Below are 57,671 nucleotides of genomic sequence, written 5' to 3' on the forward strand. Positions count from 1 at the left end.
GTCCCTCCCACCGTGCCCGCCGCCCCCGCCGAGCAGGTCGTCCGGCTCCTGCCCGGACCGGCCGCGCGGGCGCCGCGCCGCCGGGTGGCCCCCGTACGGTTCGGGCTCGCGGCCGCCGTGGCCAGCATCGCGGTCGGCGGGGTCGCCGCCGCGGCGGGCACCGGCCTGCTGGGCCGGGCCCTGCACACGAACGCGGGCCCCGCCCCGTCGGTCTCCGTCAGCAGCACCGGTACGCCCGACCCCACGGGCCGGGCCACCTCGCCGGTCCCCGCACCCAGTGGCCCGCAGCGGCCGCTGCGGGAGAGCCCGGAGGCCGGGACCACCGCCGGCGCGCACACGCCCGGCGGGCTCGGGGACGAAGGGACGGCCGGGTTCACCGGCGGGGGCGGCAACGAGCCCTCCGGGGACGGCACCGCCCGGGAACGCGACCCGAACCGCGAGCGGGAGAACCGCACCCGCGCCCTGGACCTGTGCAAGGACTACCGATCGGGCCGGATGGACGACGACCGCCGCGAGCGGCTGTCCAAGCTGGCCCGCAGCACCTCGGGGATCGCCCGGTTCTGCCAGACGGTCATGGACGGCGACGACCGGACCACCGGCCGCGAGGGCGCGGACGGCAGCTCCGACGGGAGCGGCGGGGGCAAGAAGGGCACCGGCAGCGGGATCCTCCAGGTGCCGACGCCGTCCCCGTCGTCGGTGCCGCTGCCGCGTGCCAACGGCGACCTCGACGCCCTGCGCACCACCCGCTGACCTGCCCGCACACCCCGCTGTAACACTTTTCGAGCGGCCGGCGCAGTACATAACGAGCCGACTGGTCATCGGCGGCGCATGAAGCCGGGGTTCCCCCCGTACCCCTGGGCTCTGCGCAACTGGCGCGGGCGGGGCACGTTCCCCCGGCCCTGCCCGCGCCACTCACGCACCGCCGCCGGTCACGGCCGGACGATCACCAGCAGGCCGTCACGATCAGGCCGCGCCGTCACGATCAGGCGCGGCGGTCACCCGCGGACGGTCACCAGTAGACGACGACCTTGTCGCCCACGTTCACCTGCTCGAACAGCGCGGCGAGCTTGCCCTTGTCACGGACGTTCACACAGCCGTGCGAGGCACCGTTGTAGCCGCGGGCCGCGAAGTCGGCCGAGTAGTGCACCGCCTGGCCGCCACTGAAGAACATCGCGTACGGCATCGGCGTGTGGTAGATCGTCGACGTCCACTCCTTGGCCTTCCAGCCGACGTTGAAGACGCCTTCGCGGGTCGGGGTGTTCTCCGAGCCGAAGCGCACGTCCATGGTGGAGATGACCTTGCCGTCGATCATCCACGCCAGGGTGCGGCTCTCCTTGCTGATGCACATCACCCGGCCCTGCATGCAGCGCGGGTCCGGAGCGTCGGCCTGGTTGACCGGGGCCGGCGGGTTCAGCTCCTTGTCGGAGGGCTTCTTGGTGACCTCCTGGATCTTCTTCCAGGTGGCCTGGTCCACCGCGCCGTGGGCCGGCAGCTGGTGCTTGTTCTGGAAGGCCTTGACCGCGGCGGTGGTCTTCGAGCCGTAGAAGCCGGTCGGGTCGGTCTTGAGCAGGTCGAGCTGCTTCAGGCGGGCCTGGAGCTCCCGGACCTGCTCGCTCTCGTCCCCGTTCGACATGATCGCCTTGACGCTGGGCGAGGGCGAGGCCGACGGGGAGGCGGAGGACGAGGCGGACGGCGAGGGCGAGGCGTCGCCGGGCTTGCCGTCCTGGGACGCGGAGGCCGACGGGTCGGGGGTGCTGCCCGCCGCGGACGCGGACGGGGACGGAGCGGTGGGACGCTTGGCGTCCGACGCGCCCGTCCCGCAGGCGGTCGCGGCGAGCGCGACGGCGGTGGCGACCCCGAGCGCCCGGACAACTCTCTGGCGGTGCATGTGGCGGTGCATCTCTTCCCCCCGAAATCTGCGTGTGTATCTAGACGATGCCTGGGTGGCGTGGATGGTTGCGCACGGTCCGGGGATGTTGCGCCATTGTGACCGGGGCCGTTTCGCGGGGACGGTTCTATCAGCACCGGGCCCGGTGACACTACGGAGGTCTTGGTCACATGCCACGTACCGAGAGCGGTCTGCCGTTCCAACCCGTCTACGGGCCCGAGGCCCTGACGGACTGGGACCCGGCGGTCAAACTGGGGCAACCCGGTTCCTACCCCTTCACCCGAGGCATCTACCCCACGATGTACACGGGCCGGCCGTGGACGATGCGGCAGTACGCCGGCTTCGGCACCGCCGCCGAGTCCAACGCCCGCTACCGGCAGCTCATCGCGGCCGGCACCACCGGCCTGTCGGTCGCCTTCGACCTGCCCACCCAGATGGGACACGACTCCGACGCGCCGCTGGCGCACGGCGAGGTCGGCAAGGTCGGGGTGGCCGTCGACTCCGTCGAGGACATGCACGTGCTGTTCGACGGCATCCCGCTCGACCAGGTCTCCACCTCGATGACCATCAACGCTCCGGCGGCGGTCCTGCTGCTGCTCTACCAGCTCGTCGCCGAGGAACAGGGCATCCCCGCCGACCGCCTGACGGGCACGGTCCAGAACGACGTGCTCAAGGAGTACATCGCCCGCGGCACCTACATCTTCCCGCCCGGCCCCTCGCTGCGGCTGGTCGCCGACACCTTCCGCTACTGCCGCACCGAGCTCCCGCGGTGGAACACCATCTCCATCTCCGGCTACCACATGGCCGAGGCCGGGGCCTCGCCCGCGCAGGAGGTCGCCTTCACCCTCGCCGACGGCATCGCGTACGTCCGTACGGCGATCGGCGCGGGCATGGCGGTCGACGAGTTCGCGCCCCGGCTGTCCTTCTTCTTCGTCTCCCGCACCACCCTGCTGGAGGAGGTCGCCAAGTTCCGTGCCGCCCGCCGGATCTGGGCCCGCGTCATGCGCGAGGAGTTCGGCGCCCGCGACCCGAAGTCGCTGATGCTGCGCTTCCACACCCAGACCGCCGGGGTCCAGCTGACGGCCCAGCAGCCGGAGGTCAACCTCGTCCGGGTGGCCGTCCAGGCTCTGGCCGCGGTGCTCGGCGGCACCCAGTCGCTGCACACCAACTCCTACGACGAGGCCATCGCCCTGCCCACCGACAAGGCGGCCCGGCTCGCGCTGCGCACCCAGCAGGTGCTGGCCTACGAGACGGACGTGCCGCACACCGTCGACCCGTTCGCCGGCTCCTACGCGGTGGAGTCGATGACGGACGAACTGGAGGAGGCCGCGCTCGCGCTGATGGCCCAGGTCGAGGCGTACGGCGGGGCGGTCGCCGCGATCGAGCGGGGCTTCCAGAAGGGCGAGATCGAGCGCAACGCCTACCGGATCGCCCAGGAGACCGACCGCGGCGAGCGGGTGGTGGTCGGCGTCAACCGGTTCGCGCTGCCGCAGGAGGAACCGTACGAGCCGCTGCGCGTCGATCCGGCCATCGAGGTCCGCCAGACCGCGCGGCTGGCCCGGCTGCGCGCGGAGCGGGACGCGGGCGCGGTCGAGGCCGCGCTCACGGAGCTGCGGATCGCGGCGGACGGGACCGAGAACGTGCTGCCGCCGATGAAGGAGGCGCTGCGGGCGCGGGCCACCGTGGGGGAGGTGTGCACCGCTCTGCGGGAGGTCTGGGGGACGTACGTCCCGGCCGATTCCAGCTGGTGAAACACGTTGGTCGACAGGAGCAAACCTATGTGACACTCCTGCGCATGCTGGGTGTGACCGATCTGCCGACCTACCTCGCCGCGCTGGCGCTGATCATTCTGCTGCCCGGCCCGAACTCGTTGTACGTACTCTCCGTGGCCTCCCGCCGCGGGGTGCGCGACGGGTACCGGGCCGCGTGCGGCGTGTTCACCGGGGACACGGTGCTGATGGCGCTGACCGCCCTGGGTGCGGGGGCGCTGCTCCAGGCCAGTCCCCTGGTGTTCGGCGCGGTCAAGGTGGCCGGGGCCGGCTACCTGGCCTGGATCGCGCTCGGGATGATGCGTACGGCCCGGGGCATGTGGCGCAGCCGTGACGCGGGGGCCCCGGCGGGCGCCGGTGCGGCGGTGGCCGGGGCCGTGGAGCGGGCCGGGGCGGAAGCGGCGGGCGCCGTGGCCGGCGCCGGTGGTGCGGGCGGGGCGAAGGCCGGGGCCGTGGAGCGGCCGTACCGGCGGGCGCTGGTGGTGAGCCTGCTCAACCCGAAGGCGATCCTGTTCCTGCTGTCCTTCTTCGTGCAGTTCGTCGACCCCGCCTACGCCTACCCGGCGCTGTCCTTCCTGCTGCTCGGCTCGCTGGCGCAGCTGTCCAGCTTCCTCTACCTGAGCACCCTGATCTTCAGCGGTGCCCGGCTGTCCGCCGCGTTCCGCCGCCGCAGGCGGCTGACGGCCGGCCTGTCCTCGGCGGCGGGCGTGCTCTTCCTCGGCTTCGCGGCGAAGCTCGCCACGAGCTGACCGGCCGACCGGCTGACCGGCCGACCGGCCGACCGGCGGCGCGGCCCGGCGGCTGCGGGGCCGGCCCGGCTCAGCGGCTGCGGGCCACCGCCCGGCGCAGCCGCCGCACCCGGCGTACGGCGCGGCGCAGTACCGGGCTGCCCGGCAGGAACGCGAGCTGGGCCGGGATGCCGCCGGGCAGCGCCAGCGAGGTCAGCCGCTTGCGGGTGACGTACCGCCAGGTCCGGGCGTCCAGGTGCGCGGCCAGGTACCGCTCGGCCTCCCTCCGGCGGGTGTGCAGCACCTGCGGCTGCATGGTGAAGCCGACCGCGGTGACCAGCCCGGCCACCTCCTGCCCGCCCCGGCCGGGCCCCGGCGGGGTCCAGCCGCGCACGGCGTCGGCGTCGGCGAGGTCCGGCAGCAGCGCGTCGACCAGGGCGAGGGGGATCCGGTTGCTGTTGGGGTACGGCGTGAGCCGGGCCAGCACGTCGGCGGTCCCGGTCCGGGCGACCGGCAGCCCGTACAGCGTGGCGGCGGTCAGCAACCCGGTCGAGAAGCAGCCGACGACCAGGGCCGGCCGCAGCCGCCGGTAGAGCACCTCGGCCAGGCCCGGACCGGCGGCGACGGTGAGGCGGACGCCGAGCGCCTCCGCCTCGGCCGCCGCCCGGTCCCACGAGCAGACCGGCGCGGTGGGGTGCGGCTTGAAGACGATCTCGCGGTGGCCGAGCGCGTGCGCGCCGCGCACCATCGCGGCGTGCAGCTCCTGCTCCTCCGCGACGGAGAGCAGGTCGAGCGCGGAGAGGTACTGGCCGAGCAGCAGCGCGGGCCCGCGGCCGGTGCACGCGGCCCGTTCGGCCGCCGCGGTGACCTCGGCGGGCAGCTCGGCGTCGTCGGCGAGCTCGTCGAGCACCTTGCGGAAGGCGGCGTCGGGCACCCGTTCGGCCGGCACCCCGAACTCGGTGAGCAGCAGCGGTTCCAGTCCGGGCACGAGGTCGAGGTGGAGCACCCGCCGGATGCGCATGCCGATCTGCGGGTCGAGCTTGAACCGGGTGGGGCCGTAGCTCATCAGGCCGTCGGCGTAGACCTCGACGGCGGCGCCGGGGAAGAGCTGGCACAGCGCCTGGGCGGGGGAGACCTGGATGGACTCGACGACCAGGTCGATCCGGTCCTCGCCCAGCCCCCACACCGACCGCAGCTGCCGCTCCCACAGCGGTACGTCGTCGGGGCGGGGGGCCCAGGCGCTGGGGTGGAACGGCGCGACGGTCCCGTTCCAGTCGATCACCTGGTCGAAGCGGGTGCGCAGGGCGGCGAAGCCGGGCATGTCGGTGACCCCGGGGGTCACCTCCGGGACGGCCGCGTTGTTGCTGGTGAGCAGGATCCGGCGGGCGGCCGGCGGGAAGGCGCCGCAGTCCAGGGCCGCGGCGAGGGTGGCCACGCCGTAGAGGGTGGAGGCCAGGAAGATCTGGGTGGTCCGCGGGGGGTGCGTGCTCATCGGGCGGCCGCTCCCGTCACGGCGCGGCGGCGCAGCCGGCGCAGCAGGGCGGAACGTTCCCCGTCCATCGCGTCCAGAACGTCGTCCAGGACCTGCTGCGGCATTCTCCGGAGGGCGTCGGCGCTCGTCGAACGGAGTTTCTTGGCCACGGCCGGTTCGAACCTTTCGATGGATCCGTTATGGTGCGCGATAATCGCACAATATGTGCGAACGGCTTTCGGGAGGAGTCGTTCGGCTTCTCGATCAAGAGCTGTTTCGGCCAAAACTTGATCGAATGCGCGAATGAAATCGAGCTGCCGCTCGTCGCCGATCTGGGTCAATGAGGTGGAAACGCCGCGACGGTAGAAGATTCCGGGCATCCCGACCGCCGCGAACGAGCGCGCCCGGCGGTGCAGCCGCCAGATCCACGGCCGGTCCTCGGCCGTGCGCAGACCGTCCGTGAAGTGCAGCAGCCCCGCGTCGAGCAGCCGCCGGTGGTACATCCCGGCCCAGGCGTACGGATAGTCCACCGAGGACGACCGGTCCGCCGGCAGGATCGCCGTGCGCGGATCGGCCACCACGTGCTGCGGGCCGTACGGGATGCGCTGCACACTGCGCGTGCGGCCCGCCGTACGGACATGGTCGGTGCGGACGAAATCGCAGCTCAGCGCCTCGATCGCGGCCAGGGTGCGGGCCAGGTGGCCCGGCGCCAGCCAGTCGTCGCCGTCCAGGAAGGCCACGTACCTCCCGCCGGCCGCGTCCAGGCCGGTGTTGCGCGCCGTGGCCAGGCCGCCGTTGGTCCCCCGTCTGAGCACCCGGGCCCCCGGCAGGGTCCTCGCCGCGCGCTCCAGGAGCTCCGGGGTCCCGTCCGTCGAGCAGTCGTCGACGAGCAGGAACTCGAAGTCGTCCCGGGCGTTGAGCGCGAGGCTTTTCAGGGCATCGGGTGCGTATGTCTGCACGTTGTAGAACGGCACGACGACGGAGAGCGTGAGCACCCGCCGAGATTATTGCGGCATACGGCATTCACCGTGGACCGCATGCGGAATGTAAATGAACGACAGGCGGCAGGCATGTTAACCGGCCTGGATTCGCAATTCGTCGACGGGCTGTTCACCCGCTGTTGAGCACTCGTTGGGACGATCACCGGAATTCCGGCATAGCTTCTGGCCCGTGCCAGTAGCGAAGCGGGTCGCAGTGCTCGCCGATTCCGATACGCGATGGAAATGGGGCGCGCTCACCGCGCGCCGCCTCGCGCCCGAACAGAATCCCACCGGTTATCTGCTGCGGGGCCGTGCCACCCCCACCGCGCGCCAGCTCGGCGAGGTGGGGGTCGAGGCCGCCCGGCTGACCGAGGTGACCTGCGCGGAGTTCCTCGCCGAGATCGAGCGCGAGGCGTACGACGTGGTCGTCCTCGCCCTCGTCGGCGGCGCCGTGCAGGCCGTCCTGCACGGCGTGCGCGCCCTGTGGCCCGAGCCGGCCGCGCGCCCGGTGTTCGTCACCGGCTACGTGGGCGTCGTCTACGAGAAGCTCGCCGACGGCCTGCTCCTGCGGCACGGCGCCGACGTGGTCCTGGCCAACTCCCGGGCCGACGCCCACCGCTTCCGCGGCGTGTACGAAGGGGTCGGCGCCGACGCCTCGGCCGTCACCGAGACCGCGCTGCCGTTCCTCGACGGTGCCCCGTACGAGCCCGCCGGGCTGCGGGCGCACACCGTGGTGTTCGCCGTCCAGCCGTCCGTGCCGGAGAACAAGGCCGACCGCGGCTACCTGCTCGGCCGCGCCGTCCAGCACGCCCGGCTGCACCCCGAGCGCGAGGTCCTGGTCAAGCTGCGCAGCAGGCCCGGGGAGCACACCACGCACCTGGAGGAGCTGCCCTACCAGAAGCTCGCCGAGAAGCTCCCCGGCGGCCTCCCGCCCAACTGCCGGCTCGCCTACGGGAACATGGGCGAGGTCCTGGACCGCACCGACCTGCTGGTCACCGTCTCCTCCACGGCCGCGCTGGAGTCCTTGCACCGGGGCATCCCCACCGCCGTCCTGACCGACCTCGGCATCCGCGAGGCGCTCGGCAACCACCACTTCCTCGGCTCCGGCTGCCTGGCCTCCTGGGACGAGATCGACGCCGGCGCCCTGCCCGAGGCAGACCCCGCCTGGCTCGCCGCCCAGGGCGTCGGCGCCGGCGAGGAGGCCTTCGAGGCGGCCCGGGCCCGGGTGGACGCCCTGTGCGCCCGCGCCGCGCTGCCGCCCGTCGCCCCGTACTACACGGCCACCACCGCCCCCGGATACCTGCCCGGCATCCTGGCCCGCCACCACCTCGCCCCCGACGGCACCCCGATGCCCGGAGCGCTGCGCCGCCCGGCCGGCGAGGAGTCGTGGCTGCGCCGCTACCTGCGCGCCCACCTGCGCGAGGCCGCGCGCGGCGCCTACCGGCACGGCGTCCAGCGGGTCGCCCCCGTGATCCGACGGCTGGGGGAGCTGTGACCTCCGCGGCCCCCCGCCGGGTCCTCGCCGTCATCCCCGCCCGCGGCGGCTCCAAGGGCGTCCCGGCCAAGAACCTCGCCGAGGTGGGCGGCGTACCACTGGTCACCCGCGCGGTGCGGGCCTGCCTGGCCGCGCCCACCGTGACCGACGTCGTCGTCTCCACCGACTCCCCGGCCATCGCCGGGACCGCCCGCGCCGCCGGCGCCGCCGTGGTGCCCCGGCCGGCCGCCCTCTCCGGCGACACCGCGAGCAGCGAATCGGCCCTGCTGCACGCCCTCGACGCCTTCGAGGAACTGCACGACACCGAGGTCCACGTGCTGCTGCTGGTCCAGTGCACCAGCCCCTTCCTGGAGCCGGCCGACGTCGAGGCGGTCGCCGCCGCCGTCGCCACCGGCGCGGCCGACTCGGCCCTGACCGTGGCCCCGTTCCACGGCTTCCTGTGGCGCCGCGAGGACACCCCCGAGGGCTTCGGCCACGGCGTCAACCACGACCGGGCCACCCGCCCGCGGCGGCAGGACCGCCCGCTGGACCTGCTGGAGACCGGCGCCGCCTACGCCATGGACGTGCCGGGCTTCCGCACCGCACGCCACCGGTTCTTCGGCCGCACCCTGCCCGTGCCCACCGACCCCGCCCGCGTGCTGGAGATCGACGACCCGCACGACCTGGCGCGCGCCCGGGCGCTCGCGCCCCTCCTCGACCCGCCCCACCCCACCCCTCTGCCCGCACCGTCCGCACCCTGCGTACCCACCGAAGGACACCGCTCATGAACGCCCGCCAGAGGAACCTCGGCCCCCGCACCCTCGGCCCCGGCCGGCCCGTCTACGTGGTCGGCGAGATCGGCATCAACCACAACGGCGACCTCGACACCGCCTTCGCCCTCATCGACGCCGCCGCCGACGCCGGCTGCGACGCGGTGAAGTTCCAGAAGCGCACCCCCGAGGTCTGCACCCCGCGCGACCAGTGGGACCTGGAGCGCGACACCCCCTGGGGCCGGATGAAGTACATCGACTACCGCCACCGCGTCGAGTTCGGCGAGGACGAGTACCGCGCCGTCGACGAGCGCTGCAAGGACCGCGGGATCTCCTGGTTCGCCTCCCCGTGGGACGTCGAGTCCGTCGCCTTCCTGGAGAAGTTCGACGTACCGGCCCACAAGGTGGCCTCCGCCTCCCTCACCGACGACGAGCTGCTGCGCGCCCTGCGCGCCACCGGCCGCACGGTCGTGCTGTCCACCGGCATGTCCACGCCGCGCCAGATCCGGCACGCCGTCGAGGTCCTGGGCAGCGAGAACATCGTGCTCTGCCACGCCACCTCCACCTACCCGGCCAAGGCCGAGGAGCTCAACCTGCGCGTGATCAACACGCTCATGGAGGAGTACCCGAACGTCCCGATCGGCTACAGCGGCCACGAGACCGGCCTGCAGACCACCCTCGCCGCCGTCGCCCTCGGCGCCTCCTTCGTCGAGCGCCACATCACCCTCGACCGCGCCATGTGGGGCTCCGACCAGGCCGCCTCCGTCGAGCCCGGCGGCCTGACCCGCCTGGTCCGCGACATCCGCACCATCGAGACCGCCCTCGGCGACGGCGTCAAGCGCGTCTACGCGTCCGAGCTCGGCCCCCTGCGCAAGCTCCGCCGCGTCCAGGGCGAACTCGCCGGAGAGCTCGCCGCGGTCTGACCGGCTCCACCCGCTCGCACCCCGCCGAACAGGAGCCACGCCGTGACCCCTCCTGCCTCCACCCTCGCCTTCGTCGAGAGCCCGGTCCAGTTGCTGAACGTGCTGGAGTGGGCCCACGCGGAGCACCCGGCCGCCGCAGCAGTTCCCGCCGCCCCGTCCGCCCCGTCCGCCGCGTCCGCCGCGTCCGCCGCGTCCGCCGCGTCCGCCGCGGCGGACGCGGCCGCGGCCGGTGACGGGCCGCCCGTGCTGGACGCCATGCCCAGCCAGCCGACCCGGCGGCCCGCCGGGCCGCCGCCCCCACCCCGGGCCGGCGGGGGCGGGCACCCGGTGCAGATCGTCGTCCTGCCGCCCACCGACCCGATGTCCCGCGGGCAGCTTCGCCGCGTGGCCACGCTGGCGCGCGACGAGGGACACCGGGTGCGGTGGCAGGAGGCCCGCGGCGGCGCCCTCGCGCCGTTCAAGGCGCTGGCCGCCCTCTGCGGGGACGTGCGCCGGGCGGACCGGATCGTCGTGGGCGACCCGTTCTCCCGGTTCGTGCAGCTGCTGCTCGCCCCGGCCCGGGCCAAGGAGCTGGTGGTCGTCGACGACGGCACCGCCACCATGGAGTTCGTCGCCCAGCTCGGCCGGGGCGAGCGGCTGCGCCGCTGGCACCGCACCGGCGGCGGGCCCCTGGGCCGGGCGCGCGAGCTGGCGTACGCGCCGGTGTCCGCCACCGCCCGGCGCCGGCTGCGCCACGTCGAGCTGTTCACCTCGATGCCGGTCACCCCGCTGGACGGGATGCGGCTGCGGGTCAACGACTTCGGCTGGACCCGGGCCCGGTTCGGGCCGCCCCGGCTGACCCGGGGCACCGACCTGGTCGGCACCTCGCTGGTGGAGACCGGGGTGGTCGACCCGGCCCGCTACCAGGAAGCCGTACGGGCGCTGGCCGCCGAGCACGGGGCCACCCGCTACTTCGCGCACCGCCGGGAGTCCGCCGACAAGCTGCGCGCGCTGAGCGAGGCGACCGGGCTGGAGATCGTCCGGCCCGACCTGCCGCTGGAGCTGATCGCCCGGCGCGGTCCCGTGGGTCGTACGATCGTCAGCTTTCCGTCCACGGTCGTCCACACGCTGCCGTACGCGCTCTGCGGCACCGGTGTGACCGTCGCCGTGGTGGACGTGGACCCGGCCTGGCTCACCGGTCGGGCCTCGCCGCGGGCCCGCAGCTTCCTGGCCGGGGTCACCGAGACCGCCCGTGATGTGCACGGACTCCCGGCGGCGACCGCTTCGGCGGCCGGATGAGCGGCGGAGTTTACCCCTCGCGACCGGAGGCCATGCACCCGGAGGACGGTTTTTTCTCCCCGAACGGGTAGAAGATTTGCTGATCTCCAGCCAGTTGACCTAGTGGTGCGCCTACTCTTCAACGGGTGAACCAGTTGATGTCCCGCGAGTCCCAGACCGCCCTGCCCGGAAAGCCCGCTCAGCCCGAGCTGCCCGGCAAGCTCCCGGAGAATCTGCGTTCTGAACTGATCGCGTTCCGCCGGGACTTGCACATGCATCCCGAGCTCGGCCACCAGGAGTTCCGCACGACCGCCGCCATCAAGGCGAGGCTGGAAAAAGCCGGCCTGCGACCACGCGTGCTGAAGTCCGGGACCGGCCTGATCTGTGATGTGGGCACCTGGGACGGGGTACGGCCGATGCTGGCCCTGCGCGCGGACATCGACGCCCTGCCCATTCCCGATGCCAAGACCCACGTCCCGTACCGCTCCACCTTCCCGGACCGGGCGCACGCCTGCGGCCACGACGTGCACACCACCACCGTGCTCGGCGCCGGTCTGGTGCTGGCCCAGCTGGAGCGCCAGGGGCTGCTGCCGCGGCCGGTGCGGCTGCTGTTCCAGCCCGCGGAGGAGGTGCTGCCGGGCGGGGCCACCGAGGCCATCGACTCCGGCGTGCTCGACGGGGTCGGGCAGATCATCGCCGTGCACTGCGACCCCCGGGTGGACGCCGGCAAGATCGGCCTGCGGCCGGGCCCGATCACCTCGGCCTGCGACCGGCTGGAGGTCACCCTCTCCGGCGCCGGCGGGCACACCGCCCGCCCGCACCTGACCACCGACCTGGTCACCGCCGCGGCCCGGGTGGCCGTGGACGTGCCCGCGCTGCTGGCCCGCCGGATGGACGCCCGCTCGGGCATGTCGATCACCTGGGGCCGGATCGAGGCCGGGCACGCCTGCAACGTGATCCCCATGCATGCCGAGCTGTCCGGGACCGTGCGCTGCCTGGACCTCAACGCCTGGCACGAGGCCCCTGACCAGGTCTATGCGGCCATCGACGAGATCGCTACGATGCACGGGGCCAAGTTCGAGATCAACCACGTGCGCGGGGTGCCGCCGGTCGTCAACGACCCGGTGGTCACCGAGCTGCTGCGCGAGTCGATGACCGCCCGGCGCGGCCCGGAGTCCGTCGAGGACACCGAGCAGAGCCTGGGCGGCGAGGACTTCTCGTGGTACCTGGAGCACGTGCCGGGCGCGATGGCCCGGCTCGGCGTCCGTACGCCGGGGGACACCGCCAAGCGGGACCTGCACCGCGGGGACTTCGACGTGGACGAGTCCGCGATCGCGGTCGGCGTGGAATTCTTCACCGCCGCGGCCCTGCTCGACGGGCGTCGCGCGAGGCCGCTGGGCTGAGCGGAGCAGATCTCCGTACACCATCGGCGTGTCCGCCGGCGGGAGCGTCCGGCCCTTGATACACAAGGGCTGGGCGCCTGGCGAGTTACCGAGTGGTCACTGTCCGGTTCGCGACGATCCGATAACGACTCATGAACGGGCCTTTAACTGACATCTACGCGCGTTACGATCGCCGCGAAACCAGCGCCGGTCAGTGGCGCTTCGGTCAGGTTTTGAAGGAGCCTCCCCTTGCGCCGGATCACCAGGATCGCAACCGTGGGCGTCGCGTCCGCGGCCCTCGCCCTCACCGCCACCGCGTGTGGCGGCAAGAAGTCCTCCGACTCGTCCTCGTCGTCCTCCTCTTCGGAGAAGTCCGCGGCCATCGCCTACGACATCGGCGGCCGTGGTGACCAGTCCTTCAACGACGCCGCGTTCGCGGGTCTGGAGAAGGCCGAGAAGGACCTGAAGATCAAGGGCGCGGAGGCCGAGCCCACCGAGGGTGAGAGCGAGGCGGACAAGGTCCAGCGCCTCACCGAGCTCGCGCGCAAGGGCAACAACCCGGTCATCGGCGTCGGCTTCGCCTACGCCCCGGCCATCAAGAAGGTCGCCGAGAAGTTCCCGAAGACCACCTTCGGCCTGATCGACGACACCTCGGTGACCGGTCCGAACATCGCGAACCTGGTCTTCAACGAGGAGCAGGGCTCCTACCTGGCCGGCGTCGCCGCCGCCAAGGCCTCCAAGACCGGCACGGTCGGCTTCATCGGCGGTGTCGAGGTTCCGCTGATCAAGAAGTTCCAGGCGGGCTTCGAGCAGGGCGTCAAGGACACCAACCCCAACGCCAAGGTGCTGTCGGCCTACCTGACCCAGCCGCCGGACTTCACCGGTTTCGCCAAGCCCGACCTCGGCAAGGCCGCCGCCAAGGGCCAGCTCGACGCCGGTGCCGACGTCGTCTACGCCGCCGCCGGTCTCGCCGGCTCGGGTGCCATCGAGGCCACCGCCAACGCCGGCAAGTGGGCCATCGGTGTCGACTCCGACCAGTACAACCAGGCGGGCCTGGCCAAGTACAAGGACAAGATCCTGACCTCGGTCACCAAGGACGTCCAGAGCGCGGTCTACAACCTGATCAAGTCGGTCGAGGACGGCAAGCCGCAGACCGGTGAGATCCGTTACGGCCTGGACAAGAACGGTGTCGGCCTGGCCGACTCCAACCCCGAGTACAAGAAGATGGCCGAGCTGATCGCGGCCGTCGAGAAGGCCAAGGCCGACATCATCGCCAAGAAGATCACCGTCAAGACCGCCCCGTAAGGGACGGCCCGACGGGCGGACGACACGGGGGGTCCGGGGGCGGCGGCTCAAGCCGCTCCCGGACCCCGCGCCACGTTCGTCGGCCTGCTGGCCGATCTTGTGGCTGCAAGATGGCCACAACTTTTCACTTTCGACAGTGCTACGCGCGTAGAGGTCTCGTGGACGCGATACCGTCGCCCCCCGCCCTGTCCCCCCTGCCTCCAGCTCCTTCGCGCCAAGGAGAGTGCGTCATCACCGCGTCCAGCCCCCCCGCCGTTGAACTGCACGGCATCACCAAGCGTTTCCCCGGCGTCGTCGCCAACAAGGACATCGCCATCACCGTCCGCAAGGGCACGGTCCATGCCCTCATCGGTGAGAACGGTGCCGGCAAGTCGACCCTGATGAAGATCCTCTACGGCATGCAGAAGCCGGACGAGGGCACCATCGCCATCGACGGGGAGCAGGTCTCCTTCACCAACCCGGGCGACGCCATCGCCCGGGGCATCGGCATGGTCCACCAGCACTTCATGCTGGCCGACAACCTCACCGTCCTGGAGAACGTCGTCCTCGGCGGCGAGAAGCTCTACGGCATCGGTGCCAAGGCCCGCAAGAAGATCCTGGAGATCTCGGACGCGTACGGCCTCGGGGTGCGCCCCGACGCCCTCGTGGAGGACCTCGGCGTCGCCGACCGCCAGCGCGTGGAGATCCTCAAGGTCCTCTACCGCGGCGCCCGCACGCTGATCCTCGACGAGCCGACCGCGGTGCTCGTGCCGCAGGAGGTCGACGCGCTGTTCGACAACCTGCGCGAGCTCAAGGCCGAGGGCCTGACCGTCATCTTCATCTCGCACAAGCTGGGCGAGGTGCTGAAGGTCGCCGACGACATCACCGTCATCCGCCGCGGCACCACGGTCGGCACCGCCGACCCGAAGACCGCCACGACCAAGCAGCTCGCCGAGCTGATGGTCGGCAGCGAGCTGCCCACGCCCGAGACGCGCGAGTCGACCGTGACGGACGTGGCGATGCTCAAGGTCGAGGGCGTCACCCTGGCCGAGGCCGGCGGCATCCCGCAGCAGCTGCCGGCGAACCCGGCCGCCCCGGAGGACGACACCTACCTCCACGAGCCCGCCGCCGTCGCCGGCCGGCTGCTGCTGGACGACATCGACCTCACCATCCACAAGGGCGAGATCCTCGGTATCGCCGGCGTCGAGGGCAACGGGCAGACCGAGCTCATCGAGGTCCTGATGGGCATGCTCTCCCCGGACACCGGCACGGTCACGCTGGACGGCAAGGACATCACCAAGCTGCCGGTGCGCAAGCGCCGCGAGGGCGGCATCGGGTACATCCCCGAGGACCGCCACCGCCACGGCCTGCTGCTGGAGTCCCCGCTGTGGGAGAACCGCATCCTCGGCCACGTCACCGAGGCGCCCAACTCCAAGCGCGGCATCCTCGACCCGAAGGCGGCCCGCAAGGACACCGAGCGGATCGTGCGCGAGTACGACGTGCGCACGCCCGGCATCGACGTCACGGCGGCCTCGCTGTCCGGCGGCAACCAGCAGAAGCTGATCGTCGGCCGCGAGATGAGCCACCACCCGAAGTTCCTGATCGCCGCCCACCCCACCCGTGGTGTGGACGTCGGCGCGCAGGCGCAGATCTGGGACGCGATCCGCGAGGCCCGGCGCGAGGGCCTGGCCGTGCTGCTGATCTCCGCCGACCTGGACGAGCTCATCGGCCTGTCCGACACCCTCCGGGTCATCTACCGCGGCCGCCTGGTCGCGGACGCCGACCCGGCGACGATCACGCCCGAGGAGCTCGGCACCGCCATGACGGGCGCCGCGACCGGGCACCTGGAAGCAACCGACGACCACTCCGCCGCTGCCGACGGTGACACGACGGAGGACGAGGCCCGATGAAGAAATTCGACAAGGACCGGCTGCTGATCGCAGCCGCCGGACCGGTGCTCGCGCTGGTCAGCGCCTTCGTGCTGACCATGATCGTGCTGGCCGCCTCGGGCGTGGACCCGATCGACCCGCTGCGGATCATGATCGAGCAGGCCGGTTACGAGGACATCCAGGTCCTGATCGTCAACCAGGCCGGCATCTACTTCCTGGCAGCCCTGGCCGTCGCCATCGGCTTCCGGATGAACCTCTTCAACATCGGCGTCGACGGCCAGTACCGCCTCGCGGCGATGGTCTCCGCGGTGGTCGGTGCCTCGGTCTCGCTGCCCGGCCCGCTGCACATCCTGCTGATCGTGCTCGTCGCCATGGCCACCGGCGCCTTCTGGTCCGGCATCGCCGGCCTGCTCAAGGCCCGTCGCGGCGTGAGCGAGGTCGTCTCGACGATCATGCTCAACGCGATCGCCACCTCCCTGATCGCCTGGCTGATCCTGCCGAAGAACCTCGGCGTCCAGCCTCCCGGCTCCAACGACCTGACCAGCGGTGACATCCCGGAGTCCGGCTGGTTCCCGGCGCTCACCCTGCCCGGCGGCGACATCTACGGCTTCACGATCGTGGCCTTCGCCCTCGGCGTCGTCTACTGGTTCGTGCTCAACCGCACCCGGTTCGGCTTCGACCTGCGCGCCTCCGGCGCCAGCGAGTCCGCGGCGCAGGCCTCCGGCGTCGAGCCCAAGAAGATGATCATGACGGCCATGCTCATCTCGGGCGCCGTCGCCGGCCTGACGGGCATGCCGCTGCTGCTCGGCGAGTCGCACACGTACAACCTGTCCTTCCCCCTGGGCATCGGCTTCACCGGCATCACCGTGGCCCTGCTCGGCCGCAACAACCCGGTCGGCCTGGTCTTCGCGGCGTTCCTGCTCGCCTTCATCAAGCAGACCTCGGCCGGCCTGGACACCGCCGGCTACGCCCAGGAGATCGGCACGATCATGCAGGGCCTGATCGTGGTCGCCGTCGTCGTCAGCTACGAGCTGGTCCGCCGCTACGGCATCCGCCGCCAGCAGCAGAAGGTCGGCGAGGAGCTGGCCGCCGGTCACGCCATCACGACCGAGAAGGAGGTCGCGGCGTGAGCACCAGCACCGTTTCCGCGACGAAGTCCGCGCCCCAGGGCAGCGGCCGCCGCAAGCTCACCCTGCCCTGGATCCTGCTGATCATCGCGGGCGGCCTCGCGCTGCTCTCGCTGGTCCGGGTCATCTCCGGGGCCAACGACCTGACCTCCATCGGCCAGGTCTCCGGCGCCCTCCAGCTCGCCGTTCCCATCGGTCTCGCCGGCCTCGGCGGCCTGTGGGCCGAGCGCGCGGGCGTGGTCAACATCGGCCTCGAAGGCATGATGATCCTCGGCACCTGGTTCGGTGCCTGGGCCGGCTACCAGTGGGGTCCGTGGACCGGTGTCGTCATGGGCATCGTCGGCGGCGCCCTCGGCGGCCTGCTGCACGCGATCATCACCGTCACGTTCAACGTGAACCACATCGTCTCCGGTGTGGCGGTCAACATCCTGGCCCTCGGCTTCACCCAGTACCTGTCGAACTTCACCTTCGACAAGGCCCCGGGCGGCTCCTCCAAGCAGTCCCCGCGCATCGACCCGCTGACCGAGATCACCGTTCCCGGCCTCTCGGACTGGCTGGCCACGCTCCAGGCCAAGCACTGGTTCCTGGTCTCCGACCTCGCCGGTGTGCTCGGCGGACTGGTCACCAACCTCTCGCTGCTGACCGTCGTCGCCGTCCTGCTGGTCCCGGCGACCTGGTGGGTGCTGTGGCGGACCGCCTTCGGTCTGCGCCTGCGCTCCTGCGGTGAGAACCCCGTCGCCGCCGAGTCCCTCGGCGTCAACGTCTACAAGTACAAGTACATCGCCGTGGTCGTCTCCGGCGCGATGGCCGGTCTCGGCGGCGCGTTCCTGGCGATCGTCTCCACCGGCATCTACCAGGAGGGCCAGACCGGCGGCCGCGGCTACATCGGTCTCGCCGCGATGATCTTCGGTAACTGGATGCCGGGCGGCATGGCCCTCGGCTCGGGCCTGTTCGGCTTCACCTACAGCCTCCGGCTGCGCGGTGGCGCCGAGAACGTCCACGCGATGCTCCTGCTGATCGCGATCCTGCTCGTGCTCGTCCTGGTCTGGCAGCTGTACAAGAAGAAGTACGTCCAGGCCGCGGTCGCGGGCGTCTTCGCGGCGGCCCTGTTCGTCTGGTACGCCCTGACGGACTCGGTCCCGAGCCAGTTCGTGGACGCCGCCCCGTACCTCACCACCCTGCTGGTGCTGGCCCTGTCGGCACAGCGCCTGAGGATGCCCAAGGCGGACGGACTGCCGTACCGCAAGGGACAGGGCAAGTGACGTCCGAGCAGGGCCCGGCCGGCGGTGCGCCGGCCGGCGGTCCGGCCGGCGGCTGGGAGGTCCTGCGGGAGGCCGCCCGGGACGCCATGTCCCGGGCGTACGCCCCCTACTCGGGCTTCCCGGTCGGCGTCGCCGCGGTGGTGGACGACGGCCGGGTGGTCACCGGCTGCAACGTGGAGAACGCCAGCTACGGGCTCGGTCTGTGCGCCGAGTGCGGACTGGTCTCCCAGCTGCAGAACACCGGTGGCGGTCGGCTGACCCACTTCACCTGTGTCGACGGCAAGGGCGGCCTGCTCGTGCCGTGCGGCCGCTGCCGCCAGCTCCTCTTCGAGTTCGGCGGTCCCGACCTCCAGGTCGACACCCCCGAGGGCGTCGTGCCGCTCGCGGCGATGCTGCCCCAGGCCTTCGGGCCCGACCACCTGCGATAGCCGTGCCGACGGCCCTCCGCTCCCTGCCGGGCGGAGGGCCGTCGTGTTCACTGTTCCCGACACCCTTTTCCTCCTCGATCCCCCTCTTCGACTCTCTATGCGCGTAGAAGGTCCGCGCGTAGCGCAGGAAGTAAGGAAGTTCTCCATGGACGTCATCTCCGTCATCCGCACCAAGCGCGACCGCGGTGAGCTGAGCCCCGAGCAGATCGACTGGGTCATCGACGCGTACACGCGCGGTGTCGTCGCCGACGAGCAGATGTCCGCGCTGGCCATGGCCATCCTGCTCAACGGCATGAACCGGACCGAGATCGCCCGCTGGACCGCCGCCATGATCGCCTCCGGCGAGCGCATGGACTTCTCGTCCCTGTCCCGTCCGACCGCCGACAAGCACTCCACCGGCGGCGTCGGCGACAAGATCACCCTGCCGCTCGCCCCGCTGGTCGCCGCCTGCGGCGCGGCCGTCCCGCAGCTCTCGGGGCGCGGCCTCGGCCACACCGGCGGCACCCTGGACAAGCTGGAGTCCATCCCCGGCTGGCGCGCGCTGCTCTCCAACGAGGAGATGCTGCACGTCCTCGACACCACCGGCGCGGTCATCTGCGCGGCCGGCGACGGCCTGGCCCCGGCCGACAAGAAGCTCTACGCGCTGCGCGACGTGACGGGCACGGTGGAGGCCATCCCGCTGATCGCCTCCTCGATCATGTCGAAGAAGATCGCCGAGGGCACCGGCTCCCTGGTCCTGGACGTGAAGGTCGGCTCCGGCGCCTTCATGAAGAACATCGACGACGCCCGCGAGCTGGCCCGCACCATGGTCGGCCTCGGCACCGACAGCGGCGTGAAGACGGTCGCCCTCCTGACGGACATGTCGACCCCGCTCGGCCTGACCGCCGGCAACGCCCTGGAGGTCCGCGAGTCGGTCGAGGTCCTGGCCGGCGGCGGCCCCGCCGACGTGGTCGAGCTGACCATCGCCCTGGCCAAGGAGATGCTGGAGGCCGCCGGCATCAAGGACGCCGACCCGGCCAAGGCCCTCGCGGACGGCTCCGCGATGGACGTCTGGCGCCGGATGATCGCGGCCCAGGGCGGCGACCCGGACGCGACCCTCCCGGTCGCCCGCGAGCAGCACGTGGTCACCGCCCCCGAGTCGGGCGTCCTGACCCGCCTGGACGCGTACGGCGTGGGCGTCGGCGCCTGGCGCCTGGGCGCGGGCCGCGCCCGCAAGGAGGACCCGGTGCAGGCGGGCGCGGGCATCGAGCTCCACGCGAAGCCCGGCGACACGGTCACGGCGGGCCAGCCCCTGATGACCCTCCACACGGACACCCCGGAGAAGTTCGACTACGCCCTGTCGGCCCTGGAGGGCACGTACGACATCGCGGCGGCGGGCACGGAGTTCACCGCCCCGCCGATCGTGCTGGACCGCATCGCCTGACCTGCGGTTTCCCTTGCGGGCGAACGGGACCGGTGGACCCCCACCGGTCCCGTTCGGCATGCGGGGACCACCACACACCATCTGATCGCGGCCAAGGTGCAGCGTCGGCCCGCACGCTCGGTGCGGGCCCTGCTCGTGGTGACGGGGTCGGTCAGCCGATGGAGGTGAAGGTGTTCCAGCCCTCCTCGTCGACGCGCCAGGGGTTCTGGGCGGTGCTGCCGCCGTAGAAGAGGTGCAGTGTTCCGTCCTTGCGCGTCAGATAGAAGTCCGGGAAGCCGTCCTCGTTGAGGTCGGTCGTGCCGCGTACGAGGGGCCACGTGGCACGGTCCCACCCGGGTGTGCCGTACTCGCCCGCTCCGCCGTAGGGTCCGCCCAGACCGTAGAGCCGGTCGCCGTCCAAGGACGCGGCGGCGGTGCCGATGGAGACCAGGTCGACGCCGCCGTTCGCACCCGGCTTGCCCTTCCGCAGGACCAGGCGCTGCGGGGACGTGGCGTCGTCACGGAAGATCAGGTCCGGGACGTTGTCCTTGTTGGCGTCGCGGACCCCGACGATGTCCCGCTTGCTCCAACCCGTGCCGCCGATCTGCTTGACCGAGGTGAAGCCGGCGCCCGTGTAGCCGGTGAAGGCCCAGAAGGTGTCGCCGTTGTCGGCGAGGGCGAAGAAGTCCGCCATGCCGTCACCGGTGACGTCCTCGGTGGGGATGAGCTGGGTGAACCCGGCCGGGTCCGGCGAGCCGGCCGGCAGCAGCATCTCCATGCGGCGGCTGATGTCGAACCGGCCGAATCCGTCGCCCGGGTAGACGTACAGCTTGCCGTCGGGCATGCGGGCGATCAGGTCGGTGAGACCGTCGCCCGGGAACCAGTCGGTGGAGTGGCCGATGATCGCGGCCTTGCCGGTGGCGGCGTCCTTCCAGTAACCGTCCGGTACCGGCTTGCCGTTGTCCGTGGCCGCGGGCATCCACGCTTCGATGTCGCCCTTGTACGGGGCCTTGGGGTCGCCCGGGTACGTCCTGAGGTTGCCCTTGGCGTCGACGGCGAGGATGTCGGGTGCGCCGTCGCCGGTGACGTCGTTGGGCCGGTCCAGGCCCGGCCGCGGGCGGACGTAGAACAGGTAGGTCGTGGGGACCGAGACGTTGCCGGCCTTGCTGACGGTGCGGACGTGGAGCACGTTCGGGCCGGCGGTGTCGACCTGGAGCTTGATGGAGGCGAGGTCGGCGTTCCAGGGCCAGACCTTCTGGTCGAAGGAGGCCTGGTTCAGGCTCCACTGGTACTCGCGGATGTCCTCGGGCTTGGTGCCGTTGCCCAGGACCTCGATCCACTGGTCGGGTGTGCCGGCGGGGTTCGTGCTCCATTCGGCGCCGTCGGGCCCGGGTGCAGGGAAGGACGAGGAGCGCACGGTCGGGTTGGCGGGGGCGGTGTGGTCGACCGTGAAGGTGCACCATCCGCCGGCGCCGGAGTCCAGGGGGCCGCTGCCGGACCACCAGTTGTCCCCGTCGATCGCCTGGGCGAGCCAGAAGTAGGTCTTGCCCGGCTTGAGCTCGTCAGCAGTGACATCGATCCAGGCCAGGCCCGTGCTGTCGACGTCGTCGAACCGGTTGATCGACTCGGTTCCGTCGGCGGACCAGATGCGGAAGTTGACCTGCCGGAGGTTTCCGTCGCCGTCCGAGGCCTTCGCCTCGAACCTCACGGTGGCCTTGCCGATGCTCGTTCCGGTGCCGGTGGTGAGGCAGGGGCCGCCGGGAGTGGTGCTCATGTTCGCCGCGACCGGGGTGTCGGGGCGCTTGTTGTAGTGGATCTCGACGTACGGGGCGCTGTCACCGTTGGCGAGGAATTTCTTCCAGCTGTTTTCGTCGCTCTCGTTGTCCGCGCGGAATCCGAAAGTGATGGCCTGCCACTGGCTGGCGGCACCCTGCTCGACGGTCCGCTTCACATCCAGCCGGACCCAGTCGTCGTTGCAGCCGTACGTACCGTTTCCGTGTGCCACATTGGCTCCGGTCACCCGGTTGCCCCAGAACGAGCCGTTGTCCGTGTTGTTCCACGTGCTCGAATGGGTGACGTAGGGGGTGGCGTAGACGCTGAAGGGGCTGGGAGTGCAGCTCCACGAATGCGTCTCCAGGGCGTGCAGCGTCGCCTGGTAGATGCCCGCGCCGTGAAACGCGCTGCTGAAGGCGAAATTGAAGACCGAACGGGATGTCCCGTAGCTGTCGGTTTCATGGCCGACACGTGCATCGCTGGTTCCCGGGGCGTTGTAGTTCTCCCCGTTGAAGAAGCTTGCGTTGCCCGGGTATTTGTAGAGCAGGGTCCAGCCGTACTTGTGCATGTTGAGCGCCGGGTCGATGAAGACCGGATAGACCGTGCTCTCGTGGTGGAGCAGGCCGGTGTCCGGCTTGAGGCTGAGCGTGTTGTCCTCGGAGAGCGAGGCCTTGGCGACGGCCTTGTGGGCGCCTCCCGAGCCGGCGATGCCGGGCAGGGCGAGCGTGGGGTGATCCTTTGCAGCCGGCCCGGGTGTGAACGCCGGGCCGCCCGAGGGGGTGACGACCTTGCCCGCAGAGTCCCACATGAGGGTCGTGGGAGCGCCCACGACATCCTTGCCGGAGGCGTCGCGTCCGCTGAGCGTGGAGGACTCCTCGTCGACGCGGAAGGTCAGCGAGGGGCTGCTCAGGCGGTAGTTCAGCTCGCCGAGCAGGGGGTCGGCCGCGGCCTTCTTGTCCTTGACGACGAGCAGGTGGGAATAGCCGCCGTCCAGGGCGGTCATCACCAGGTCGATGCCGGGGCGAATGTTCTCGTACAGGGCGCGGGGTCCGTCCACGACCGGCTCCGGCAGTGCGCCGGGCCAGCTCAGAACCATGTCGTGGCCGTCGGCGTTCAGACGCACCAGCTCGGTCCAGGAGGAGCCCGCAGCCGGCCCGCCACCGGAGCTGAAGACCAGTCGGCTGTTCACGGCCTTGGGCGCATAGCCTCCCTCGACGCGCTGGAGCGTGGTGTCCACGGGCTTCCACTCGTTGCCCACCTTGGCGTGGACGGCCGACGAGTGGACCTTGGCCTTGAGGTGGCCGTCCGGCTGCGCCCAGACGGTGGTGTTGGCCTGCCAGTCGGCGGTGGCGGCGACCTCCTTGCCTGTCTTGCGGGCCTGGCGGAGGGCGTCGGCGGCGGTCACCGGACCGGTGCCGCGACGGTTCTCCTCCGGCTCCTTGTCCTGGTGCGGGTCGGCGAGGTGGACAGCGAGCGGCAGCGCCAGGGCTGCGGCCGCGATCGCGGCGACGGCAGCGAAAAGCCGCTTGCGGCGGGGCCTTTTATCCGTTGCTGCGGGACCGTCGTTCCGGTTTCCGTCCTGCCCCGGCGGAGAGGCCGCCGGTTTTTCGTCCAGTGGCTGAAAAGCCGCCATGGTTGTTCTTCTCCCCCCTCGGGCGGACACGGCATGGTCGCCCTCGGAACTCATGGTGATTTTCGGCCCTTGGCCGAAACGCCGACAGTCAGGACGGTCGGGTAATGCCGGGGCCGGGACGAAAGGACCGCTCCCCACGTTCCTTTCGTGCACAGGTCTGCGGTCAGAGCATGGACCATCCCTCCGACAACGTCACCCCGCCGGCTCGCCACGGCGCCACCGCATTGCCCATTTTGGCGCGTTCGTCCACGCGTATGCAAGCGTTAAGGTGACGAGGATCACATCAAATGCGGAAACCGTGGACTTTTCTTTGTCGCGTGCCACACAATCACCTGGCTATTTGTCAGTTCTCTGCCCGTCGTGCGTCGATTACCGCGCCGGGCAGCGCGTGGGGGGGTCCACATGTCGCCGTTTTCGGCGAGCAATTTCCGCATGCCCGGAAACGGGCGAAGTCGCAGGCGTGCCGCGCGGCAGGTCGCCGTCGCGCTGTCGGCGCTGCTGACCGTGACGCTGCTGCCCGCGCAGGCATGGGCCGCGGGGGCGGGCGACCGCAACGGCATCTCCCTGCCCGGCCTCCAGCAGGAAGCGCCCGTCAAGCTGGACAAGGACGCGGCGGCGAAGTTGGAAGGCTGGGCGGGCAGCCCGGCGCAGCCGCCGGCCGAGTACGTCCCGACCGACGTCACGCCCCCACCGGCCGGTACCACCCAGGTCGCCCTGGGCGGCGACCAGCTGGTCCAGGCCGGCTCCCTCCCCGTCGCGATCGGCAAGGCTTCGCCGACCGAGGCCAACCCCACGCCTCCGGCGCCCTCCGGCACCTGGTCGGTCTCGGTGGAGGGGCGCACCTCCACCGAGGCCGCGGGCGTCGACGGCGCGATCATCAAGGTCACGCCGCCTGCCGGGGCCGCGACGCCGGTGGACGTGCGACTGGACTACAAGAAGTTCCAGGACCTCTACGGCACCGAGTGGGCGTCCCGCCTGGAGCTGAAGCAGCTCCCCGAGTGCTTCCTGACCACCCCCGACCTGCCCGAGTGCACGACCTCCAAGACCGTCCCCTCTACCAACGACCCCGCCACCGGCACCGTCCGCGCGACCGTGGACCCGGCGACCTCGCCGGGCATGGGCATGCGCACCATGGCGGTCGGCGGCGGTGGCCCGATGGTCCTGGCCGCGTCCGACTCGGCGTCCGGCGCCGGCGGCACGTACAAGGCCACCTCGCTCTCCCCGTCCGGCACCTGGTCGGCGGGCGGCAGCGGCGGCGGCTTCTCGTGGACCTACCCCCTGACGGTGCCGCCGACCCCGGCCGGCCCCGCGCCGAAGATCGCCTTCTCGTACTCCTCGCAGGCCGTGGACGGCAAGACCTCGGCGAGCAACGGCCAGGCCTCCTGGATCGGTGACGGCTGGGGCTACGAACCCGGCTTCGTCGAGCGCCGCTACCGCGCCTGCTCCGAGGACCGCAAGGCGGGTGCGAGCGGGGCCGCGAACAACGACAACAGCACGGACAAGAAGAAGAGCGACCTCTGCTGGGCCGGCGACAACGTCGTGATGTCGCTGGGCGGCTCGACGACCGAACTGGTCCACGACGCCACGACCGGCGCCTGGATTCCGGCTTCGGACGACGGCTCGCGCATCGAGCGGAAGACCGGCGGCTCCAACGGCGCCAAGGACGGCGAGTACTGGGTGGTCACCACCCGCGACGGCACCCGCTACCACTTCGGCCTGCACGACGTGGACGGCGCCGGCAGCCGTGCCGTGACGAACTCGGTGTTCACCGTCCCGGTCTTCGGCAACCACCCGGGCGAGCCCTGCTACCAGAGCTCCTTCGCGAGTTCCTCCTGCACCCAGGGCTGGCGCTGGAACCTCGACTACGTCGAGGACGTGCACGGCAACGCGATGGTCGTCGACTGGGCGCGGGAGACCAACCACTACGCGAAGAACGAGAAGTTCAAGGAGAAGGTCTCCTACGTCCGCGGCGGCTACCCGACCCAGATCCTCTACGGTCTGCGCGCGGACAACCTCTCGGGCGCCCCGGCCGGCAAGGTCGAGTTCACCGTCGCCGAGCGCTGCATCGCCGAGGGCGGCACCAAGTGCACCGACACCGAGTTCGAGTCGAAGAACTACGGCGACAAGCAGCCGTGGTGGGACACCCCGTCGACGCTGCACTGCAAGGCGGACGCCAAGGACTGCTACGTCTCCTCGCCGACCTTCTGGTCCCGTAAGCGGCTGACGTCCGTCACCACGTACGCCCAGCGCACCTCGGGCTCGACCGATCTGTCGGCCGTCGACCGCTGGAACCTGACCCAGTCCTTCCCGATGCAGCGCACCGACACCCACCCGCCGCTGTGGCTGGAGTCGATCACCCGCACCGGCTACGGAGTGAAGGACGCGCAGGGCAATCAGCCCAGCACCGCGCTGCCGCCGGTCTCCTTCCTGCCCAACGTGCAGGACATGCCCAACCGCGTCGCCACCAGTGCCACGGACGCCACCCCCGACTTCGACCGCCTGCGCGTCGAGACGATCCGCTCCGAGACGGGCGGCGAGACGTACGTCGACTACTCCGACCCCTGCCCGGTCGGCGGCACGCACCCCAAGCCGGAGGAGAACACCACCCGCTGCTACCCGGTCCACTGGTCGCCCGACCCGGACCTGGAGAAGCCGCCGATCGAGTGGTTCAACAAGTACGTCGTCGACCGCGTCGTCGAGCGGGACCGCGTCGCGCGCCAGCCCGACGTCGTCACGAGCTACACGTACGAGGGCGACGCGGCCTGGGCCAAGGAGACCGACGAGTTCTCCAAGCCCGAGCTGCGCACGTACAGCCAGTGGCGCGGTTACGCCTCGGTCGTGGTGAAGAAGGGCGTCACTGCGAACGCCGGCAAGGCCGACGCCACCGAGCAGTCGATGACCCGGACCCGCTACTTCCGCGGCATGTCCGGCGACGCCGGCCGCGCGAGGATCACGGTCAAGGACTCCACCGGTGCGGAGGAGCTCGGCGAGGACCTGCCGCAGTACCAGGGCCGGGCCGCCGAGACGATCACGTACACCAAGGTGGGCGGCGAGATCGCCGCGCGCGAGCTGACCTGGCCGTGGTCGCAGAAGACGGCGACCCGGCAGCGTGAGGGCACCACCCCGCTGGAGGCCTTCCGCAGCAACACCGCCCGGACGGACGCCATCCAGGCGATCAGCGGCGGCCGGTCCGGCATCCTGCGCACGACGAACACGTTCGAGCCGGCGTACGGCCTCGTCACGTCCACGGAGAAGGCCGGCATCACCCTGTCCGGCTCCGGGGCCTGGACCCTCTCGGACCAGACCTGTACGAGCACGACCTACGTCCACAACACCGACAAGCACCTGATCGGCCTGCCGCAGCGGGTCCGTACGACCGCGGGCGAGTGCGCCAAGGCGGGCATGGCCGCCATGCTCTCCGACACCCGCACCTCGTACGACGCCCTGAACGCCTTCGGCACCGCGCCGGTCAAGGGCCTGCCGTACCAGATCGACACCAACGACGCGGCCGGCACCGGCTGGGTCACGACGGCCCGGACCGAGTACGACGCGCTCGGCCGCGCCACCAAGGCGTACGACGCGGCGGGCACCGCCACGTCCACCGCCTTCACCCCGGCGACCGGTCCGGTCTTCAGCTCGACGGTCACCAACGCCCTCGGGCACACGGCGACCACCAAGGTGGACCCAGGCCGTGCCACGCCGCTGGAGACCACGGACGCCAACGGCCGCAAGGTCACGACGGCGTACGACAACCTGGGCCGCACCACGGCCGTCTGGACGCCGTCGCAGAAGCCGGGGACCGACAAGGCCGCCTACACCTTCGAGTACCAGATCGCCGAGCACCAGCCGCCGGTCGTCACGAGCGGCGTGCTGCGTGACAACGGCACGTACGAGAAGTCGCTCACGATCTACGACGGCCAGCTACGCACGCGTCAGACCCAGACGGAGTCGATCGCGGGCGGCCGACTGATCTCGGACAACCTCTACAGCGCCAACGGAACGGTTGCCCGGTCGAACGCCGCGTACTACACGCAGGGCGCACCGGACTCGAAGATCTTCACGCCCGTGGAGTCCGAGGTCCCCAACTCGACGAGGACGGCGTACGACGGCCTGGGCCGCGCCGTACGGGTCACGACCTTCCACGAGGACACGGCGAAGTACTCGTCCACCAGCCGCTACGAGGGCGACTGGACGCTGACGCGCACCGGGATGAACGAGACCGGTGACGCGCCCCTGGCGGGCAGCCGGTCGGTGCGGACGACGACCGACGTGATGGGTCGCACGACGCAGATCCACCACTACAGGACGACGGACCTCACCCCCCAGAAGATCACGGCCCCGACGTCCGACGACGCCAACGTCACCTCGTACACGTACGACATCCGCGGCAAGCTGGTGAAGGTCACGGACCCGGCGCTGAACACGTGGACGTACACCTACGACGCGCGCGGCCGTAAGACCGCCTCGTCCGACCCGGACATGGGCGACGCGTCGTTCGGCTACGACAACCTCGACCGCCTGGTCTGGGCGAAGGACTCGGCCGGCCGTACGCAGTACACGACGTACGACGTCCTCGGCCGGACCACGGCGCTGCGCGACGACGCGGCGGACGGTCCGCTGGTGGCGGCGTTCACCTTCGACACGCTGCCGGGCGCCAAGGGCAAGCCGGTCGCCTCGACCCGTTACTACGACGGCAAGGCGTACACGAGCGAGGTCACGGGCTACGACGCGGAGTACCGCCCGACGGGCTCCCGGATCACCGTCCCGGACACCGCGGCCACGAAGGGCCTGGCCGGCACGTACGCGTACGCGTCGACGTACACCCCGACCGGCAAGGTCCAGACGACCACCCTCCCGGCGACCCCGGGCGGCCTGGCCGCCGAACGCCTGGTCACCCGCTACAACGCCCAGGGCGCGCCGATCACCCTGTCCGGCCTGGACTGGTACGCGGCGGACACGGTCTACAGCCCGTTCGGCGAGGTCATGCGCACGGCGTCGGGCAGTGCCCCGCGCCGGGTGTGGGCGACGAACCTGTACGACCGGAACACGCGCCGGCTGACGGACTCGATCACGGACCGCGAGACCCCGAACCAGCCGGACCCGGCCAACCCCAACCGCATCAGCCAGCTCTCGTACGCGTACGACCCGGTCGGCGACATCACGTCGATCACGGACACCCGGCCGGGCGGCCGCGTCGACAAGGAGTGCTTCACGTACGACCCGATGGGCCAGCTGACGCAGGCCTGGACGGGCAAGGCGTGCGGGGCGGACGTGAAGGCCGATGTCACGGCCGGCCCGGACGGGGACGGCTACTGGCAGGAGTACTCCTTCGACTCGATCGGCAACCGCACCAAGCTGGTCGACCACGACTTGGTGGACCCGTCCCTGAACGACGAGTTCACGTACGAGTACGGCGTCACGATCGCGGGCAACGGCACACAGCCGCCGGTCAAGATCCAGCCGCACGCGTTGACGAAGGTGAACCAGACGACCCGCAAGCCGGGCCAGACCGTCACCTCGCAGTCGACGTACGGCTACGACGCCGCGGGCAACACCACGCGCCGCACCGTCGGGGGCGACACCCAGACCCTGAACTGGGACCGCCGCAACAAGCTCACCTCGGCGACGAGCCCGGGCATCGGCGCGGTGGCGGTGCAGGGCCTGGCCGGCAAGTGCCTGGACCTGCAGTCCGGCAACACGGCGGACGGCACCCCGCTCCAGCTCTACAGCTGCAACGCGTCGAAGGCGCAGCAGTGGCGGCTCACGGGCGACACGCTCCGCTTCCAGGACAAGTGCGTCACCAACCAGGGCGGCACACCGCGGCTGGCGGCGTGCGACGGCAGCGCGGCGCAGAAGTTCGTGTACCGCCCGGGTGACAGGACGATTCACCACCCGGCGACGAACGAGTGCCTGGACGTCCCGGCCGGCAACAGCAACGACGGCACGGTCCTGAACATCTGGACGTGCAACGGGGCGCCGTCCCAGGCGTGGTCGTTCAGCAACACGACCACGTACCTGTACGACGCGTCGGGCAACCGTCTGATCGAGGACAACGGCAGCACGCGCACCCTGTATCTGGGCGAGAGCGTGATCACGGTGAACTCGGCCGGCCAGGCCCTGGACGCCCAGCGCTACTACGCCTCCCCGGGCGGCCTGACCACGGTCCGCCAGACGTTCGGCAGGACAACGGGCCACAAGCTGACGGTCCAGGTCTCCGACCACCACGGCACGGGCACGACCTCGATCGACCAGGCCAACGGCCAGGCGATCACCCGCCGCAAGTTCGACCCGTACGGCAACCCCCGCGGCACCCAGCCGACCAACTGGTCGGGCACCCGCACCTTCCTGGGCACGGGCGTGGCGGACGCCTCGACCTCGCTGACCCACATAGGCGCCCGCGAGTACGAGTCCCAGACGGGCCGCTTCATCTCGGTCGACCCGATCATCGACATGGCCGACCCCCTCCAGATGAACGGCTACACGTACGCCAACGCCAACCCGGTCGGCAACGTCGACCCGGACGGCCTCAGGGTCATCGTGGGCGAGGACAAGGGCTGGCTGGACAGCGGCGGCAAGGGCGGCGACGACACCTACGCCAACAAGGAGAAGGCCAACGCCTCTTGGCCGTACGGCGGACAGGCGACGAGCAAGGGCGATGTCACCAGCAGCGGCAGCTCCGGTAAGAGCAGCAGCGGCAAGAAGAAGTCCGGGTGCGGCCTGCTGTCCTGGTGCAACGTCAAGAAGCAGTGGAATGAGCACAAGCACCAGATCGTCGGCTTCGTCGTCGAGGTCGCGGTCGGCGGAGTCTGCATGGCTGGTGCGGCAGCTGCCGGTATCGCCACAGGCGGCGTAGGTTTCGCCATGGCTGTCGGCTGCGGTGCCTTGGCTGCCGCTGCAGGCGCCGCAATCACCAATGCCATGGACCCGAATGCCGATCACAGCACGATGGGTGTGCTGGGCGACATGGCCAACGCCGCGCTGTGGGGCGCGGCGGGAGGCGCTGCAGGCCATGTACTCGCTCCGCTCATTGCGGCGGGGGTATCAAAGATCGCCTCTCGTCTTGCCGGTGGTGCGGCCGGGAAGGCGGCGGCCGGGAAGGCGACGGGTGAGGTTGGGGAGGCAGCAGCCCGTGGCGCCGGTTGCAACAGCTTCACGGCAGGCACGCGTGTCCTTCTCGCCGACGGCAGCTCCAAGCCGATCGAGGAATTGAGCGCCAGCGACGAAGTCCTGGCAAGTGATCCGGAAACGCACCAGACCGAAGCCAAGGTGGTCACGGCCTCGATCTTCACTGAGGACGATAAGGACTATGTCGACCTCACCGTCGAGGGTCCTGCCGATACGGAAAAGATCACGACGACGGCCCACCACCCGTTCTGGTCGGAGACCCAGAAGGCCTGGGTCGATGCCGGCGAGCTGTCGGTCGGAACCAAGCTGCGCACGGCAGACGGCGGCACGGCCACGGTCAGTCGCATACGCACCTACGGCGCAGACCTGGAGACGTACAACCTCACGGTTGCGGACTTCCACACGTACTATGTGCTCGCGGGCGCCACACCGGTCCTGGTCCACAATTGCTCAACCAATCTTCTTTCGGCAGAAGACCAGCTGAACGGGTTTATACCGAAAGTCGAGCGCGCTGAGGGATATCACGACGTTTGGATCCATGGTTCCCCTGATGGCGTCGCCCCCAGCTTCAATGCCGCAGAAGGTGGATCCGGTCTAATTAACCACCGGGTGCTGGCGGGCCTGATAAGGAGTGATCCGAACTACGCCGGCGGGCCGATTAGGCTCTGCTCCTGCCAGACTGGTGCTTCTCGAGGAACCTTCGCGCAGGATCTTGCCAATAAACTCGGCGTGGAAGTCCTGGCACCCACCGGCTACTTGTACGTACGTCCCAACGGTAGGATGAGTATTGGTCGTGAGGGTGCAGCGCTTGGTCGATCCCACTTCCATGGCGAATGGGCGAGTTTCCTTCCCGGAGGGGGCAGATGACAGGAGAGGACATCGTGAGACGTGCAGGATTCTATGGATCTGCTGAGGAAGTCTCCACCGCGGCGACCTCTGTCGAGCACCCCTGGGAGGCATTGGCGGCGCGCTATCTAGAAAAAGGGGAGGTTATTGTCGCCGCAAGCCAGTGGGTTGATGATCTACTGGATGTGAGTGCCAAGAGAATCTGCCAGTATTCAATTCGGACAGATGGCTCCTGGGTGTGGCCGAGCAGCCTGGTGTACTATGTGAGGCGATATCATGTGAAACTCCCCGCCGAGTTCCTCGATCACATGGCAGCAAATGATTGGATGGTGGGGGAATTGGAGGAGGCCGCGGTAGATGAAATCTATGAGCGGCTGGACGAGTTCACCGAATCCAGTCAATGAAAAGCGACGATAGAATCTGACCAGTCTCGACGCGCGGCTTTGCGGAGAGCGGGGCCCGTCAGATGCCAGAGGCCCCACCGGAGCATTCCGGTGGGGCCTCTGTGGTGCTTGACGGCAACGGTGACGGCAACGTCAGAAGACGACGGCAGCGCCGGGTGGGCTGTCAGGGGTGTCGCTGTCTCCGCTGAGGGCGCCGTCGAGTGTGTCGATGGCTTGGCGTTGGAGGCGAAGCCTTACGTGGGCGTAGACGCCGGCGGTGACGCCGATATGGGCGTGTCCGAGGAGTTCCTTGATCACGACGAGGTCGACGCCTTGCTCCAAGAGCAGCGTGGCAGTCGAGTGGCGGAGGTCGTGGAATCGGATACGCCGGAGTTCGGCGCGGTCGAGGAAGCTGCGGAAGCGGCGGGTGAGGTTGGCCGGGTCGAGAGGTGCGCCGGTCGGGGTGGAGAAGACGAGGCTGCTATCTCTCCAGTCCAGTCCTGCGGTCTCGCGTTCCTTGTCCTGCCGTTCCTTGTGTGCCTTGAGGTAGGGGATGCACTCAGTGGGGAGGGCGATGCGGCGTTCGGATGCTTGGGTCTTGGTGGGCAGGTGGGTGAGGCCGCCGGTGCGGGTGCGCTGGAGTGAGCGGCGGATGCTGGCCGCTCCGGTTGTGAGGTCGAGGTCTTCCCAGTGGAGGCCGAGGAGTTCGCCTTTGCGGAGTCCGGTTCGCAGGGCGAGTTCGTACAGCGCGTGCAGCCGGTCGGTGCGGGCCGCGTCGAGGAACTGGCGGGCCTCGGCTGCGGTGAGCGGACGGAAGCGCCTGGGCTGGTGCGTAATGGTCTTGACGTTGCGGGCGACGTTGCGGGGCAGTTCGTCTTCGCGGACGGCATGCTCCAGTGCCGATTTGAGCACCGAGTGCACGTAGGTCACGGTCAAAGGGGACAGCCGTTTCTGGCAGCACTCGCCGATGGCGCAGCACCTCTTCCGTTCGGTGTCCAGGCCCTGGGTGCAGCACTGGCAGGTGGCGCGGAGCCGGTCGAGGAAGAGACGCACGTCCTTGGCCGTGAGGCGGGCGACCTTCTTGGTGCCGAGGCCAGGGATGAGGTGGAGGCGGACGCAGGCGGCGTATCGGGTGTGGGTGTTCTCCCGAAGCCGGTGGACGGCGACGCTGCCGAGCCAGTAGGTGAGGTAGTCGCCGACGGTGCTGTCGGCGGTGGCGACAGGGAGGCCGCGGTTGCTGTCGGCGATCTTCTCGGCGAGTTTGTCGGCAGCTTCCCTCCGCGTGCTGCCGTAGACGCGGACACGTTTGCGGGTGCCGTTGGCGGCGAGGACGTAGCCGGCGGCTTCCCAGCGGCCGTCCCTGCGCTGGTAGATGGTGCCTTCGCCGTTGGCGCGGGCCTTCTTGCGTTTGGGGGCGGTCATCGGGCGGCCTCTTCCAGGTGGCGCTGGACGTAGTCGTCCAGGGCGTGGGCGGGGATGCGGCGGGCGCGGCCGATAGTCAGGGAGGCCAGGCGCCGGGTGCGCAGGAGGTCGTAGAGGGCGGAACGGCCGATCTTGAGGCGGGCCATGGCCTCGGAGACGGTGAGGAGTTCGTCGTCACGCACCGGCTGTCACCCCCTGGTCGCGTGTCGGGCCGCCGTTGATGAGGGCGGCGAGGCGTTCGAGGTCGGGGGTGAGGCCGGTGCCGTCGTAGGCCCAGTGGGCGAGGACGAGGGTGGTCGGGGAGGGCGGAGGGGTGTGGCGGCGGTGCCAGGCGGCTCGGGCAGTGCGGAGGGCGCCGAGGGTGGTGGAGTAGGCGCGGGTCTTGGTGGAGAAGTGGCCGCGGAAGCCGAGCATGTGGGCCCACTTGCGCAGGTTTAGGTGCTTGAGGTCGTCGCGGTTGCCGAGGGCCCAGGCGGTGCGGATCATCCGGGTCGGGCACGGACTCGAACCAGAGATCGGTGATCTTCTTCAGGCGGTGGTCGAGGGTGCCGGTGGTGGCTTCGGTGCCCTTGGTGGCGTACTTGGCGACGTATCCGGCGACCTTGTCCTCGGTGATCGTGGTCCCGCCCTGGAAGGCGGAGGACCGGATGACCCTGGTGTCGATCTGCTCGCCGAAGGCGAAGGAGCGGGCGCGCCCGTTGATCTCGGGCCCGTCGATGTGGGCGCGGGTGGCCGCGAGCTGGATGGTGTCGGCCAAGAGTTCGGGGGTGGCCCAGGCGGGCGGCGGGGTGTAGGGGCCTGCGGGGCCGTCGAGGCGGATCACTGCGTGGAAGTGGATCATTCCCCTCTGCTGGTACTCGGCGACCTTGGCGTACGAGACCCGGACGAACTTGTGCAGCAGTCGCTGCGGGAGGCCAGCTGCGGCAGCGATGGTGCGGCGCAGGTTGAGCATGAAGCGGGCCCACAGAGCGGGGGCGTGGGCGTTCCACAGCACGGCGCCGGTGTAGTCGTACCGCTCCGGGTCAAGCGCGGTGCCGAGGAGCGGGTCGCCCTGGGCGTGGGTGCGTCCGCAGCGGCAGCGGGCGGAGCCGCCCACGCGTCGGCCGTGGACGGGCCCGTATGAGGGTGCGGTGAGGGTGGCGAAGACGCGGGGGTGGGTGGCGACCTGTTCGGGGATGTTCTTGCCGCCGCGCAGGCCGGCGGCGATGAGGTGGTAGGTGTCCTGGCGGTAGAGCTCGGCGCAGGAGGGGCAGCGGGTAGTGCGGCGGTTGCCGCAGCGCACCAGGAGGTGCCCGGCGGGCAGTTCCTTGGACTTCAGCTCGCGCAGGATCGCGCCGGTGAAGGCGTCGATCTCGGTGCGCTGGCCTTCGAGCCGGATCGGCCGGGCGCAGCCGCCGAGCGAGGACAGTTGCCGTACCAGGCCGAGCAGGTCGCGGTACCCGGTGAACGTGGGTAGCGCGGGTGCGGCCGGTTCGGGGTGGGGGATTGTGGTGGTGGGGTGGTGCGGTGGCATGCTGGCGGGACCTCTCTGCGCTGCGGCACACGTGTGCCGTGGATGGATGGGAGGGAGGCCCCGGCAGGGGCGAGGGTTTGGCGACTACACGCCCTTGCCGGGGATCGCTGCGAAGCGGGACCAGGAGGCGGCGGTCACGCGGCCTTGTCCAGGTCGATGTGGTCGGGCAGGTCGCGGACCTTGAGCCCTTCGGCGCACATGAGGTCGTTGATCTGCCAGCAGGCTTCGGTGGGCAGGTAGACCGAGCGCAACCGGACCGGGGTGCGCATGTCGCCGACGGAGGCGATCGAGACGCCCTGGGGCATGGTGCGGTCGGCGGCGGTGATGTCCAGTTCCCGGCCGTCGGGGAAGAGGTGCAGGAAGTCCTCGACGGTGTCGACGCGGTGGCAGATCCGGGCGGACAGGTTGGTCCGTACGGCGGTGGTGAGCACGTCGGCGGAGGGCTTCTGGGTGAGCAGCCACAGCCGGATGCCGAACTTGGCGCCCTGGCTGGCGATGGCCAGCAGCTCGGCCTCGAAGCGTTCGCGGGCCTTGCGGTCCGGGTGCCGGGTGTAGTTCGCGACCTCGTCGATCACCACGAGCAGTAGCGGCAGCTCGGGGCTGAAGTCGGTGATGCGGTCGGTGCGGCCGGACCAGAACAGCCGCTCCCGGCGCTGCATCTCCTCGCGCACCCAGCGCAGGATCTCGGTCGGCTCGTCGGGGTGGATGGCGTCGGAGACCTTGTAGGCGGTACGCCACCAGGGCGCGACGGCGCCGAGGTTGGGGTCGATCACGATCAGCCGCACGTCCCGCATGAGCGAGGCGTAGGCCAGCAGGGTGTTGACGGTGATCGACTTGCCGGAGCGGGTGAGGCCGGCGACCAGGGCGTGCGCGGAGTAGGCGAGGTTGAGCACGATCGGGGTGCCGTCCTCGTCCCAGCCGAGCAGCACGTCATCGGTGGAGACGAACTGCCCCGGTCGGCAGACGGGGGAGCCGTCCGGGCCGAGGAGTGGTGAGCGGATCACCGCCTCCAGCGGCTCGCGCCGGAAGCCGCGCGCGACGATCACTCCGGGCTTGGGCTGGCTGATCCGGATGCGCCGCATCCCCCAGGCGTCGCACAGGCCCTCGCTGGCGTCCTGCCAGGCGCTCAGCCCGACCTGCGGGAGGGCATCGGCGGTGCCGGTGACGCCGAAGGCGTCAGCGCGGGTGCGCAGGCGTGGCACCAGCACGCGCGGCTTGGTCGGTTGGTCCTGCGGGCCGTATTGCTGGAGCACGGTCGGGGTGGCGTCTTTGACCGCCAGGCCGAGCATCGGGGCGAGCCGTTTCCAGCCCCACCGCATCCGCCGCGCCTGCCGCAGGCTGATACGGGTCTCGGCATCGGCCCGGTACCAGCGGGTGAAGCAGTGCCCGGCCCAGCCCAGCAGCCCGAGGACGCCGAGGCCGACCACGGTCAGGAGCACAAGGCCGAGGGGGCTGTCGGTCATCAGGCACCGGCCTTGGCGGTGACGGCGTCGGCGCGCAGGGAGATGCCGTGGCGGTCCTTACCGTTGATCTCGTTCTCCCAGGCCGAGGCGACCAGGCCGGTGAAGACGACCGGCAGGCCGACCTTCAGGCCCTTGCCGAGACCCGGCTCCGGGACCTTGACGGTGATCACTTCGGCGCGGCCGTTGAAGGCGAACATCACGTCCACCAGGTGCAGGTGGGCGCCGGTGGGCCGGTCGATCGCGGGCTGCTGGCCTTCGCGGTCCTTGAAGTGTGGGCGGGACTCGGAGGCCAGGATTACCAGGGCCTGGGACTGGTCGATGGGCATGGTCTTCACGGCAAACCTCCAGGTAGAAGGGGTGCAAGTCGCCCGTGTGGGTGATCGCGTGCCGCAACCATACATTCATTCCATCCGAAGTCCATCCCTATTGAGTTCCATCCGATCTTGCGGTGGTCCATCCATCAGGCGGCTACTCTGACCCCGTGAGGCCGCTGAGCTGGTGAAACACGACAGTCAGCGGGCGGCCTGCGGCGGGTGGAATCGGACCGGGACCAGGGATGGACATGGCTGCTGCTGACGAAGCGCGCTTGACGTTCGAACGCATCGCGGACGACCTGCGGCAGCAGATCCGGGACGGCGAACTGCGTCCGGGCCAGCTTCTGCCGACGCAGAGCCAGCTCATGCAGACCTACAAGGCATCCAGCCTGACCGTGCAGAAGGCGATCAGGCTTCTCAGGAACGAGGGCTGGGTCATCGCCCGCCAGGGGCGCGGCACGTTCGTCACGCGCTCGGCCGACTTCGAGGACGCCTTCGAGAAGGTCGCCGGCGATCTCACACAGCAGATCTACTCCGGCACTCTGGCGCCCGGCGCCCGGCTCCCGGCCCGCGAGGTCCTGGCGGAGCACTACGCGGTGCCGCTCAACGTGGTCACCAACGCCATTGCTCTGCTGGCCGGCAACTTCCTCCTGCGCTACCCCGGGGAGCTGCCCGGCGACGAGGTCTACGTACGTGACTGGGACGACCACGGCTTCGCCACCCAGCTCATCCACGGCCGCCTGGTCCGCAAGATCAGGGACGGATCACTGGCCAGGGGAGCCAGGGTCACCGTGGACGAGGTGGTTGACACGATCGGCGGCGACCCGGAATCCGCAGACCAGGCCCTGACCTTCCTCGCCCTGGAGGGCAGGATGAAGAAGGCCCACCAGCGCAACGGCTCGATGGCGTATGTCGTCGTGGGGGGCGAGTTCGGCACAGAGGTACCGGTAGCGGTGCAGCCGGTGGACGAGCCGGACGAAGCGTCGGCTGCCCCGCCAAACGAGTTCCCGGCGGTGGCCGGAGTGGCGGATCTCGCCTACAAGCTGGAACGAGCCCTGGAGCGGATCGAGGAGCTGGAGGAGCGCGTCGAACGCCTCGAAGGCCGCGACACCAACTGAGGCGGGTACGTGAACGGCAGCGTCCCCGAAGGCCGCAGGCTGGCTTTCGGGGACGCTTCGCGTGGATCGGTCAGGGCTGGTACTCGTAGCCGATGGTGAATCGAGGCGGCAGGCACCATTCCCCGTACTCGATGATCCCCTCCGCGTCCGACCAGCGGTGGGCGCCGACCAGGATCGGGGAGCCGACCGGCAGCCCCAGCGCGCTCGCCTCTCGGGCATCGGCGGGACGGGCGTGCATGTCGTCGCGGGCGTGGGTGATCGTGCGCCCGGTGGCTTCCAGAACCCTGGCCGAGAGTCCGTGATTGCGGCCCGGGGCGGTGTTCAGCAGGTCCGGCACGAGGGCGGCGAACGGGGCCGGGTACCAGGTCACGGCGAACACGGTCCGGGTCTTGCCCCGTCCGGCCAGCCACTCGCGCCGAACCACCTGATCCCCGGCCTCCAGATCGAAGATCTCCGCCACGTACAGCGGCGGGATGATCAGCTCGGCGGCCGTCACCCGGCTCGTCTCCCCCTCGGCCAGGAACGACTTCACCCGCTGGACCCGGGCCAGCCGGTCCCGCGCCGACAGCGTCCAGCGAGGGTCATCGGCGACGTAGGTGCCCCGGGGGGTGGTGCGGATGAAGTTCTCCACCTGGAGAGCCTGCAAGGCGCGGGAGACGGTGGCGGCCGCGGCCTGCCACTGCCCGGCGATCTCCCGGTTGGTCGGCAGCTTGGCGCCCGGCTCAAGCTCTCCGGACAGGATGCGCTCCCGGAAGTGATCCGCGATCTTCGTGAACGTCTTGGGACTGGGCATAAGGCGTGCCCCTCCGTTGAGTTGACGTGCTGTCAGTGAGGGCACACTAGTGCACTACGAACCGTAGCGGGAGCGCTTCGGCCACTCGAATACTGAACTAGAGCACCGATCTGTCAAGAGGTCGGCCATGTGACGTTCGAGAGGTGGCGATGTGCATGACGGAGCCGACCAGATACTCCACCCAGCCGGTCGAACTCCCCTTGCGCCTGGAACTGGAGCCGACTCCCGTTGAAGGCTGCGCGGGCTGTACCGAACTGGCCAACGTACGCGACCGGGCCCGCGCGGTCGGCGACATGACCACCGTCAGCGACTGCAACGTCTACATGCGACGCCACCCGGAGGGCCACCAGTGAGCCCCCGCGCCGTCTACCGGCACGTCAGCCACACCATCCGCCACGCCCCTGAAGGCGGCATCACCTACGAGGCGTTCTGCGTCGCTGCCAACTGCGGAGCCGAATCCGGCCCGCGCGATGAACAGGAAGCCGCACAGGACTGGGCACTCCGCCACACCGGACGCACCGTGGCATTAACGCTCTGGTTCGGCTCCACTTTCCGGCTTGAGTTGGCCCCACTCCTGGGGGCGTACGAGAGCGTTCGGGGGTTGTTCCGGTCTGATCTGGCCCCACCGGGTGGCGGGTGGTGGGACGGTCGTGGTGGGCCACCGTGTGGGGGCGATGCCGGATGGAGTTGTCGAGGGAAGAGCTGTTCCTGCGGATCCGCCGTGACTCGTGGCAGGAGGGGCTGTCGATGCGGGCGCTGGCCCGCAAGTACGGCGTGCACCGCCGGCTCGTACGCGAGGCTCTGGCGTCGCCGGTGCCCAGGCCGCGGAAGACGCCGGTGCGGCCCTCGCCCAGGTTGGATCCGTTCAAGAAGACGATCGACGAGTGGCTGCTGGGGGATCTGGAGGCGCCGCCGAAGCAGCGGCACACGGTCCAGCGGATCCTGAACCGGCTGCGGCAGGAGTGTGGGGCGGAGATCGCCTACACCACGGTCTGGGACTACGTCTCCCGTCGGCGTCGGGAGATCGCCGAGGCTGCGGGGGCGGCACCGGCGGCGGGGTTCGTGATCCGCCACAACCAGCCGGGCATGGACGCCGAGGTCGACTTCGGCGAGGCATGGGTGGACCTGGCGGGCGAAAGGACGAAGTGCTTCGTCTTCGCCCTGCGTCTGGCCTACTCGGGCAAGGCCGTGCACCGCATCACCACCTCCTGCGGCCAGGAGGCTTTTCTGGACGGCCACGTTCACGCCTTCCGCACGCTGGGCGGTGTTCCGGGCGGGCAGATCCGCTACGACAACCTCTCCCCGGCGGTCTCCCGGGTGATCCACAAGAGCCGGTCACGGGAGGAACACCCCAGGTGGACGGAGTTCCGCCAGCACTTCGGGCTCACCCCTTTCTACTGCGAGCCGGGACTTCGCGGCGCCCATGAGAAGGGTGGAGTGGAGGGTCAGGTTGGCTACTTCCGCCGCAACTACCTCACGCCCGTTCCCCGGGTGGGCTCTCTGGACGAGCTGAACGCGTCCTTCGCCGAGTTCGAGCGGTCTGAGGAAGGACGGCGGATCGGGATGCGGATCCGCACGATCGGCCAGGACTTCGCCCGCGAGTCCGTGCTCCTGATGCCGCTGCCTCAGGATTCCTTCGAGACCGGCGTCGTGTTCACCCCGCGGGTGGACCGCTACGGGATGATCGCGGTGAGGGTCTGCCGCTACTCGGTTCCGGCCCGGTTCATCGGCCGCACCGTCCGGGTCGTGCTCCGCTCCAGCGACCTGATCGTCTTCCACGGCCGCACCGAGATCGCCCGCCACCCCCGCCTGACGGCGAAGGGCGCCGAGCGCGTCGTCCTGGACCACTTCCTCGAAGTCCTGCTGGCCAAGCCCGGCGCGATGGCCGGCTCCGAGGCCCTGGACCAGGCCCGCCGCGAGGGCACGTTCACCGCCGCCCACGAAGCGTTCTGGGCTGCTGCGAAGAAGGCCGAGGGCGACACCGAAGGCACCAAGCAGCTGGTCCACGTGCTCCTGCTGCACCGCCACCTCGAACACCGCGATGTGTTCGCCGGAATCCGATCCGCCCTCGCAGCTGGCGCCCACACCGCCGACATCGTCGCCCTCGAAGCCCGCAAAGCCGCTCAGACCGATGGCCGTTCCCCCACCGTGACGGTCACCCGGCCGGCTCCTGTCCTGCCCGGGCCGGAACCCAGTGAGGTGGTCAGCCTGAACGCCCATCGGGCCGTCCGCCTCCCCGCCGACCAGCGTCCCCTGCCCTCTCTCGACCGCTGGGACCAGCTGCTGAACCGCTCCAGGAAGGACGCGCCATGACCGGCCTGCACCACAACCTGACCGAGACCGCCTCCGACGCAGCGATCGACACCGCCTGCCGGGTCCTGCGGCTGCCCACCATGCGAGCCCAGTTCCCGGACCTCGTCGCCCGCGCCGAACGCGAACAGCTCTCCTACCGAGGGTTTCTGGCCGAGCTGCTGATGTCCGAGTGCGAGGACCGGGACCGGCGACGCTCGGAGCGACGGATCCGGGCGGCCGGCTTCCCCCGCCAGAAGTGGCTCTCCGACTTCGACTACAGCGCCAACCCCAACGTCGTCCCGGCTGTGGTCAACAACCTCGCCACCTGCGACTGGGTCAAGAAGGGCGAGCCGCTCTGCCTGATCGGGGACTCCGGCACCGGCAAGTCCCACCTGCTGATCGGGCTCGGGACGGCGGCGGCCATGGCCGGCTGCCGCGTCCGTTATGCCCTGGCCGCCAAGCTCGTCAACGAGCTCGTCGAGGCAGCCGACGAGAAGCAGCTGTCGAAGACGATCGCTCGCTACGGGCGCGTCGATCTGCTCTGCATTGATGAGCTGGGCTATCTCGAGCTTGACCGGCGGGGAGCCGAGATGCTGTTCCAGGTTCTGACCGAGAGGGAGGAGAAGAACAGCGTGGCCATCGCTTCGAACGAATCGTTCGGAGGCTGGACCAAGACGTTCACCGACCCGCGCCTCTGCGCGGCCATCGTCGACCGGCTCACCTTCAACGGCACCATCATCGAGACCGGCACCGAGTCCTACCGCCTCGCCCAGACCAAAGCCAAGCAACAGGCGAAGAAGTAGCCCTCACAGATGACCGGTCACCCTCTGGATGTGGATCAAGGCTTCCGGCGACCTTGGCGATCGAGATAGTCGACCAGCTTCGCTTCGCTGCGGCGCAGTCGAACAGACTCGTCCTCAGGCAGGGACCCCAATGCGTCGATGAGGACACGTGTTCGCGGAATGTGGACCATCGCACCGGAGTAGATCCGGCACCCGGAGCACCATGCCAAGCCGACGCACCGCTCGAACATCGAGGACTCAGGCGGATAGAGACGGAACTGGTAGGAGCGGACCGCTGTCCCGCAGGCAGCACAGATTCGGCGATCACCGTCCCTGATCGTGTCCCAGGTCGCCACCTTGACCCAGTGCCACCGCCCTGCCGGTGCTCTTCAAGTCGTCATGCGCAGCATTCTCGCTCATGGCCCATCAGCCCACCTCAACAGCCCCACGGCTAAAATGGCTGGCCCTGCTGAGACCGGAACCCGGAGCCACTTCAGGCCGGAACAAGCGCCACTTCAACCACCGACGTGGGGCCAGCCCAGACCGGAAATCTGGGGCCATTTCGCGCCGTTAACGCCAGCACCGGCCACGACCTCTTCAGACGCGTCTTCACCGACCACGCCAAGGTCACCCGAGCCGAGTAGAACCACCACCGCCAGCCGGAACAGGACCCACAACCCGCAGACCATCGCACCAGGCCAGCAGCCCAGCCGAACGCTCAACCGAAGCCAGGGCAATACCGCCGAAGCGGGATGCGTCCAAACTTTCTCTACGTCTTCAAGGCGACCCGCTGACGCGGGTCGCGCGCGGCACGGCCGCCCACCCGGCCCGCTCTCGGCTCCGCCACCGCGGGCCGGCCAGCGACCAGGCCGCGCAGAAACAGCGCAGCGTCGCGCCGGAAGCGAGGAGAAGCAGGACGCGGCCAGCGCGGCGAGCGCCAGGCAGACGGCGAGGCGACGGCAGGGAGTTGGCCGGGGCGGAGGCCCGGAGGTGGGGTCGGTCGGCTCCGTGGGCTTTACCCACCTCCCCGGGCCGGGGCCCGCGTCGGGCAAGGCCAGGGGGCCACTCGTTCAAATTCCGGGCAGGATCAAGACCTGCCCGAGTTGCCGGGCCAGCGTACGGCCCCTGACCATGCCCGACCCCAACCCGGGCAGGACACCGGCCAAAGCCCACTCCACCGACCTCACGCGCGTTGCCGTCTGACGGCAACGCCGACGGCAACAGGGGCGCACGGCAGGGGACTTCCACGTACGCCCTCGGACCCGCCGGAATTCGCTGACCAGCGAAAATGCAGGTGACGCCTGCTCGGCGAGCACACGTACTATGTGCTCGCCGGGGCTACGCCGGTCCTGGTTCACAATTGCGGTGGCACAGCGACGATCCATTACGACGGTGGCCATGCTTCGATCGAGGTCAGAGCGGGCGGGGAGACTCTTCACACGCACCAGGTCGGTGGTCTGGTGGAGGTGGGAGGTGAAACGATCGCTACGCCAGTGAGGTCAGAGATCTTCACAGGAGCCGTTTCGTCCAGCGCACGTTCGGTGACTTTTGACCTGCCGAATCCTGGCGGCGCTATGGCCTACCAAGAGGTCTTTCTTGGGAGGGGAGCCACTGGCACCTATGACGCTGCGACAGAAACGTGTTTTCACTACTGTGCGAGGGTTCTGCAGGCAGGTGGAGTCCCGAATGTTCCGGCCCAAGGAACAATCAGAGAGCTGGCAGTCTTCCTGCGTCGAGCGGGCCAGTGAATCAAATGGGGATCCTGCGGGGAGAAGAGGTAGAAGGTGGATGAGTTTGATTGGCTGGATGACCTGCCAGACGCATGGTCCGTGCCTCCCGAACTTCAAGGCCCCACACGAGTTCACTTCGTGAATTTCGTGATCTGTGTAATTTCGAGCGACTATGCGTCAAACTCGATCAATGAAGCAATCGGCGAACTTCTGGCCGAGCATGGACGCTTCAATGTTTCTTACCAGCTCAGCGCAAAAGAACGCCTTCCGGACAAGGACCTCATGGGGCTATCGGCTGCTCTAGAAGGTGTACTCAAGAAATGTTGGGAAGCATGGCTGAAGTACCAGCAAATCTGGACCTCCGGAAGTGCTCCATCTGGCGGCGACTATCAGCAGCTGCTGACGGATCTACGTGCGAGTAGAGACGAAATTAGGCGCATTAGACCAGTCTGAGTAGACTTCCGAAGGAGCCGAGGTCTGCCGCTGGGACTCAGCGGATCCGTCTGGTAGAGATTGAATGAGCCGAAGCCCCATCGGGATATCACTCCGGTCGGGCTTCTGGCCGTCTTGACGGCAGCAGTTGACGGCAACGGCGGCCCTTCATGTGGGATGCAGGGAAGTTCTGTGGCTGCTAGCAAAACGAACCGAGGGGGGTTTCAAGAGCATGGATGCGCTTGGCCCTGGTCTCTACCCAGACCTCTTCGCTGCGGGCGGCCTTATCTCGGCGATGGAGCTAGCGTCGGAGAAGAAGAATCTCGACCTGGGGCGGCTCTACAGTCACTACGCATCGGGACCTGGCCTGCTAGCCACAGCTGAGCTGGATTCGAGTCGCGGAAAGGCTTCTGTTCAGCTCGGTAGCCAAAGCAGGACCTTCTACGTAGCAATCCAGGGGCAGGGATTCACATGGGCTGAGGGTGCCACTGATGATCTAGGCGATCTGATTGAGGCATTGGCTGCATGGCGGGATGGCATTTCCGTGGATGACTTCGCTGGAAGGTTCCCATTCATGATGTCGGGGCGGCTAGCGAGAGCCCACGAGTCAGGAGACCCGGTACCCGCTCAGTGGAGTTGGTTGCGGACTGCAGAAGAGTTCTCCGAGGAGCGCCTGCTAGTGGAAGCGGCCTACGCAGATGGTCGGTTCGGCCATTTCTTCCCAACTCTCAGCCATGGAACGCTACGTCTTAGATCGGTGCACCGACAGCAAGGGGCCAAGGAAGTAAGCATTACTCCACTTTCTGGAGGTTCCTACCGTCTGGAGAACCCTCGATTGCTCAATCCGACAGTCGTAGATTCTTTGGGGGAGGCACTTTCTGTGGCTTCTGAAGCTCTCGCGAGTGACGAATGACACGTTCGCTTCAGTAAATGAGGAGCCCCGCCGACCTTGGTCCGGCGGGGCTCCTGCGTTGGGAGCTCCAGGGTTGATGACGACGAGTTCGACTCCTTGTTCCAGCAGCAGGGTGGCGGTCGAGTGCCTGAGCTCGTGGAAGCGGATGCGGCGGAGGCCGGCCTTGCGCAGTGGTGAACACGCGCCCGTCGCGCTGCCATGTGGTGCCCGCGGCCTCACGCTCGGTCTTCTGCTGCTCGTGGTGGAGCTTCAGCGACTGGATGCAGCGGGTGGGGAGGGCTATGCGGCGTTCAGAGGCCCGGGTCTTGGTGGGCAGCGTGGTGAGCCCGCCTGCGCTTGTGCGCTGAAGGGTGCGGCGGATGGCGGCGGTGCCCGAGCCGGGGTCGAGGTCTTCCCAGTGCAGGCCGAGGAGTTCGCCTTTGCGGAGTCCGGTGTGGAGGGCGAGTTCGAACAGCGCGTGCAGCCGATGCCCCTGGGCCGTGGTGAGGAACTGGCGGGCTTCTTCGGCGGTGAGGGGTTCGAAGCGTCGGGGCCGGGGTGTGCCGGTGCGGACGTTGCGGGCGACGTTGCGCGGGATCTCTTCCTCATATACGGCGTGCTCCAGGGCGGACTTGAGCACGGAGTGGATGTAGGTGAGCGTCAGCGGGGAGAGCGCCTTGTGGCAGCACTGGCCGATGGCGCAGCAGCGGGGCTGGTCGCGCCGGGCGTCGATGCCGCGCGTGCAGCACTGGCAGGTGGTGCGGAGGCGGTTGAGCCAGGTGCGGACGTCCTTGGCGGTGAGCTTGGTGAGCTTCTTCTTGCCGAGGCCGGGGATGAGGTACCGGTGGACGCAGGTGGTGTAGCGGGTGTGGGTGTTCTCGCGCAGGTGGTGGACGGCGACGTTCTCCAGCCAGTACGCCAGGTACGCGGCCACGCTGCCCTGGGCGGACGGAATGGGGAAGCCGCGGTTGCTGGCGGAGATGTTCTCGGTGAGCGTGGCCAGGGCGTCTTTGCGGGTGGTGCCGTAGACGCGGACGCGCTTGCGGGTGTTGCCGGGGGCGAGGACGTATCCGGCGGCTTCCCGTCTTTGCGCTGGTAGACGGTTCCGTCGCCGTTGGCGCGGACGCGGCGGGAGGCGGGGGTGTCCCGGGGCGTGGTGTCGGCCGCGGAGTACCGGTGGCTCGCCTGCCGGCTGACCGAAGCCCTCACGGATGCACTCCGGGTCGCGGAATCGCACGGTGACCGCATCCCCGACCCGCCCGAGACCCCCGACTCTTGACGGCAGTAGCGACGGCAACAACCACGGATTCAGGCGCACAATCACGGACTCCTGCGGACCGCAAAACCCCTCCTCACCTGCATAAACGCTGCTAGAGGAGGGGCTGCCGGCACACGTACTATGTGCTCGCAGGTGCCACGCCAGTACTCGTCCACAATTGCTCCGTCAGCCCTCATGAAGTGGAGCGAACGGAGCAGCTCGGCGGCGCCAGAGACCGTGAACGGGTCGATCAAATTGCCGAAAGTATGGCCACGGATGGATGGGTCGGAGAGCCCATCGAGGTCTTCGAGCATCTGAACCGGCGCTACGTAATCAACGGCCATCATCGAGTTTCGGCGGCCAAGAAGGCAGGGATCGATGTTCAGTACCGATCTCTTACACTTGATGAGGTCAAGGCGTACGGTTACAAGTCCGCCGATGAAGTGGTCTGGGCGGCTATCGAAGTGGGCGGAGATTTTCCCGAGGAGCGGAGAGGGCGGAGGCGCCGGTGAGCCAGTCGAATCAAGCTGCTGTCTGCGTGCGTTCCTTCCTGCGGTATCGCACGTTCATCAGAGCGGCGCTGATGGTCAACTATCCTCAGTTCGACATGCTGGAGCATGTGCTGAAGGCTGTCCGCGCGGGGGAGCTCGAACGAAGAGGGCAGACGGATGGCGGCTTCTCGTACACGGTCCATGGGCGCGGGTATCGGATGGTCGGACCCGATGGCGCCGAGATTGAGTTGGACCTACTTCTAGACGGGTCGGAGGCGTTTGATACTTGGCGCCTGGAGGTTTTTGCGCGGAGCATTCGCATGAGTCCCGTTCCCTCTAAGGAAGACCTTATGCAGGTATGCCGCGACATGACGCAAGGTGGAGTCCTCGACGAGCCGGAGCCGGGATGGTTCCACTTCATCGAATGACGAGTAATTGCCGAGTGGGTATTCCATCCAGATGGAATACCCACCTCGACAAGCGGCCAAAGGGATGGCTAGTGGGTTCCCTGTCCAAGTCAAATCGCATGCGCAGGGCCGGGCGGAATAGGTGTACGGCAGATGGCGTAATGCGCACACGCGTCACTGGATTTCTGGCATCCCGCCAACGGTCCTCTGAGGAGCTTTGACGGCAACGATGACGGCAACGCAGCCGGACGCCGACGGGCCCCACGAGTCTTCTCGTGGGGCCCGTCGGCCGTTCTGGGTGACCGCAGCGCTCATGGTTGGCAGCCTTGCCGCTTTGGGCGGCCTCCGCTCCAAGGGCACTGCCCAGGACCGGGCACTCCGCCCCACCGGACGCACAGGCCATGACCGGTTCCGATGCGTCTTCTCCGACCACGCCAAGGTCACCCGAGCCGAGTAGAGCCCACTGGCGGGTGTAGCACCCACATGCCGCAGCCCATCGCGCCGGGCCAGCAGCCCAGCGAACGAGCCAGGGCATACCGCCGGAGCGGGATGCGTCCAAACTTTCTCTACGTCTTCAAGGCGACCCGCTGACGCGGGTCGCGCGCGGCACGGCCGCCCACCTGGCCCGCTCTCGGCTCCGCCACCGCGGGCCGGCCAGCGACCAGGCCGCGCAAAGACAGCGCAGCGATGACCAGAAGCGCGAGGAAACTGGGACGCTCCCGCACGGCGAGCGCCAGGCTGACGGCGAGGCAGCGACAGGGCGTTGGCCAGTGCGTAGCTTGCGGGTGGGGCGGTCGGCTCCGTGGGCTTTACCCACCTGTTCGGCCCGGGGCCCGCGTCGGGCAAGGCCAGGGGGCCACTCGTTCAAATTCCGGGCAGGATCAAAGCCTGCCCGAGTTGCCGGCCAGCGTACGGCCCCCTGACCATGCCCGACCCCAACCCGAACAGGACACCGCCAAAGCCCACTCCGCCGCCCTCACGCGCGTAGCCGTCTGACGGCAACGCCGACGGCAACAGGGGCGCACAAGGGGGCACTTACACGCACACCCACGGACTGGCCGAATTTCGCTGACCTGCGGAAACGCAGATGACGGCACCTCAGCCAGCACACGTACTATGTGCTGGCGGGCGCCACGCCGGTCCTCGTTCACAACTGCGGCGGCAATAGTGCCCCCTTCAAGAACGACGTGGAAGGGCGATACAACCTCGCCGATGAGCTGGATGCAGCAGAAGCGCGAGGAGTGCGTTCGGTCAGCCCGGGGCAGGCCGGTTGGGAGGAGGCACTCAACTCGGGTGTTGTGAAATGGGTTGTCGACACGAACGAAGTGCTTCATGTGGTGCCTGCGACCGATGATGCAATCAAACACAGCATCATGACCAGAGGCGCTCCGGTGCTTGCGGCGGGCGAGGCAGACGTGGCCGGCGCAGGTGGAATGTTCTTCGGGATTCGAATCTCAAATCAGAGCGGTCACTATCTCCCGTGTAGATGCAGCATCAATCTAGGGATTGAAAAATTCCGACAGGCTGGGATCGACTTCTCCCCCGGGAGCGTGGAACTTGTTGGGCCCTAGCGATGAGGACATCCGCCATCTGGTGGAATTGGGGGAGGAGGCGCGACGGGGCTGGTTGTTGACCCGTCAGCCAGCCGACCCGGATGACCGTTTCTACTGGTGGGAGACGCTCGTGGAGGTCTCCCTGGATCGGGTGCGCAGCAGCACACTGTCGACCTCGATGCGGCGCAAGTATTCGTTGTTGGCCGCGCAAGCGACGAGGGAAGCCGTGAAGCTGCAGGTAATGCCATCTTGGAAGGGGTGCATGCGACTTGCATTCCTGGTTTCTGAGTACGGACGCTACCCGGGCAGTGACGTTCAGGAAGTTTTGCACCCGGATCAAGTAGCTGAGGATGCGCTTCGGGCGATTGGGAAATCACCCGAAGAGGCCGTGAGGGTCGCGGATAACTGGCCATCGCGACCTATTGATGAGATAGCCGAGTTGCGGAGGGTGAAGAATATTGTTCACGCTTTGAGTGCAATGCGGTCACACGTTCTTGATCCCAAGGTGCGTGCAACCATCTCGCGGTGGCTAGACATCTGCGAAAGGCTGCCGTAGGTGATGCGGGAACGCTAATTTTCTAGCGTTGAGCGCGCAGATTCATCTATCAATCGCCTGCGAGCCAGGCAAATGCCTGAACCCCCTTCCCGGAGCGTGGGTGAGGGGGTTCAGGGCTTCATGACGGCAATGGTGACGGCAACGTCAGAGGACGACGGCTGCGGCGGGCGGGTCGTCGGGGTCGTCGTCCTGGCCGCCGAGGGCGTTGCCGAGGGTGTCGATGGCTTGGCGTTGGAGGCGGAGTCGGACATGGGCGTAGACGCTGGCTGTGACGCCGATGTGGGCGTGACCGAGGAGTTCCTTGATGACGACGAGGTCGACCCCCTGTTCCAGGAGCAGGGTGGCGGTTGAGTGGCGGAGGTCGTGGAAGCGGATGCAGCGGAGGCCAGCTCGGTTGAGGAAGTTGCGGAAGCGGCGGGTGAGGTTGGCCGGGTCGAGAGGCCCGCCGGTCGGGGTGGTGAAGACGAGTTCGCTGTCCTGCCAGGCTGACTCAGCGGTCTCGCGCTCCTTGTCCTGCCGTCCCTTGTGCTCCTTGAGGGAGTGGATGCATTCGGTCGGGAGCGCGATACGGCGCTCGGACGCCCGGGTCTTGGTGGGTAGGTGGGTGAGGCCGCCGGTGCGGGTGCGCTGGAGCGAGCGGCGGATGCTGGCCGTCCCGGTTGTGAGGTCGAGGTCTTCCCAGAGGAGGCCGAGGAGTTCTCCCTTGCGGAGTCCGGTTCTCAGGGCGAGTTCGTAGAGCGCATGCAGCCGATCGGCGCGGGCCGCGTCGAGGAACTGACGCGCCTCTGCCGCAGTGAGCGGCCGGAAGCGTCTGGGCTGGTGCGTGGTGGTCTTGACGTTTCGGGCGACGTTGCGGGGCAGCTCGTCTTCGCAGACGGCGTGTTCGAGGGCGACTTTGAGGACCGAGTGCACGTACGTCTCCGTCGAAGGGGCCAACTGCTTCTGGCAGCATTCGCCGACCGCGCAGCACCTCTTCCGTTCGGAGTCCAGGCCTTGGGTGCAGCACTGACAGGTGGTGCGGAGCCGGTCGAGGAAGGTGCGGACGTCCTTGGCGGTGAGGCGCGCGACCTTCTTGGTGCCGAGGCCGGGGACGAGATGGAGGCGGACACAGGACGCGTAGCGGGTGTGGGTGTTCTCGCGGAGCCGGTGGACGGCGACGGTGCCCAACCAGTAGGTCAGGTAGTCACCGAGCGTGCTGTCAGCGGTGGCGACAGGGAGGCCGCGGTTGCTGTCGGCGACCTTCTCGGCGAGTTTGTTGGCGGCTTCTCTGCGGGTGGTGCCGTAGACGCGGACGCGTTTGCGGGTGCCGTTGGCGGCGAGGACGTAGCCGGCGGCTTCCCAGCGGCCGTCCTTGCGCTGGTAGATGGTGCCTTCGCCGTTGGCGCGGGCCTTCTTGCGCTTGGGGGCGGTCATCGGGCGGCCTCTTCCAGGTGGCGCTGGACGTAGTCAGCGAGGGCGTGGGCGGGGATGCGGCGGGTGCGGCCGATGGTCAGCGAGGCCAGGCGGCGGGAGCGCAGGAGGTCGTAGAGGGCGGAGCGGCCGATCTTGAGGCGGGCCATGGCCTCGGGGACGGTGAGGAGTTCGTCGTCAGGCACGGGTCGCCACCGCCTGTTCGCGGTGAGCCGCGTTGAATAGAGTCCCGCCAGTGGCCGTAGCGGGAGCCACACCCGCAGGCCATTACACCAGGTCAGCAGCCCCAGCCGAACGCTCAACCGACAGCCAGGGCGTAGCGCCGAAGTGGGATGCGTCCAAACTTTCTCTACGTCTTCAAGGCGACCCGCTGACGCGGGTCGCGCGCGGCACGGCCGCCCACCCGGCCCGCTCTCGGCTCCGCCACCGCGGGCCGGCCAGCGACCAGGCCGCGCAGAAGCGCGTAGCGGATCACCGGAAGCGTGGAGCAGGCCGAACGCGCCAGCACAGCGAGCGCCAGGCCGACGGCGAGGCGACGATTGGGAGTTGGCCGGGGCGCAGGCCCGGAGGTGGGGCCGGTCGGCTCCGTGGGCTTTACCCACGTCCCCAGGCCGGGGCCCGCGTCGGGCAAGGCCAGGGGGCCACTCGTTCAAATTCCGGGCAGGTCCAAAGCCTGCCCGAGTTGCCGGGCCAGCGTACGGCCCCTGACCATGCCCGACCCCAACCCGGGCAGGACACCGGCCAAAGCCCACTCCACCGACCTCACGCGCACTGCCGTCTGACGGCAACGCCGACCGCAACAGAGGCGCACAGCACGCCACTTCCGCGCACATCCACGGACTGGCCGAATTACGGTGACCTGCGAAAACGCAGATGACGGCACCTCGGCCAGCACACGTACTATGTGCTGGCGGGGGCTACTCCGGTCCTCGTTCACAACAGCAACTGCCCTCTGTACACGGTGGGTGGGCCGAGGGTTCGCCCGGGGAAAGATATCGATGTGGATGCGGACGGCTTCGTCAATGGGCCTACTGCTGAGAAACTGAAATCTCTGGATGTGCAGGGGCTCTCGACGTTTGATTCGGTGGAGAACGCCAGCCGTATCGGACTGAAGGGGCAGGTTCGTACCCCTACGGGGCCACTTCCTGACGGGTTGGGTGTTATCGCCGACGGTAGAGGGGTCGGAGGTCCGCGCGCACTTGGTCACCACACCATCTACCCAACGCGTCGCATGTCGTTCGACGAGTATGTAGGGCTCATCCAAGGGATGAACTGGCAGAACATAGGAAAGAAACTGTGAGTCCAGAAAGAGATGCCCTGGGAATGGAGGAATGGCGTGCCTTGGTGGCAGCCGAACGAGAGGTCGCTCAATGTCGCGCCGAGGTGAACCAGTTGCCCTCACGCGTGGAATTGCTGGCGAAGGCACTTTCAAGCAGTTCGGCGTGGGATCGGTCTGCCGCTCTGGATTTCCTCCACCTCTTCCCTGAGGACGTTCCGAAGCTGCTCGATCTGCTGGTTGACCTTTCCTTGTCGACTGGGTGGGCGCTGCCCGCCCGTGAGGCGATCCGGGCAGCTCGGAAAGAAATTGATCCATCGAAATTCGCGCGGGTAGCGCTAAAGTGCCTATCTAGCGGTGAAGTGGAAGACTATCTCAGGCTGGCTGACGTACTGGCCGAGGTTGAAGCGTGGGAAGCTCTGAGTGCCGTGATTGGCAAAGCTGCCGAGAGTGGCGACCCTGAAATCCGGGAAGTTTCTCGCAGTTTCACTGAAAGCCACGGCGGCATGCTGCCTTGATTGGCGAGTAGCCTTCGTTGGTGAAAATGGGCCGAGTCCCGTGTTCTCCGAATTTCCGACCTGCTGAAATTCGGGTCTACGACGGGTGTAGGTCTGCAAACCCGAAGCCCCGTCAGGTGCGTCCTGGCGGGGCTTCGGCACTTGGTGACGGCAGTAGTTGACGGCAACGTCAGCGGACGAGGGAGGCGCAGGGTGGCGGTTCGTCGCCGTCGGAGCGTGCCGTCTTGGTGTTCTCCGGGCTGCCGAGTGCGGTGCTGAGGGTGTCGATGGCGTTCCGCTGGAGGCAGAGCCTGACGTGGGCGTAGACGGTGGCGGTGACGCCGATGTGGGCGTGGCCGAGGAGTTCCTTGATCACGACGAGTTCGACGCCCTGTTCCAGCAGCAGGGTGGCGGTGGAGTGGCGGAGGTCGTGGAAGCGGATGCGGCGGAGGCCGGCCTTGCGGAGGAGCGTGATGAAGGCGCGGGTGAGGTTGGTCGGGTCGATCGGTCGGCCCTGCGCAGTGGTGAACACGTGCCCGTCGTGCCGCCACGTGGTGCCCGCGGCCTCATGCTCGCGCTGCTGCTGCTCGTGGTGGAGCTTCAGCGACTGGACGCAGCGGGTGGGAAGGGCGATGCGGCGCTCGGAGGCCCGCGTCTTGGTGGGCAGCGTGGTGAGCCCGCCTGCGGCGGTTCGCTGAAGGGTGCGGCGGACGGCGGCGGTGCCCGCGTCGAGGTCGAGGTCTTCCCAGTGCAGGCCGAGGAGTTCGCCTTTGCGGAGTCCGGTGTGGAGGGCGAGTTCGAACAGCGCGTGCAGCCGGTGGTCCTGGGCGGCGGTGAGAAACTGCCGGGCTTCTTCGGCGGTGAGGGGTTCGAAGCGTCGAGGGCGTGGGGTGCCGGTGCGGACGTTACGGGCGACGTTGCGCGGGATCTCTTCCTCACGGACGGCGTGCTCCAAGGCGGACTTGAGCACGGAATGGAGATAGGTGAGCGTCAGCGGGGACAGCAGCTTGGAGCAGCACCGGCCGGCGGCGCAGCAGCGGGGCTGGTCGCGCCGGGCGTCGATGCCGCGCGTGCAGCACTGGCAGGTGGTGCGGAGGCGGTTGAGCCAGGTGCGGACGTCCTTGGCGGTGAGCTTGGTGAGCTTCTTCTTGCCGAGGCCGGGGATGAGGTACCGGTGGACGCAGGTGGTGTAGCGGGTGTGGGTGTTCTCGCGCAGGTGGTGGACGGCGACGTTCTCCAGCCAGTACGCCAGGTACGCGGCCACGCTGCCCTGGGCGGACGGTATGGGGAAGCCGCGGTTGCTGGCGGAGATGTTCTCGGTGAGCGTGGCCAGGGCGTCTTTGCGGGTGGTGCCGTAGACGCGGACGCGCTTGCGGGTGTTGCCGGGGGCGAGGACGTATCCGGCGGCTTCCCGTCTTTGCGCTGGTAGACGGTTCCGTCGCCGTTGGCGCGGACGCGGCGGGAGGCGGGGGTGTCCCGGGGCGTGGTGTCGGCCGCGGAGTACCGGTGGCTCGCCTGCCGGCTGACCGAAGCCCTCACGGATGCACTCCGGGTCGCGGAATCGCGCGGTGACCGCATCCCCGACCCGCCCGAGACCCCCGACTCCTGACGGCAGTAGCGACGGCAACACTGGGTGAGGTCTTCCGACAGGAAGATCGTGAAACGTCTCTGCGATCCAGTGACGGTCGCCATGTAGACCCGAGCTGTTCCTGCGGCCTGGAGTCCGGTGATGGCTTCCGCAAGTCCGGGCCGAGGTGTGACACCCGTGTCGAGCATGACTTCGCGCCGCCAGGACCAGATGTCCCAGAGCTGTTGCGCAGAAGCCGTTTGGTTCAAGAAGACCTCGAAGTCCGCGCCTGCCTTCAACTCGGCCAGAGCTGCGCGTGCAGAGATGCAGCCACCTTGGGACAGTGCGGATTGCAGGGCGTCTCGGTTCATGCGATCAGTTTGCCGGGCCGGCCAAGGACAGCACCTGGCGGTGGGTGATCAGGCAGCACGCGAGCTTGAGGAAGGCTTCGTGGATGTCGGCTCGGCGTTCCCAGCGGACGCGGAGTCGTTTGAAACCGTGGAGCCAGGCGAAGGTGCGCTCGACCACCCACCGGTAGGTGCCCAAGCCGCTGCCATGGGCTGTGCCACGCCGGGCAATGACGGGGAGGATCCGACGGGCCCGGACCTGGTCGCGGTAGATGTCGTGGTCGTAGCCGCGGTCGGCGAAGACCGACTGAGGCTTGCGGCGAGGCCGCCCGGGCCTGCCTCGGACGGGCGGGACGGCATCAAGCAGGGGCACGAGCTGGGTGACGTCGTTGCGGTTGCCGCCCGTGAGGATGACCGCGAGCGGGGTGCCGTGTCCGTCGGTGATCAGGTGATGTTTGGAGCCGGCCCGCCCCCCGGTCGACTGGCGACGGGCCTGTCTGGAGCCCCCTTTTAACGCCCTGACATGACTGGAGTCGACAACCGCCCTCGACCAGTCGAGCCGGGCCGCCGCGTTCAGCTCGGCCAGCAGCACCTCATGCAGCTGCTGCCAAACCCCGGCCTCGTTCCAGTCCCGCAGTCGACGCCAGCACGTCATACCGGACCCGAAGCCGAGCTCCTGGGGCAGGTGTTCCCACTGGATGCCGGTGTGCAGCACGAACAGGATCCCGCACAGCACCTGCCGATCCGGAACCGGCTTGCGACCCGGGTACCTGAACCGTCGCTCCCGCTTCGGCAAGAGCGGCTCGATCCGCTCCCACAGGTCATCCGACACGATCCACGGTGAAGCCCCCATGTTCGGACAACGCCGATCCCGACGACCGGACACGGCCACCAGGACCGATCCACCTCATTGTGTTAGGCGTTCTCAGGCGCACAATCACGGACTCCTGCGGACCGCAAAACCCCTCCTCACCTGCATAAACGCTGCTAGAGGAGGGGCTGCCGGCACACGTACTATGTGCTGGCGGGGGCCACGCCGGTCCTTGTTCACAACTGCGGATTTACGCGTGGCGGCAACGAAAGCACTTACTCTATTTCGCATGATGCGAGTGGAAGCGGCGTGATTGCCGACCGTGATAGTGACGGCATTCTGACCATGATGATGCACAACAATCCCGACAAGGGTTCGCCGCTGCGGGGTAAGGCGATGTTCGACGAGGTTATGGGCCACTTCGGGGACCGAGTTCAGGGCATTCAGGGGATCTGGGTCTGCGGAGATAACCTTGGAGGCTTCAACGAAGCTGTCCGTGGTGGTGCGAGCCTTGTATCGGCAGCCAAGGGAACCTGGACTGGAAGACAAGCAGCCAGATATGGCCTCACTCGTGCGAGGATCGATGAAGCAGTTCCGAGGCTCGACGGGGACTTCCAGCAAGTCCTTGCCGCATTCCGAAGATGAGGGAACTGATGGACGAGGAAATTGAACGATTGGCGCGCTTGGCCGTCGAGTACCACGGGATTGGGTGCAGCGTCGCAGAGATCACCGATCTCCTAATTGATAAGCATCCGGACTTGAGGTCGGCGCCGTTCCGGCTGTCCCAAGTGCTTCGATCGGCCTTCGGTCTTTCGGTTCATGACCTGCAATACGTCACCGCATGGGTGCAAGGTGAGATTTCACTGGAAACACTGGAAGAGCGCCTTCAGGTGACTCGGTAAGTCAGCCTCAGCTCATAACATTCTGTAGACATTTCGAGAGGCCCCACCGAATAGCTATTCGGCGGGGCCTCTCGGGCGTTTGACGGCAACGCTGACGGCAACGTCAGCGGACGACGGCCGCGGCGGGTGGGTCGTCGTGGTCGCCATCGGTCGACCTGAGGGCGTTGCCGAGGGTGTCGATGGCCTGGCGCTGGGGGCGGAGCCTTACGTGGGCGTAGACGCCGGCGGTGACGCCGATGTGGGCGTGCCCCAGGAGTTCCTTGATCACGACGAGGTCGACGCCCTGTTCCAGAAGACGGGCCGCTTCATCTCGGTCGACCCGATCATCGACATGGCCGACCCCCTCCAGATGAACGGCTACACGTACGCCAACGCCAACCCGGTCGGCAACGTCGACCCGGACGGCCTCAGGGTCATCGAGGGCGACGACAAGGGCTGGCTGGACAGCGGCGGCAAGGGCGGCGACGACACCTACGCCAACAAGAAGGAGGCAGAGAACCGACCTGTTCTGGGCCATGGCAGTAACAGCACCACAGTGACCGGACCAGTGGGCGGGCAAACCAATCAGACCCGACCAGGTGTCAAGTTCAGGTCGGCTAAATTCGGCGAAGGAAGTCAGGTGACGAACGAACTGATGGTCAGTGACCTAACGGCGAATCACCTTCGCGAGATCGCCGGGCAATATTACGGGCTTGGGAAGACGAGTGGGTGTCTGTCTTCTTATTCAATCTCGGATAATCCTGACAAGCTGGCCCAGTGTCAGGCGTCCATGTCGATCGCTTCCTTTGCGCACATAGTGACGGGCTACAAGACGCCGGCGAAACAAGGCGGCGCAAGCGTTGTGGAGTGGACACACGCTGGGCTACAATCCGGCCCCGCCGTTCCTTGGTGCGGGCGGCGAGCGGCAGATGATGATTTCATTCAGGGTTTACATTCCGAGATGGGATGCTGCGGCTGCCCTTGGGAAGTGAAGCGTGACGGTCGTACTGTACGAGATTGGCGGGAGTGTGGAAAAATTGCCTGCGAGGGCCAAGATGCTTGTGTGGCCGGTAGTGGCGACCTTCTTGGTCTCGGGGTGCGCCGCACTGGAAAGTCCCGAGCTTAAGTATCCAGCCCCTGTCCAGGTTGACGGGAAAATGCTGGAGCGCGAATGAAAATCGGGATCTGTTTCGCTGACCCTAAGGGGTGACGGCAGCTTCCAGGCGAAATATCTGCAGTCTGAGTATTACGACTGTGGTGGTGATTCTGGGTCGCACGGCGTCTACGCAAAGACGGGAGTTGGCGTGTGGCGTACATTTGTGGCGACTCAGGGCGGTTCTCAATCCGTAATTATCAAATTCGAGGATTCCTGTTCAAGTACCTGGTGGGTCGGGAGCGAACAAGCGGGTACCGTGCTGTGGAATGAGCCAAAGCAGGACGAAGTTCAGCTATTGAGGTGATGTGGAGGGCAGCGCTGCGACGGGCTGTCTCGGACCTTCGGTGTCGGTCGGTCTGAACTACGGACTGCTGGGCCGGGACGCCACGGTTGGCCAGCTTGGCCGGATAGGAGTTCAATCTTCACCTTCCCGGGTGGTGTGAAATTTGCTGGCGGCTACACTTACACGGTTACGAGGCTTCGTTGATGGATGTTTCGGAGAGGGTTGAGCGAGCCCTGGCCGGCCTTGCTGTGCAGGATCTTGAATGCCGCGTTCGCGCGATTGAGGAACTCGCGGCCTGCTCCTCCATCATCGCTGGTCATGTGGCTTCTGCGTTCGAAGAGGACGAGGAAGCCCGATTCCTGATCTTCGAGCGGCTTGGCAGGTTCGGGTCCCTGATGATTGAACCTCTGGAGCGTGTATATCGTGAGGCAGGGGAGCCCGGTTTGAAGCTGATGTCGGCATCGGCGCTAACTTACCTGGGCAGCTATGAGGGAATTTCCTCTCTGTTGGAGGCGATCAAGGCTGGAAATCCGAATCTGTGCATGGCGGCGCTTTCTCTTTCTGCTGCGGGAGTGTCTGAGGCGGTGGCGCCAATCGAGAATGTCCTTCTGGAATGCGATCTCTCGGACGTCC

The 57,671-nt window shown here is 68.6% G+C and carries 39 protein-coding genes and 6 pseudogenes (1 of these 45 running past the window's edge); 29 read left to right on the forward strand and 16 right to left on the reverse strand.

The genetic code is table 11. The annotated features are described in order from the left end of the window. Positions 1-750: pseudogene (locus EF918_RS01815) on the forward strand (hypothetical protein); the annotation flags it as partial. Between the two features lie 259 nt (positions 751-1,009). Here EF918_RS01815 and EF918_RS01820 read toward each other — a convergent pair. Next, positions 1,010-1,888, reverse strand: a complete 879-nt coding sequence (locus EF918_RS01820) for a L,D-transpeptidase family protein (RefSeq protein WP_125639464.1) — start codon at positions 1,886-1,888, stop codon at positions 1,010-1,012. Between the two features lie 170 nt (positions 1,889-2,058). Between EF918_RS01820 and EF918_RS01825 the strand changes: the two genes are divergently transcribed. Next, positions 2,059-3,639, forward strand: a complete 1,581-nt coding sequence (locus EF918_RS01825; RefSeq protein WP_125639467.1) for a methylmalonyl-CoA mutase — start codon at positions 2,059-2,061, stop codon at positions 3,637-3,639. Positions 3,640-3,683: 44 nt separating this feature from the next. Continuing rightward, positions 3,684-4,406: a leucine efflux protein LeuE gene (gene leuE, locus EF918_RS01830; protein ID WP_125639470.1), complete on the forward strand. Its 723-nt coding sequence runs from the start codon at positions 3,684-3,686 to the stop codon at positions 4,404-4,406. A gap of 70 nt (positions 4,407-4,476) precedes the next feature. Here leuE and EF918_RS01835 read toward each other — a convergent pair whose 3' ends face one another. Both EF918_RS01835 and EF918_RS01840 read right to left on the reverse strand, forming a co-directional pair. Then, positions 4,477-5,877, reverse strand: coding sequence for a polysialyltransferase family glycosyltransferase (locus EF918_RS01835; protein WP_125639473.1), 1,401 nt, complete (start codon positions 5,875-5,877; stop codon positions 4,477-4,479). Continuing rightward, positions 5,874-6,851: a glycosyltransferase family 2 protein gene (locus tag EF918_RS01840; protein ID WP_125639477.1), complete on the reverse strand. Its 978-nt coding sequence runs from the start codon at positions 6,849-6,851 to the stop codon at positions 5,874-5,876. Before EF918_RS01840 ends, EF918_RS01835 begins: the two co-directional genes overlap by 4 nt. A 175-nt stretch (positions 6,852-7,026) precedes the next feature. Here EF918_RS01840 and EF918_RS37895 point away from each other — a divergent pair, with 175 nt between their 5' ends. The 11 genes and pseudogenes from EF918_RS37895 (at position 7,027) to EF918_RS01895 (ending at position 20,055) form a co-directional block, all read left to right on the forward strand. After that, positions 7,027-8,331 carry a DUF6716 putative glycosyltransferase gene (locus EF918_RS37895; RefSeq protein ID WP_260609698.1) on the forward strand — a complete coding sequence of 435 codons (1,305 nt, stop codon included), beginning with the start codon at positions 7,027-7,029 and terminating at the stop codon, positions 8,329-8,331. Next, positions 8,328-9,029, forward strand: a pseudogene (locus tag EF918_RS37900) (NTP transferase domain-containing protein); the annotation flags it as partial. The gene EF918_RS37895 and the pseudogene EF918_RS37900, both read left to right, overlap by 4 nt. Positions 9,030-9,094: 65 nt before the next feature. Beyond that, positions 9,095-10,003, forward strand: coding sequence for an N-acetylneuraminate synthase family protein (locus EF918_RS01850; protein WP_125639480.1), 909 nt, complete (start codon positions 9,095-9,097; stop codon positions 10,001-10,003). Between the two features lie 42 nt (positions 10,004-10,045). After that, a complete protein-coding gene (locus EF918_RS01855; protein WP_125639483.1) occupies positions 10,046-11,281 on the forward strand; it encodes a hypothetical protein in 1,236 nt (411 codons plus the stop codon). A gap of 137 nt (positions 11,282-11,418) precedes the next feature. After that, a complete protein-coding gene (locus EF918_RS01860) occupies positions 11,419-12,663 on the forward strand; it encodes an amidohydrolase (protein WP_125639581.1) in 1,245 nt (414 codons plus the stop codon). A gap of 228 nt (positions 12,664-12,891) precedes the next feature. Next, a complete protein-coding gene (locus tag EF918_RS01865) occupies positions 12,892-13,947 on the forward strand; it encodes a BMP family protein (RefSeq protein WP_125639486.1) in 1,056 nt (351 codons plus the stop codon). A gap of 110 nt (positions 13,948-14,057) precedes the next feature. Continuing rightward, positions 14,058-15,836 (forward strand): ABC transporter ATP-binding protein, encoded by a 1,779-nt coding sequence (locus EF918_RS01875; RefSeq protein ID WP_260609699.1) that lies wholly within the window; start codon positions 14,058-14,060, stop codon positions 15,834-15,836. After that, positions 15,833-16,945: an ABC transporter permease gene (locus tag EF918_RS01880; protein ID WP_125639489.1), complete on the forward strand. Its 1,113-nt coding sequence runs from the start codon at positions 15,833-15,835 to the stop codon at positions 16,943-16,945. Before EF918_RS01875 ends, EF918_RS01880 begins: the two co-directional genes overlap by 4 nt. After that, positions 16,942-18,204, forward strand: coding sequence for an ABC transporter permease (locus EF918_RS37905; protein WP_125639492.1), 1,263 nt, complete (start codon positions 16,942-16,944; stop codon positions 18,202-18,204). The genes EF918_RS01880 and EF918_RS37905 overlap by 4 nt, the downstream gene beginning before the upstream one ends. Positions 18,205-18,266: 62 nt before the next feature. Continuing rightward, the gene (locus EF918_RS37910; protein WP_312847802.1) at positions 18,267-18,632 is read left to right on the forward strand and encodes a cytidine deaminase; all 366 of its coding nucleotides are present in this window, start codon (positions 18,267-18,269) and stop codon (positions 18,630-18,632) included. 145 nt (positions 18,633-18,777) lie between these two features. Further along, positions 18,778-20,055, forward strand: a complete 1,278-nt coding sequence (locus tag EF918_RS01895) for a thymidine phosphorylase (RefSeq protein ID WP_125639501.1) — start codon at positions 18,778-18,780, stop codon at positions 20,053-20,055. Positions 20,056-20,206: 151 nt separating this feature from the next. Here EF918_RS01895 and EF918_RS01900 read toward each other — a convergent pair whose 3' ends face one another. Continuing rightward, a complete protein-coding gene (locus EF918_RS01900; RefSeq protein WP_125639503.1) occupies positions 20,207-23,440 on the reverse strand; it encodes a DNRLRE domain-containing protein in 3,234 nt (1,077 codons plus the stop codon). 432 nt (positions 23,441-23,872) lie between these two features. On the opposite strand from EF918_RS01900, the gene EF918_RS01905 reads away from it, so the two are divergent. Next, positions 23,873-31,432 carry a ricin-type beta-trefoil lectin domain protein gene (locus tag EF918_RS01905; protein ID WP_125639505.1) on the forward strand — a complete coding sequence of 2,520 codons (7,560 nt, stop codon included), beginning with the start codon at positions 23,873-23,875 and terminating at the stop codon, positions 31,430-31,432. Next, positions 31,429-31,815 (forward strand): hypothetical protein, encoded by a 387-nt coding sequence (locus EF918_RS01910; protein ID WP_125639507.1) that lies wholly within the window; start codon positions 31,429-31,431, stop codon positions 31,813-31,815. The genes EF918_RS01905 and EF918_RS01910 overlap by 4 nt, the downstream gene beginning before the upstream one ends. 132 nt (positions 31,816-31,947) lie before the next feature. Here EF918_RS01910 and EF918_RS01915 read toward each other — a convergent pair whose 3' ends face one another. From EF918_RS01915 to EF918_RS01935, 5 genes and pseudogenes are all read right to left on the reverse strand, one after another. Beyond that, on the reverse strand, positions 31,948-33,216 hold the full coding sequence (locus EF918_RS01915) for a site-specific integrase (RefSeq protein WP_125639509.1): 1,269 nt from the start codon (positions 33,214-33,216) through the stop codon (positions 31,948-31,950). Then, positions 33,213-33,398, reverse strand: a complete 186-nt coding sequence (locus EF918_RS01920; RefSeq protein ID WP_125639511.1) for a helix-turn-helix domain-containing protein — start codon at positions 33,396-33,398, stop codon at positions 33,213-33,215. The genes EF918_RS01915 and EF918_RS01920 overlap by 4 nt, the downstream gene beginning before the upstream one ends. After that, positions 33,391-34,645, reverse strand: a pseudogene (locus EF918_RS01925) (replication initiator). Before EF918_RS01925 ends, EF918_RS01920 begins: the two are co-directional and overlap by 8 nt. A gap of 218 nt (positions 34,646-34,863) precedes the next feature. Next, a complete protein-coding gene (locus EF918_RS01930) occupies positions 34,864-36,192 on the reverse strand; it encodes an FtsK/SpoIIIE domain-containing protein (protein WP_125639513.1) in 1,329 nt (442 codons plus the stop codon). Further along, positions 36,192-36,518: a hypothetical protein gene (locus EF918_RS01935; RefSeq protein WP_202483932.1), complete on the reverse strand. Its 327-nt coding sequence runs from the start codon at positions 36,516-36,518 to the stop codon at positions 36,192-36,194. The genes EF918_RS01930 and EF918_RS01935 overlap by 1 nt, the downstream gene beginning before the upstream one ends. 260 nt (positions 36,519-36,778) lie before the next feature. Here EF918_RS01935 and EF918_RS01940 point away from each other — a divergent pair, with 260 nt between their 5' ends. Continuing rightward, positions 36,779-37,624, forward strand: a complete 846-nt coding sequence (locus tag EF918_RS01940) for a GntR family transcriptional regulator (RefSeq protein WP_260609702.1) — start codon at positions 36,779-36,781, stop codon at positions 37,622-37,624. 70 nt (positions 37,625-37,694) lie between these two features. On the opposite strand, the gene EF918_RS01945 is transcribed toward EF918_RS01940, so the two are convergent. Beyond that, entirely contained in the window at positions 37,695-38,417 is a 723-nt protein-coding gene (locus tag EF918_RS01945) for a GntR family transcriptional regulator (protein WP_125639518.1), read from the reverse strand. Between the two features lie 155 nt (positions 38,418-38,572). Between EF918_RS01945 and EF918_RS01950 the strand changes: the two genes are divergently transcribed. The 5 genes from EF918_RS01950 to EF918_RS39260 all read left to right on the forward strand — a co-directional run bounded on the left by EF918_RS01950 (position 38,573) and on the right by EF918_RS39260 (position 44,566). Further along, positions 38,573-38,770: a hypothetical protein gene (locus EF918_RS01950; RefSeq protein WP_125639521.1), complete on the forward strand. Its 198-nt coding sequence runs from the start codon at positions 38,573-38,575 to the stop codon at positions 38,768-38,770. A 328-nt stretch (positions 38,771-39,098) separates the two neighbouring features. Continuing rightward, positions 39,099-40,730, forward strand: coding sequence for an IS21 family transposase (gene istA, locus EF918_RS01955; RefSeq protein ID WP_125639524.1), 1,632 nt, complete (start codon positions 39,099-39,101; stop codon positions 40,728-40,730). After that, on the forward strand, positions 40,727-41,512 hold the full coding sequence (gene istB / locus EF918_RS01960; protein WP_125639527.1) for an IS21-like element helper ATPase IstB: 786 nt from the start codon (positions 40,727-40,729) through the stop codon (positions 41,510-41,512). The genes istA and istB overlap by 4 nt, the downstream gene beginning before the upstream one ends. Before the next feature lie 1,763 nt (positions 41,513-43,275). After that, positions 43,276-43,674 carry a hypothetical protein gene (locus EF918_RS01965; protein ID WP_125639531.1) on the forward strand — a complete coding sequence of 133 codons (399 nt, stop codon included), beginning with the start codon at positions 43,276-43,278 and terminating at the stop codon, positions 43,672-43,674. Positions 43,675-44,230: 556 nt separating this feature from the next. Continuing rightward, positions 44,231-44,566, forward strand: a complete 336-nt coding sequence (locus EF918_RS39260; RefSeq protein ID WP_369009090.1) for a DUF6193 family natural product biosynthesis protein — start codon at positions 44,231-44,233, stop codon at positions 44,564-44,566. Positions 44,567-44,641: 75 nt separating this feature from the next. Here the strand turns inward: EF918_RS39260 and EF918_RS01970 are convergent. Continuing rightward, positions 44,642-45,754: pseudogene (locus tag EF918_RS01970) on the reverse strand (site-specific integrase); the annotation flags it as partial. Between the two features lie 249 nt (positions 45,755-46,003). On the opposite strand from EF918_RS01970, the gene EF918_RS01975 reads away from it, so the two are divergent. From EF918_RS01975 to EF918_RS01985, 3 genes are all read left to right on the forward strand, one after another. Next, the gene (locus EF918_RS01975) at positions 46,004-46,315 is read left to right on the forward strand and encodes a ParB N-terminal domain-containing protein (protein WP_185921553.1); all 312 of its coding nucleotides are present in this window, start codon (positions 46,004-46,006) and stop codon (positions 46,313-46,315) included. Further along, complete coding sequence (locus tag EF918_RS01980; RefSeq protein WP_125639537.1) at positions 46,312-46,722, forward strand: hypothetical protein; 411 nt, start codon at positions 46,312-46,314, stop codon at positions 46,720-46,722. The genes EF918_RS01975 and EF918_RS01980 overlap by 4 nt, the downstream gene beginning before the upstream one ends. Positions 46,723-47,819: 1,097 nt before the next feature. Beyond that, positions 47,820-48,272 carry a hypothetical protein gene (locus EF918_RS01985; protein WP_125639540.1) on the forward strand — a complete coding sequence of 151 codons (453 nt, stop codon included), beginning with the start codon at positions 47,820-47,822 and terminating at the stop codon, positions 48,270-48,272. A 682-nt stretch (positions 48,273-48,954) separates the two neighbouring features. Here the strand turns inward: EF918_RS01985 and EF918_RS01990 are convergent. Continuing rightward, positions 48,955-50,223: a site-specific integrase gene (locus EF918_RS01990; protein ID WP_125639543.1), complete on the reverse strand. Its 1,269-nt coding sequence runs from the start codon at positions 50,221-50,223 to the stop codon at positions 48,955-48,957. Further along, positions 50,220-50,405, reverse strand: coding sequence for a helix-turn-helix domain-containing protein (locus EF918_RS01995; protein ID WP_125639546.1), 186 nt, complete (start codon positions 50,403-50,405; stop codon positions 50,220-50,222). Before EF918_RS01995 ends, EF918_RS01990 begins: the two co-directional genes overlap by 4 nt. 1,138 nt (positions 50,406-51,543) lie before the next feature. Here EF918_RS01995 and EF918_RS02000 point away from each other — a divergent pair. Beyond that, on the forward strand, positions 51,544-52,014 hold the full coding sequence (locus tag EF918_RS02000; RefSeq protein WP_125639549.1) for a hypothetical protein: 471 nt from the start codon (positions 51,544-51,546) through the stop codon (positions 52,012-52,014). A 169-nt stretch (positions 52,015-52,183) separates the two neighbouring features. On the opposite strand, the pseudogene EF918_RS02005 reads toward EF918_RS02000, so the two are convergent. Both EF918_RS02005 and EF918_RS02010 read right to left on the reverse strand, forming a co-directional pair. Continuing rightward, positions 52,184-53,532 (reverse strand): annotated as a pseudogene (locus EF918_RS02005) (tyrosine-type recombinase/integrase). Positions 53,533-53,935: 403 nt separating this feature from the next. Further along, positions 53,936-54,760 (reverse strand): IS5 family transposase, encoded by an 825-nt coding sequence (locus tag EF918_RS02010; RefSeq protein WP_185921557.1) that lies wholly within the window; start codon positions 54,758-54,760, stop codon positions 53,936-53,938. 267 nt (positions 54,761-55,027) lie between these two features. Here EF918_RS02010 and EF918_RS02015 point away from each other — a divergent pair, with 267 nt between their 5' ends. Together EF918_RS02015 and EF918_RS02020 are read left to right on the forward strand one after the other, a co-directional pair. Continuing rightward, positions 55,028-55,363 carry a hypothetical protein gene (locus tag EF918_RS02015; protein WP_125639552.1) on the forward strand — a complete coding sequence of 112 codons (336 nt, stop codon included), beginning with the start codon at positions 55,028-55,030 and terminating at the stop codon, positions 55,361-55,363. A gap of 8 nt (positions 55,364-55,371) precedes the next feature. Continuing rightward, entirely contained in the window at positions 55,372-55,620 is a 249-nt protein-coding gene (locus tag EF918_RS02020; protein WP_125639555.1) for a hypothetical protein, read from the forward strand. 103 nt (positions 55,621-55,723) lie between these two features. On the opposite strand, the pseudogene EF918_RS38945 reads toward EF918_RS02020, so the two are convergent. Continuing rightward, positions 55,724-55,915, reverse strand: a pseudogene (locus EF918_RS38945) (site-specific integrase); the annotation flags it as partial. Between the two features lie 1,326 nt (positions 55,916-57,241). On the opposite strand from EF918_RS38945, the gene EF918_RS02030 reads away from it, so the two are divergent. Further along, positions 57,242-57,671: the 5' portion of a HEAT repeat domain-containing protein gene (locus tag EF918_RS02030; RefSeq protein ID WP_125639559.1), read on the forward strand. 119 nt of this gene lie beyond the right edge of the window; the window shows 430 of its 549 coding nt (coding positions 1-430); it begins with the start codon at positions 57,242-57,244; its stop codon lies off the right edge, out of view.

The organism is Streptomyces sp. WAC06614, assembly GCF_003949795.1.
In the GTDB taxonomy this organism is placed as follows: domain Bacteria; phylum Actinomycetota; class Actinomycetes; order Streptomycetales; family Streptomycetaceae; genus Streptomyces.

Excerpts from the sequence above, each read along its gene's own strand:
- EF918_RS01820 (WP_125639464.1), bottom strand. The coding sequence starts at position 1,888 with ATGCACCGCCAGAGAGTTGTCCGGGCGCTCGGGGTCGCCACCGCCGTC.
- EF918_RS01825 (WP_125639467.1), top strand. The coding sequence starts at position 2,059 with ATGCCACGTACCGAGAGCGGTCTGCCGTTCCAACCCGTCTACGGGCCC.
- leuE (WP_125639470.1), top strand. The coding sequence starts at position 3,684 with ATGCTGGGTGTGACCGATCTGCCGACCTACCTCGCCGCGCTGGCGCTG.
- EF918_RS01835 (WP_125639473.1), bottom strand. The coding sequence starts at position 5,877 with ATGAGCACGCACCCCCCGCGGACCACCCAGATCTTCCTGGCCTCCACC.
- EF918_RS01850 (WP_125639480.1), top strand. The coding sequence starts at position 9,095 with ATGAACGCCCGCCAGAGGAACCTCGGCCCCCGCACCCTCGGCCCCGGC.
- EF918_RS01860 (WP_125639581.1), top strand. The coding sequence starts at position 11,419 with ATGTCCCGCGAGTCCCAGACCGCCCTGCCCGGAAAGCCCGCTCAGCCC.
- EF918_RS01875 (WP_260609699.1), top strand. The coding sequence starts at position 14,058 with ATGGCCACAACTTTTCACTTTCGACAGTGCTACGCGCGTAGAGGTCTC.
- EF918_RS01880 (WP_125639489.1), top strand. The coding sequence starts at position 15,833 with ATGAAGAAATTCGACAAGGACCGGCTGCTGATCGCAGCCGCCGGACCG.
- EF918_RS01895 (WP_125639501.1), top strand. The coding sequence starts at position 18,778 with ATGGACGTCATCTCCGTCATCCGCACCAAGCGCGACCGCGGTGAGCTG.
- EF918_RS01900 (WP_125639503.1), bottom strand. The coding sequence starts at position 23,440 with ATGGCGGCTTTTCAGCCACTGGACGAAAAACCGGCGGCCTCTCCGCCG.
- EF918_RS01905 (WP_125639505.1), top strand. The coding sequence starts at position 23,873 with ATGCCCGGAAACGGGCGAAGTCGCAGGCGTGCCGCGCGGCAGGTCGCC.
- EF918_RS01910 (WP_125639507.1), top strand. The coding sequence starts at position 31,429 with ATGACAGGAGAGGACATCGTGAGACGTGCAGGATTCTATGGATCTGCT.
- EF918_RS01915 (WP_125639509.1), bottom strand. The coding sequence starts at position 33,216 with ATGACCGCCCCCAAACGCAAGAAGGCCCGCGCCAACGGCGAAGGCACC.
- EF918_RS01930 (WP_125639513.1), bottom strand. The coding sequence starts at position 36,192 with ATGACCGACAGCCCCCTCGGCCTTGTGCTCCTGACCGTGGTCGGCCTC.
- EF918_RS01935 (WP_202483932.1), bottom strand. The coding sequence starts at position 36,518 with ATGCCCATCGACCAGTCCCAGGCCCTGGTAATCCTGGCCTCCGAGTCC.
- EF918_RS01945 (WP_125639518.1), bottom strand. The coding sequence starts at position 38,417 with ATGCCCAGTCCCAAGACGTTCACGAAGATCGCGGATCACTTCCGGGAG.
- EF918_RS01950 (WP_125639521.1), top strand. The coding sequence starts at position 38,573 with ATGACGGAGCCGACCAGATACTCCACCCAGCCGGTCGAACTCCCCTTG.
- istA (WP_125639524.1), top strand. The coding sequence starts at position 39,099 with ATGGAGTTGTCGAGGGAAGAGCTGTTCCTGCGGATCCGCCGTGACTCG.
- istB (WP_125639527.1), top strand. The coding sequence starts at position 40,727 with ATGACCGGCCTGCACCACAACCTGACCGAGACCGCCTCCGACGCAGCG.
- EF918_RS39260 (WP_369009090.1), top strand. The coding sequence starts at position 44,231 with ATGTCGGGGCGGCTAGCGAGAGCCCACGAGTCAGGAGACCCGGTACCC.
- EF918_RS01990 (WP_125639543.1), bottom strand. The coding sequence starts at position 50,223 with ATGACCGCCCCCAAGCGCAAGAAGGCCCGCGCCAACGGCGAAGGCACC.
- EF918_RS02000 (WP_125639549.1), top strand. The coding sequence starts at position 51,544 with ATGGAGGAATGGCGTGCCTTGGTGGCAGCCGAACGAGAGGTCGCTCAA.
- EF918_RS02010 (WP_185921557.1), bottom strand. The coding sequence starts at position 54,760 with ATGGGGGCTTCACCGTGGATCGTGTCGGATGACCTGTGGGAGCGGATC.
- EF918_RS02020 (WP_125639555.1), top strand. The coding sequence starts at position 55,372 with ATGGACGAGGAAATTGAACGATTGGCGCGCTTGGCCGTCGAGTACCAC.